At 71.1% G+C, this 55,807-nt stretch carries 50 protein-coding genes and 6 pseudogenes (1 of these 56 running past the window's edge); 28 read left to right on the top strand and 28 right to left on the bottom strand.

Going from position 1 to position 55,807, the window contains the following annotated elements:
• Both ADL12_RS26215 and ADL12_RS26210 read right to left on the bottom strand, forming a co-directional pair.
• On the bottom strand, window positions 1-677 hold a 677-nt coding region (locus ADL12_RS26215; RefSeq protein ID WP_062705748.1), incomplete at its 3' end, for an ABC transporter permease.
• Between the two features lie 9 nt (window positions 678-686).
• Complete coding sequence (locus tag ADL12_RS26210; protein ID WP_079052290.1) at window positions 687-1,691, bottom strand: ABC transporter substrate-binding protein; 1,005 nt, start codon at window positions 1,689-1,691, stop codon at window positions 687-689.
• A 102-nt stretch (window positions 1,692-1,793) separates the two neighbouring features.
• Between ADL12_RS26210 and ADL12_RS26205 the strand changes: the two genes are divergently transcribed.
• Window positions 1,794-2,639 (top strand): alpha/beta fold hydrolase, encoded by an 846-nt coding sequence (locus tag ADL12_RS26205; RefSeq protein WP_062705746.1) that lies wholly within the window; start codon window positions 1,794-1,796, stop codon window positions 2,637-2,639.
• On the top strand, window positions 2,636-3,898 hold the full coding sequence (locus ADL12_RS26200) for a cytochrome P450 (protein WP_062705744.1): 1,263 nt from the start codon (window positions 2,636-2,638) through the stop codon (window positions 3,896-3,898). Before ADL12_RS26205 ends, ADL12_RS26200 begins: the two co-directional genes overlap by 4 nt.
• 26 nt (window positions 3,899-3,924) lie before the next feature.
• Here the strand turns inward: ADL12_RS26200 and ADL12_RS26195 are convergent, their stop codons facing one another.
• The 3 genes from ADL12_RS26195 to ADL12_RS26185 all read right to left on the bottom strand — a co-directional run bounded on the left by ADL12_RS26195 (window position 3,925) and on the right by ADL12_RS26185 (window position 6,820).
• Window positions 3,925-5,115 (bottom strand): damage-control phosphatase ARMT1 family protein, encoded by a 1,191-nt coding sequence (locus ADL12_RS26195; RefSeq protein ID WP_062705742.1) that lies wholly within the window; start codon window positions 5,113-5,115, stop codon window positions 3,925-3,927.
• Window positions 5,116-5,137: 22 nt separating this feature from the next.
• The gene (locus ADL12_RS26190) at window positions 5,138-5,785 is read right to left on the bottom strand and encodes a ScbR family autoregulator-binding transcription factor (protein ID WP_062705740.1); all 648 of its coding nucleotides are present in this window, start codon (window positions 5,783-5,785) and stop codon (window positions 5,138-5,140) included.
• Between the two features lie 69 nt (window positions 5,786-5,854).
• Entirely contained in the window at window positions 5,855-6,820 is a 966-nt protein-coding gene (locus tag ADL12_RS26185) for a ScbA/BarX family gamma-butyrolactone biosynthesis protein (RefSeq protein WP_062705738.1), read from the bottom strand.
• Window positions 6,821-7,000: 180 nt separating this feature from the next.
• Between ADL12_RS26185 and ADL12_RS26180 the strand changes: the two genes are divergently transcribed.
• Window positions 7,001-7,678 (top strand): ScbR family autoregulator-binding transcription factor, encoded by a 678-nt coding sequence (locus ADL12_RS26180; RefSeq protein WP_062705736.1) that lies wholly within the window; start codon window positions 7,001-7,003, stop codon window positions 7,676-7,678.
• Between the two features lie 218 nt (window positions 7,679-7,896).
• On the opposite strand, the gene ADL12_RS26175 is transcribed toward ADL12_RS26180, so the two are convergent.
• Entirely contained in the window at window positions 7,897-9,705 is a 1,809-nt protein-coding gene (locus ADL12_RS26175; RefSeq protein WP_062705728.1) for a S8 family peptidase, read from the bottom strand.
• A 377-nt stretch (window positions 9,706-10,082) separates the two neighbouring features.
• Here ADL12_RS26175 and ADL12_RS26170 point away from each other — a divergent pair, with 377 nt between their 5' ends.
• Window positions 10,083-11,042, top strand: a complete 960-nt coding sequence (locus ADL12_RS26170; protein ID WP_062705780.1) for a lytic polysaccharide monooxygenase — start codon at window positions 10,083-10,085, stop codon at window positions 11,040-11,042.
• An 18-nt stretch (window positions 11,043-11,060) separates the two neighbouring features.
• Here the strand turns inward: ADL12_RS26170 and ADL12_RS26165 are convergent, their stop codons facing one another.
• A complete protein-coding gene (locus tag ADL12_RS26165) occupies window positions 11,061-11,714 on the bottom strand; it encodes a hypothetical protein (protein ID WP_062705726.1) in 654 nt (217 codons plus the stop codon).
• A 672-nt stretch (window positions 11,715-12,386) separates the two neighbouring features.
• Between ADL12_RS26165 and ADL12_RS26160 the strand changes: the two genes are divergently transcribed.
• The 8 genes from ADL12_RS26160 to ADL12_RS26125 all read left to right on the top strand — a co-directional run bounded on the left by ADL12_RS26160 (window position 12,387) and on the right by ADL12_RS26125 (window position 20,028).
• Window positions 12,387-13,082: a DUF6230 family protein gene (locus ADL12_RS26160; protein ID WP_062705725.1), complete on the top strand. Its 696-nt coding sequence runs from the start codon at window positions 12,387-12,389 to the stop codon at window positions 13,080-13,082.
• Window positions 13,079-13,519, top strand: a complete 441-nt coding sequence (locus tag ADL12_RS26155) for a DUF6114 domain-containing protein (RefSeq protein WP_062705723.1) — start codon at window positions 13,079-13,081, stop codon at window positions 13,517-13,519. Before ADL12_RS26160 ends, ADL12_RS26155 begins: the two co-directional genes overlap by 4 nt.
• Before the next feature lie 459 nt (window positions 13,520-13,978).
• Entirely contained in the window at window positions 13,979-14,782 is an 804-nt protein-coding gene (locus tag ADL12_RS26150) for an SAM-dependent methyltransferase (RefSeq protein WP_062705721.1), read from the top strand.
• A gap of 242 nt (window positions 14,783-15,024) precedes the next feature.
• Window positions 15,025-16,023 carry a substrate-binding domain-containing protein gene (locus ADL12_RS26145; protein ID WP_062705719.1) on the top strand — a complete coding sequence of 333 codons (999 nt, stop codon included), beginning with the start codon at window positions 15,025-15,027 and terminating at the stop codon, window positions 16,021-16,023.
• Window positions 16,024-16,262: 239 nt separating this feature from the next.
• Entirely contained in the window at window positions 16,263-18,662 is a 2,400-nt protein-coding gene (locus ADL12_RS26140; RefSeq protein ID WP_062705717.1) for a sensor histidine kinase, read from the top strand.
• 11 nt (window positions 18,663-18,673) lie between these two features.
• Window positions 18,674-19,093 (top strand): roadblock/LC7 domain-containing protein, encoded by a 420-nt coding sequence (locus ADL12_RS26135; RefSeq protein ID WP_062705779.1) that lies wholly within the window; start codon window positions 18,674-18,676, stop codon window positions 19,091-19,093.
• 1 nt (window position 19,094) lies between these two features.
• Window positions 19,095-19,454 (top strand): DUF742 domain-containing protein, encoded by a 360-nt coding sequence (locus ADL12_RS26130; protein WP_062705715.1) that lies wholly within the window; start codon window positions 19,095-19,097, stop codon window positions 19,452-19,454.
• Window positions 19,441-20,028, top strand: a complete 588-nt coding sequence (locus ADL12_RS26125) for a GTP-binding protein (protein ID WP_062705713.1) — start codon at window positions 19,441-19,443, stop codon at window positions 20,026-20,028. Before ADL12_RS26130 ends, ADL12_RS26125 begins: the two co-directional genes overlap by 14 nt.
• Before the next feature lie 57 nt (window positions 20,029-20,085).
• Here the strand turns inward: ADL12_RS26125 and ADL12_RS26120 are convergent.
• Window positions 20,086-21,003 (bottom strand): annotated as a pseudogene (locus tag ADL12_RS26120) (M81 family metallopeptidase); the annotation flags it as partial.
• Here ADL12_RS26120 and ADL12_RS26115 point away from each other — a divergent pair.
• Together ADL12_RS26115 and ADL12_RS26110 are read left to right on the top strand one after the other, a co-directional pair.
• Window positions 21,001-21,450: pseudogene (locus tag ADL12_RS26115) on the top strand (ROK family protein); the annotation flags it as partial. The pseudogenes ADL12_RS26120 and ADL12_RS26115 sit on opposite strands and share 3 nt — an antisense overlap.
• A gap of 126 nt (window positions 21,451-21,576) precedes the next feature.
• A complete protein-coding gene (locus ADL12_RS26110) occupies window positions 21,577-22,956 on the top strand; it encodes a glycoside hydrolase family 43 protein (protein WP_062705710.1) in 1,380 nt (459 codons plus the stop codon).
• Between the two features lie 58 nt (window positions 22,957-23,014).
• On the opposite strand, the gene ADL12_RS26105 is transcribed toward ADL12_RS26110, so the two are convergent.
• Entirely contained in the window at window positions 23,015-23,971 is a 957-nt protein-coding gene (locus ADL12_RS26105; RefSeq protein WP_062705708.1) for an ABC transporter substrate-binding protein, read from the bottom strand.
• A 350-nt stretch (window positions 23,972-24,321) separates the two neighbouring features.
• Here ADL12_RS26105 and ADL12_RS26100 point away from each other — a divergent pair, with 350 nt between their 5' ends.
• From ADL12_RS26100 to ADL12_RS56810, 5 genes and pseudogenes are all read left to right on the top strand, one after another.
• Window positions 24,322-26,901, top strand: a complete 2,580-nt coding sequence (locus ADL12_RS26100) for a sensor histidine kinase (protein ID WP_079052288.1) — start codon at window positions 24,322-24,324, stop codon at window positions 26,899-26,901.
• Window positions 26,898-27,374: a roadblock/LC7 domain-containing protein gene (locus ADL12_RS26095; RefSeq protein WP_062705706.1), complete on the top strand. Its 477-nt coding sequence runs from the start codon at window positions 26,898-26,900 to the stop codon at window positions 27,372-27,374. Before ADL12_RS26100 ends, ADL12_RS26095 begins: the two co-directional genes overlap by 4 nt.
• A gap of 60 nt (window positions 27,375-27,434) precedes the next feature.
• Window positions 27,435-27,906 (top strand): annotated as a pseudogene (locus ADL12_RS26090) (DUF742 domain-containing protein).
• Entirely contained in the window at window positions 27,893-28,525 is a 633-nt protein-coding gene (locus ADL12_RS26085; protein WP_079052286.1) for a GTP-binding protein, read from the top strand. Before ADL12_RS26090 ends, ADL12_RS26085 begins: the two are co-directional and overlap by 14 nt.
• Before the next feature lie 77 nt (window positions 28,526-28,602).
• Window positions 28,603-28,713: pseudogene (locus tag ADL12_RS56810) on the top strand (RidA family protein); the annotation flags it as partial.
• Window positions 28,714-28,724: 11 nt separating this feature from the next.
• Here ADL12_RS56810 and ADL12_RS26080 read toward each other — a convergent pair.
• From ADL12_RS26080 to ADL12_RS26070, 3 genes are read right to left on the bottom strand one after another with little or no spacing between them, the layout of a single operon-like run.
• On the bottom strand, window positions 28,725-29,393 hold the full coding sequence (locus ADL12_RS26080; protein WP_062705704.1) for an ABC transporter permease: 669 nt from the start codon (window positions 29,391-29,393) through the stop codon (window positions 28,725-28,727).
• Complete coding sequence (locus ADL12_RS26075) at window positions 29,390-30,076, bottom strand: ABC transporter permease (RefSeq protein ID WP_062705702.1); 687 nt, start codon at window positions 30,074-30,076, stop codon at window positions 29,390-29,392. The genes ADL12_RS26080 and ADL12_RS26075 overlap by 4 nt, the downstream gene beginning before the upstream one ends.
• Window positions 30,073-31,230 (bottom strand): ABC transporter ATP-binding protein, encoded by a 1,158-nt coding sequence (locus ADL12_RS26070; RefSeq protein ID WP_079052285.1) that lies wholly within the window; start codon window positions 31,228-31,230, stop codon window positions 30,073-30,075. The genes ADL12_RS26075 and ADL12_RS26070 overlap by 4 nt, the downstream gene beginning before the upstream one ends.
• A gap of 284 nt (window positions 31,231-31,514) precedes the next feature.
• Here ADL12_RS26070 and ADL12_RS26065 point away from each other — a divergent pair, with 284 nt between their 5' ends.
• Window positions 31,515-33,605, top strand: a complete 2,091-nt coding sequence (locus ADL12_RS26065; protein WP_062705700.1) for an ArnT family glycosyltransferase — start codon at window positions 31,515-31,517, stop codon at window positions 33,603-33,605.
• 54 nt (window positions 33,606-33,659) lie between these two features.
• Here the strand turns inward: ADL12_RS26065 and ADL12_RS54255 are convergent, their stop codons facing one another.
• From ADL12_RS54255 to ADL12_RS26020, 9 genes and pseudogenes are all read right to left on the bottom strand, one after another.
• Window positions 33,660-33,803, bottom strand: coding sequence for a hypothetical protein (locus ADL12_RS54255; protein WP_159053303.1), 144 nt, complete (start codon window positions 33,801-33,803; stop codon window positions 33,660-33,662).
• 51 nt (window positions 33,804-33,854) lie between these two features.
• The gene (locus tag ADL12_RS51005) at window positions 33,855-34,244 is read right to left on the bottom strand and encodes an MFS transporter (RefSeq protein WP_062705698.1); all 390 of its coding nucleotides are present in this window, start codon (window positions 34,242-34,244) and stop codon (window positions 33,855-33,857) included.
• A 37-nt stretch (window positions 34,245-34,281) separates the two neighbouring features.
• Window positions 34,282-34,809: a hypothetical protein gene (locus tag ADL12_RS26055; RefSeq protein ID WP_062705696.1), complete on the bottom strand. Its 528-nt coding sequence runs from the start codon at window positions 34,807-34,809 to the stop codon at window positions 34,282-34,284.
• The gene (locus ADL12_RS26050; protein ID WP_062705694.1) at window positions 34,796-35,248 is read right to left on the bottom strand and encodes a MarR family winged helix-turn-helix transcriptional regulator; all 453 of its coding nucleotides are present in this window, start codon (window positions 35,246-35,248) and stop codon (window positions 34,796-34,798) included. Before ADL12_RS26050 ends, ADL12_RS26055 begins: the two co-directional genes overlap by 14 nt.
• Window positions 35,249-35,619: 371 nt before the next feature.
• Entirely contained in the window at window positions 35,620-36,975 is a 1,356-nt protein-coding gene (locus ADL12_RS26045) for an MATE family efflux transporter (protein ID WP_244188058.1), read from the bottom strand.
• A 65-nt stretch (window positions 36,976-37,040) separates the two neighbouring features.
• Window positions 37,041-37,534 (bottom strand): annotated as a pseudogene (locus ADL12_RS26040) (transposase); the annotation flags it as partial.
• A 281-nt stretch (window positions 37,535-37,815) separates the two neighbouring features.
• Entirely contained in the window at window positions 37,816-38,565 is a 750-nt protein-coding gene (locus tag ADL12_RS26035; protein ID WP_062705690.1) for an FAD:protein FMN transferase, read from the bottom strand.
• Window positions 38,566-38,567: 2 nt separating this feature from the next.
• Window positions 38,568-39,076 (bottom strand): annotated as a pseudogene (locus tag ADL12_RS26025) (FMN-binding protein).
• Between the two features lie 19 nt (window positions 39,077-39,095).
• Window positions 39,096-40,433: a ferredoxin reductase family protein gene (locus ADL12_RS26020; protein WP_208614620.1), complete on the bottom strand. Its 1,338-nt coding sequence runs from the start codon at window positions 40,431-40,433 to the stop codon at window positions 39,096-39,098.
• 134 nt (window positions 40,434-40,567) lie between these two features.
• Here ADL12_RS26020 and ADL12_RS26015 point away from each other — a divergent pair, with 134 nt between their 5' ends.
• Genes ADL12_RS26015 through ADL12_RS26005 form a run of 3 tightly spaced genes read left to right on the top strand, consistent with a single transcriptional unit; the run spans window position 40,568 to window position 43,807 of the window.
• Window positions 40,568-41,293 (top strand): response regulator transcription factor, encoded by a 726-nt coding sequence (locus ADL12_RS26015; protein WP_062705684.1) that lies wholly within the window; start codon window positions 40,568-40,570, stop codon window positions 41,291-41,293.
• Window positions 41,290-42,744, top strand: a complete 1,455-nt coding sequence (locus ADL12_RS26010; RefSeq protein ID WP_062705683.1) for a sensor histidine kinase — start codon at window positions 41,290-41,292, stop codon at window positions 42,742-42,744. The genes ADL12_RS26015 and ADL12_RS26010 overlap by 4 nt, the downstream gene beginning before the upstream one ends.
• Window positions 42,745-42,796: 52 nt before the next feature.
• Window positions 42,797-43,807 carry an NAD-dependent epimerase/dehydratase family protein gene (locus ADL12_RS26005; RefSeq protein ID WP_062705681.1) on the top strand — a complete coding sequence of 337 codons (1,011 nt, stop codon included), beginning with the start codon at window positions 42,797-42,799 and terminating at the stop codon, window positions 43,805-43,807.
• Window positions 43,808-43,849: 42 nt separating this feature from the next.
• On the opposite strand, the gene ADL12_RS26000 is transcribed toward ADL12_RS26005, so the two are convergent.
• Together ADL12_RS26000 and ADL12_RS25995 are read right to left on the bottom strand one after the other, a co-directional pair.
• Window positions 43,850-44,962, bottom strand: coding sequence for a sensor histidine kinase (locus ADL12_RS26000; RefSeq protein ID WP_062705679.1), 1,113 nt, complete (start codon window positions 44,960-44,962; stop codon window positions 43,850-43,852).
• Between the two features lie 2 nt (window positions 44,963-44,964).
• Window positions 44,965-45,690 carry a response regulator transcription factor gene (locus ADL12_RS25995; RefSeq protein WP_062705677.1) on the bottom strand — a complete coding sequence of 242 codons (726 nt, stop codon included), beginning with the start codon at window positions 45,688-45,690 and terminating at the stop codon, window positions 44,965-44,967.
• A 112-nt stretch (window positions 45,691-45,802) separates the two neighbouring features.
• Between ADL12_RS25995 and ADL12_RS25990 the strand changes: the two genes are divergently transcribed.
• The 3 genes from ADL12_RS25990 to ADL12_RS25980 all read left to right on the top strand — a co-directional run bounded on the left by ADL12_RS25990 (window position 45,803) and on the right by ADL12_RS25980 (window position 48,188).
• A complete protein-coding gene (locus ADL12_RS25990; RefSeq protein WP_062705769.1) occupies window positions 45,803-46,585 on the top strand; it encodes a glycosyltransferase family 2 protein in 783 nt (260 codons plus the stop codon).
• Complete coding sequence (locus tag ADL12_RS25985; RefSeq protein ID WP_062705676.1) at window positions 46,582-47,193, top strand: TIGR04282 family arsenosugar biosynthesis glycosyltransferase; 612 nt, start codon at window positions 46,582-46,584, stop codon at window positions 47,191-47,193. Before ADL12_RS25990 ends, ADL12_RS25985 begins: the two co-directional genes overlap by 4 nt.
• Before the next feature lie 233 nt (window positions 47,194-47,426).
• A complete protein-coding gene (locus ADL12_RS25980) occupies window positions 47,427-48,188 on the top strand; it encodes a class I SAM-dependent methyltransferase (RefSeq protein ID WP_062705765.1) in 762 nt (253 codons plus the stop codon).
• Between the two features lie 316 nt (window positions 48,189-48,504).
• Here ADL12_RS25980 and ADL12_RS25975 read toward each other — a convergent pair whose 3' ends face one another.
• Window positions 48,505-49,740, bottom strand: a complete 1,236-nt coding sequence (locus tag ADL12_RS25975; protein WP_167364434.1) for a molybdopterin-dependent oxidoreductase — start codon at window positions 49,738-49,740, stop codon at window positions 48,505-48,507.
• 113 nt (window positions 49,741-49,853) lie between these two features.
• On the opposite strand from ADL12_RS25975, the gene ADL12_RS25970 reads away from it, so the two are divergent.
• Both ADL12_RS25970 and ADL12_RS25965 read left to right on the top strand, forming a co-directional pair.
• Window positions 49,854-51,218: a hypothetical protein gene (locus tag ADL12_RS25970; protein WP_425265152.1), complete on the top strand. Its 1,365-nt coding sequence runs from the start codon at window positions 49,854-49,856 to the stop codon at window positions 51,216-51,218.
• A gap of 75 nt (window positions 51,219-51,293) precedes the next feature.
• Window positions 51,294-52,001: a DUF2470 domain-containing protein gene (locus ADL12_RS25965; RefSeq protein ID WP_062705672.1), complete on the top strand. Its 708-nt coding sequence runs from the start codon at window positions 51,294-51,296 to the stop codon at window positions 51,999-52,001.
• Between the two features lie 96 nt (window positions 52,002-52,097).
• Here the strand turns inward: ADL12_RS25965 and ADL12_RS25960 are convergent, their stop codons facing one another.
• The 4 genes in view from ADL12_RS25960 to ADL12_RS25945 are tightly spaced (at most 2 nt apart) and all read right to left on the bottom strand, a layout consistent with a single transcriptional unit that may run on beyond the window.
• Window positions 52,098-53,660: an ABC transporter ATP-binding protein gene (locus tag ADL12_RS25960; RefSeq protein WP_062705669.1), complete on the bottom strand. Its 1,563-nt coding sequence runs from the start codon at window positions 53,658-53,660 to the stop codon at window positions 52,098-52,100.
• On the bottom strand, window positions 53,657-54,451 hold the full coding sequence (locus ADL12_RS25955) for an ABC transporter permease (RefSeq protein ID WP_062705667.1): 795 nt from the start codon (window positions 54,449-54,451) through the stop codon (window positions 53,657-53,659). The genes ADL12_RS25960 and ADL12_RS25955 overlap by 4 nt, the downstream gene beginning before the upstream one ends.
• Entirely contained in the window at window positions 54,448-55,401 is a 954-nt protein-coding gene (locus ADL12_RS25950) for an ABC transporter permease (protein ID WP_062705661.1), read from the bottom strand. The genes ADL12_RS25955 and ADL12_RS25950 overlap by 4 nt, the downstream gene beginning before the upstream one ends.
• A 2-nt stretch (window positions 55,402-55,403) precedes the next feature.
• Window positions 55,404-55,807: the 3' portion of an ABC transporter substrate-binding protein gene (locus tag ADL12_RS25945; RefSeq protein ID WP_062705659.1), read on the bottom strand. Its footprint extends 1,159 nt past the window's final position; only the last 404 of its 1,563 coding nucleotides appear in the window; its start codon lies beyond the right edge, outside the window; the stop codon is at window positions 55,404-55,406.

Below are 55,807 nucleotides of genomic sequence, written 5' to 3'. Positions count from 1 at the left end.
CCCGCCAGCACATCCCGTGTCCCGTCCGTGGCCAGACCCGCCTGGGCGATGAAGATGCCGAGGCCCTCTCCGAAGCCGGAGAGGATCTCCGTGGCCACGGCCAGGATGAGGGCGACCGCCGCCGAGATGCGGATGCCGGCGGCGATGAAGGGGGCCGTGCCCGGCAGTTCGACGCGGAGGAGGACGGCGAGGCGGCCGAAGCCGAAGGCGCGGAGGGTGTCCTTGGCCAGGTGGTCGGTCTCGCCGAGGCCGTAGACGGTGTTGAAGAGGATCGGCCAGACCGAGGCGTACGTCACCAGCGCGACCTTGGTCTCGGTGCCGGAGCCGAGGAGGAGGGAGACCAGGGGAATCAGCGCGACGGACGGCAGCGGCCGCAGGAACTCGACGATCGCGCGGACGGCGGCGTCGACGACCGGCACACTGCCGAGGACCAGGCCGACCGGAACGGCGATGGCACAGGCCAGGGCGAGCCCGAGCGCCCAGGCGCGCAGAGTGGCGGCGAGGCCGTCCAGGAAGACCGTGTCGCCCGCCAACTCCACGGCACGAGCGAGGACTTCGGAGGCGGGCGGGAGGTAGGTGCGCCGTACGAGACCGGCGCGGGAGACGGCCTCGCAGGCACCGAAGGCAAGCAGTACGCCCAAACTGCCCAGCAGGAGCTGCTCCTGACGCCCCTTCATGTCACCACGTCACTTGACCATCAGCGTCGCCGGGTCGATCGGCTTCTTCAGCATCCCCTGCTTTTCCATGAGGTCGGTGAGCCGGGTGAGCTGCGCGGCGTCCACAGTGGGCGGAAAGACGGGCAGATCGATGGACGCGGCCTGCTTCTCGGTCACCTTGGTGTACGTCGGCAGGATGTCGCGTACGACGGACGGGTCCTCTTCGGCGATCCGCACAGCCGCTTTGACGGCCCGCTGGAACGCGGCCAGCGTCTTGGCGTTCCCGTCGGCGTACTTGCTCGAGCTGATGTACCCGCTGAGGGGAATGGCCTCCACGGGAGCGGACGAGCCGTCGACGAGGACCCGGGCCTTCAACTCGTCCTGGATGGAACTGTCGTAGGGCTCGACCGCGTGCACGGCGTCGACCTGCCCCTTGTCCAGAGCCGCGCCCATCTGCGGGAAGGGAATCGCCCGGTAGACGGGGCGGCCGACGCCCTGTTTCTCCAGGATCTCGTCGAAGGTGAGCGACTGGACGTTGTTCAGGGTGTTGACCGCGAGCCTCTTGCCCTCGAGGTCGGCGACGGTCTTGATGTCCGAGTCCGCGGGCACCAGGACCTCCATCATCCGCGGCGCGGCCCTGATCGCCTCGGCGACGATCCGGACGTCGAGCGTGCCCTGCTCATGGGCCTGCAGATAGGTGACGTAGTTGGCACTCGCGACCATGTCGATCTGGCCCTTGGCCAGGGCCGGCAGCGCCTGGAGGCTCTGTTGGACCTGCTGGATGCGGACGTCGAGGCCCTCCTTCTCGAACAGGCCGCGGTCCCGCGCGATGTAGAGGGCGACGCAGTCGATCAGTGGCAGAGCGGCCACCGTGACGGTCTCCCGCCCCTCGGCACCGGACGAGGAGTCCCCGTCGTCGCCGCAGGCGGTGAGCGCCACCAGCATGAAGGTGACCGCGGCGGCCGCCGCTTTCCCCGTCGTCGCCTTCTCCGTCGCTGCTTTCCCCGTTCCCGAGCGCAATTGACGTAACGCCATGTCGACATGACTATCAAGCTTTTGTCATGATCACCACATACAGCATGCGAACAACGCCACGTCAATCTGCCGGTCTTCGCCGATATGCGCCACCTTGGTCGCATGACCTCCTTCACACTCCCGCACGAGCTGCACGGCGACGGGCCCCACAAGGTGTTCGCCGTGCACGGCTGGTTCGCCGACCGGTCCGCCTACGCACCCCTCCTCCCGGACCTCGACCGCACGGCCTTCACCTACGCCCTGGTCGACCTGCGGGGCTACGGCGGCGCCAAGGACGCCGTCGGTGCGTGTACGACCGCCGAAGCCGCTCTCGACCTGGTGGAACTCGCCGACCGGCTCGGCTGGGAGCGCTTCTCGGTGGTCGGCCACTCAATGGGCGGCGCGGTCGGACAGCGCCTCCTCACCGTCGCCCCGCACCGGCTGCGCAGGCTGGTCGGGGTCTCGCCGGTTCCGGCCTCGGGGCTGGCGCTGCCGCCGGAACAGTGGGAACTGTTCGCGGACGCGGCGCACCAGCCGGAGAACCGGCGCGCCATCATCGACATCACCACCGGTGGGCGCCGCCCGGCCGCCTGGCTCGATCGCATGGTCGCCCGGTCGCTCGCCGTCAGCGACCAGAAGGAGTTCCGCGCCTGGCTGGACTCCTGGGCCCGGGAGGACTTCCACACGCAGGTCGAGGGCTCCCTGGTACCCGCGCTCGCCGTGGCAGGCGCCCTCGACCCGGCCCTGTCCGCCGACCTGCTCCGCCGGACGTGGATGACCTGGTACCCCCGCGCCGAGCTGCACGAACTCCCCTCCGCTGGCCTCCCCCACTCTCGGCTTCGCTCGAGCGGGGGGACCCCCATCGCCATGGACGAGACCCCACTGGAGCTGATCCGCGTGGTCGAGGACTTCCTGCGCGCGGACGGCGCGGGCGAGGTGGCCGGCGCGAACGAAGGCGAGGGGGCGTGACGGTCCACGACGCTCCCTCCGTCCCCGACGTCTTCGACCCCCGGCAGTACGCCACCGGCGTGCCCTACGACGCCTACCGCATCCTGCGCGAGCACCACCCGGTGGCCCGGCAGGACGAACCCGAGGTGCTGGGCTGGCCGGCCGGGCCCGGGTTCTGGGCGGTGACCCGGCACGCGGACGTGGTGCGCGTACTCAAGGACTCGGCGACGTACTCCTCGTACATCGGCGCGACCCAGATCCGCGACCCGGACCCGGACGATCTGCCGTTCATCCGCCGCATGATGCTCAATCAGGATCCGCCGGGGCACGGGCGCTTGCGGCGGCTGATCAGCCGGGCCTTCACGCCCGGCCGCATCGACCGTTTCACCGCGGTCGCGCAGGAACGGGCCCGAACGCTCCTCACGCGCGCCCTGGACGAGGCCCGTGCCTCGGACGGCACCGTCGACCTGGTCTCCGCCGTCACCGACGACTACGCCCTGCTCAACCTCGCCGACCTGCTCGGTGTGCCGGAGGCCGATCGCAAGCTGCTGCTGCACTGGACGCAGCGGGTGATCGGGTACCAGGACCCGGACGAGGCGGGTGCCCCGGTGTTGGACGCCACGGGCAGGCCCGTCAATCCGCGGTCGCCCGCGATGCTGGCGGACATGTTCGGGTACGCCCAGCAACTGGCCGCGCACAAGCGGCGCTACCCCGACGACGACGTCATGACCACCCTGGCACACGACGCCGAACTCTCCCGCGCCGAGCTGGGGATGTTCTTCTTCCTGCTCACCGTCGCCGGCAACGACACCGTCCGCAGCGCGGCACCCGGCGGCCTGCTGGCGCTGGCGGAGCACCCGGAGGCCTGCGAGCGCCTACGGAGCGGACGCGTCGAACTGCCCTCCGTCGTCGACGAGTTGCTCCGCTGGCACCCGCCCGTCCTCACGTTCCGCCGCACCGCCGCCCAGGACACCGAGCTGGCGGGCCGGCGCATCCGCGCGGGCGACAAGGTGGTCGTCTTCCATGCCTCCGCCAACCGCGACGGACGGGTCTTCAGCGACCCGGACCGGCTGGACCTGTCCCGCGCCCCGAATCCGCACGTCTCCTTCGGTGACGGCCCGCACGTCTGCCTGGGCGCGCACTTCGCGCGGCTGCAGCTGCGGGTCCTCTACCGGGAGGCCCTGCGGGTACTGCCGACCTTGCGGACGGCGGGGCCGCCGAGGCGACTGGTGTCGAACTTCATCAACGGCCTCAAGTCACTGCCCGTGCAGATCACTTGATGGCTGCCCAGCGAACGGGGCGGTCGTCACGTCCGTACCTGGATCAGCGCATGCGTCCCGCCGGTCCGCCACTTCTGCCCCTCCGCCGCCACCAGCGCCGCCTCCGTGCGGGCGTCCAGGCCGGTGATCACGTCGGACTTCAGGGTGCGCAGGGCGGCGACCGGGCCGGGGAAGTGGGCGGTCACGGCGGTGAACGGCGTCGTCGGCGGCCAGAGTCGGTCGCCGACGAGGCGGCGGTAGTTGAGGTCGCCCTTGACGAGGGTGAGGGTGGCAGCGGCGAGCTCCTCGCGCAGGTCGCCGGGCATGTCCGCGTACGACAGCGGGGCGGCGGCGAAGGGGTGGGCGCGGACGGTGAGGCGGCCGTCCGTCATGGCCGACCAGAGCACGCGGCCGTACGTCGCGGCCGCGCCCGGAGCCTTTGTCAGCCGACGCAGGGCGTCGAGCACGTCGGCGTGCGTGGCGTCGGAGACGTAGTAGGGGTACGGCTTGACGTGGAGGAGTGCCCGTCCGACGCGCCCCTGGGTGAGGAGGCGGGCGATGAGGAGCAGGTCGGGGACGAGTTCGCGGCCCGCGTTGTCGGCGATCAGGCACAGGGTGGCCGAGCCGGAGTGCGGGAGCAGGGACCAGAGGGTCTCGCTGTCGTCGGCCACGAGGGGCGGGGTCTTTGAGGTTGCTGCCTCGCCCTGCGCGGCCGACATACGGAATCCGAGGTCCGCGCGGTTGCCCCACAGCGAGCCGTGCAGCAGCGCCCGGTCCTGCTCGTCGGCGGGCCGGTCAGCGAGGGCGTCGAGGGCTGCGAGTTCCTCGTCCGTCTCGGGGGAGTCTAGTTCGGCCAGTTTGGAGGGCCGGAAGGGGTCGATGCCCTGCCAGGGGCCCGGGGTGAAGTAGCCGACTGCTTCGAGGAGTTGGCGGTAGAAGTAGCTCTCCGACCACAGCCACGGTACGTCGAACCAGGTCCGGCCGGTGCAGGCGTCGGCGCCCCATGACGCCCAGTGTTCCCCGTCGTACGCGTCGGCGGGGAGCGGTTCGATCACGCCCTTGGTGCAGCTCGCGAGGAGCGCGTCCAGCGCGCGGTGCTGCTGGGGGGCGTACGGGAAGGACTCCCGTACCTGCCGGATGATCGCGGGGTGCCGCTCGGCGAGCACGCTGTGCGGGAACGAGCCGGGCTCGTTGCCGAGGAGCACGGGCGCGAGGGGGGTGTCGGACCTGTCGGGCATGCGGCTCACGGTATCGCGCCTGTCATACGGCTCTGAGCTCCCGCTCCAGCTGTGTCGCGAGCGCGAGATAGCGGGCCCGGCGGGGTACCGGGACCAGACCGCGGATCATGAAGTGCCACATCTCGGCCACCCTGCGGGACTGGCGTGCGACGGGTTCGAGGGAGCGGCCGACGACGCGGGTGCCGACGAAGAAGCAGACGAGGGAGTGCGCCGCGGCCTCGACGTCGACGTCCGGGTGGATGTCGGACTCCTTGGCGGCGCCGAGGAGTTTGCGGGTGGTGATGTCCAGCAGCTCGGTGAAGGGGTGCCGCAGGGGCGGCCGTATCACCACTCCCCCCGTGGCGAGGCGCAGGCCGGCCCGGGGTATCGGCCCTTCGACGGACAGGCGCGTGATGCCGAACGTCGTGCGTATCAGGGCCTCCAGCGAGGAGGAGGCCCGGGCGTCCATCTCGGTCGCCATCTGCCGGGAGGCTCTGGACTGGAGCTCCATGATGGCCTGGGCGAGATCCTCCTTCGCCGCGAAGTGGAAGTACAGGGCACCCTTGGTGACTTGGGCGTGCTCGACGATGTCGCTGAGGCTGGTCGATTCATAGCCGTGACGGTCGAACAGTTCGGCGGCGGCTGTGAGGATCGTGGTGCGGGTCTGTTCGGCGCGTAACTGCCTCACCATCGCTGGACACTCCTGGGACGGAAAAGAACGGGTCATGCCGTTTGTTTCTTACTCTCCGCACACGATATCTCACCACCCCTCGGTTCCCACCTCGCACTCGAAAACCGTCGACTCTCCCTGCCCTCCCCGGACTTGGAGGCCGGTGCCGCTCGCGCCCTCCCTGTCGACCGCCCTGTCAACCGCCCTGTAGACCGCTTCGATCCAGGTGAGCTGGTCGAGTTCGGCGTACTGATGGAAGACGGCGCGGAACGAAACGGGCCGCCGTCGGCCGTTCGGCGCGCAGGCCCGTGCGGCCTGGCGGGCGGCCTCCAGCAGCAGCATTCCGGGCACGTGATCAAGTGGATGGTCGAAGAAAACAGCATGCGCGGTATCGACTCGCAGCCGCCAGCGGCCGGGACGGTCGGCGGGGGCGAGGACGACGTCCGCGGGCAGGGCGCGGTCCACCTCGGCGGGCGGCAGACCGGGCGGGACGGACAGGGCGGACACGGTGGTCGCGGTGCGGCCGCCGCGCAGTCGGCGGTAGACCGCTTCGTTTGTCCAGGTGACGGCGATGTGCCCGGTCGCGACGCGTTCGCCGCCGAGCCGTATGTCCGCGTCGTAGCGGAATCCGGCCGGGCGGCGGCCGCGGTGGTCGACGTCGGAGACGGTGATGTCCAGGACGGGTTCGGCGGGCGCGGCGCCGACCGCGAGAAGCTCGGGGCGCGTGGTGATCCGCAGTTCCCTGAGCACGAACTGGTGGCCCAGGGGGACGCCGTAGGCGGTGTGCGCGAGGAGCGCGCCGGCCTGCCGGACGGTCTCCGCGACCAGCAGCGGTTCGTACGCCGACCGGTCCGGCGACACGTGTAACTGATGAGCGCGCGGCCATTGGGCCCAGACGGTGAACCGGTCGGTATCGGTGCTGGTCGCCCCGGTGAGAAACGTTTCAGCGACGGAGGCTCGGTGGACGAGCTGACGCGGTACGGTGGCGGTCAGGCCGTTCGGTGCCGTCGGGGTCTCGGCGAGCAGGGTCGTGGCGAATCGCTGCGGATGAGGCATGTCCCCTCCTTGGGTACCCCCGTATGTGCAGGACAGACGGCGAGGTGCCCGTGCCGCGAGCGTTAGAGTACGAGGCGACCGGTTTGTTTTCAATGCGGCCTTGAGTCGTCCGACCGTGCCCGAACCCGCTCCGGCGCACGCCGGGCGCAGAGGTCGACTCGGCGCAGCGGAGGGGCTGTTATGGCGAGGCAGGAGCGCGCCATCAGAACGCGGAAGGTCATCCTGGAGGCCGCGGGCGCGGTCTTCGACGAGCACGGGTACACCGCGACGACGATCGCGATGGTCCTGGATCGGGCCGCGGTGACCAAGGGGGCCCTGTATTTCCACTTCCCCTCGAAGGAATCCCTGGCCCAGGCCGTGCTGGACGAGCAGTTGTCGCTCGGGGCGGTGCCGCCGCAGCCGTGCAAGCTGCAGGAACTCGTCGACATCACCTTCGTGTTCGGGCAGCGGCTGCTCAGCAACTCCCTGCTCAAGGGCAGTGTGCGGCTGGCGGTGGACCAGTGCGCGCCGCCCGGTGTCGATCACTCCGGGCCGTTCAGGCAGTGGGCGGACCATCTGGTCGTGATACTCGAACGAGCCCGTGAACAGGGCGAGTTGCTGCCCACCGTGCAGCCCAGGCAGACGGTGGAGATGCTGGTCGGCGCGTTCGCGGGAATCCAGCTGATGTCCCGGGCGCTGAACGACCGCAACGATCTGGCGGAGCGGATCTCGGTCCTGTGGGGACACCTCCTGCCGAGCATCGCGCTACCGGGCCTGCTGACCGGCATCGACCGGGAGCCGGATCGCGGGGTGCGTGTTCTGGCGGCCCTCGAAGCCGCGGACGTGGAACCGGTCGCCATGGACCTGTCCGCACGCTGAGTACACGGCACCGACCGGATCGACGGTTTCCGCCGGGCCGGTCGGTGGCCGAAACGCTCTCCACGTACGTACGACGGGCCGGCCGATGCCCCATCCGCACCGGCCGGCCCGCCCGCTTGTGGTACGCACCCGCTCAGGGCACGCGTTCAGTTGTCGGTCGCGACTGTCGTCCGCGTCCGCTCAGAAAGTCGGCGTCCGCTCAGAAGGTCGGCGTCCGCTCAGAAGGTCAGCTTCCAGCTGTTGAGCGTGCCCGTGTCCTGGGCCGCCGTGTCCTGGACGCGCAGCTTCCAGGTGCCGTTGGCCGTCTCGCTGGAGGCGTTCACCGTGTAGGTGGCGTTGACGTTGTCCGCGGAGTCCGAGGAGCTGGCGGACTTCAGGCGGTACGTCGAACCGTCCGGGGCGACCAGGTCGATGACCAGGTCACCGCGCCAGGTGTGGGTGATGTCCACGCCGACCTGGAGGGCCGAGGGGGCGTTGCCGGTGCGGCCGCTGACGGCGATCGAGGACTCGATCGCGGCGCCGTTGTCCGGGATGGAGACGGCGGAGGTGCTGGTGTAGGTGGTGCCCCCCGTGGAGCCGCCGGAGCCGCTCACCGCCTGCACCGTCTTGGCCGCGTCCGCCAGGCCGGCGCCACAGCCGCCCGAGCAAGTACCGGGCAGAGCACGCGAGTTGGTCTTGATCGCGGACTCGATCTGCGCCGGGGTCAGTGACGCGTTGGCCGACTTCATCAGCGCGGCCAGGCCCGCGATGTGCGGGGCGGCCATGCTGGTGCCCTGGTAGTACTTGTACGTCTCGCTCGACGGGCCCTGCGTGCCGGTGTTCAGCGTGGACAGGATGCCGTTCGCCGTGGTGGTACGGGTCTCGCCGCCAGGAGCCGCGATGTCCACGATCGAGCCGAAGTTGGAGTAGTAGGCCTTGGAGCCGGAGCGGCCCAGCGCGGCCACCGTGATGACGTTGTTGCAGTTCGCCGGCGAGGAGTTGGAGGCGTTCTGGTTCTCGTTGCCCGCCGCGACGACCACCGTGGTGCCGCGGTTCACCGCGGCGTTGATGGCGCTCTGGGTCGCGGAGGAGCAGGCGCCGCCACCGCCGAGGCTCATGTTGATGACCTTGGCGACGTTGGTGTTCGCGGGGACGCCGGAGACCGTACCGCCGGACGCCCAGGTGATGGCGTCGATGATGTCGGAGTCGTAGCCGCCGCACTGGCCGAGGACGCGCAGCGGGGAGACCTTCGCGCCGTACGCGATGCCCGCGACGCCCTTGCTGTTGTTGGTGACCGCGGCGATGGTGCCCGCGACGTGGGTGCCGTGCCAGGAGGACGTGGTGGCCGTCCAGTCGGTGCTGCACTGGCCGTCGGTGGTCCAGTCGCCCGTGTCGGCCGGGTTGCTGTCGCGTCCGTTGCCGTCGTTGGAGACCGCGGTGTCGGAGATGAAGTCGTAGCCGCCGACGATGTTGGCACCGAGGTCGGAGTGGGTGACGTAACCCGTGTCGATGACGGCGACGGTCACCCCGCTGCCGGTGGTGACGTCCCAGGCGCCCGGCACGTTCATGCCCGCGGTGGTCTCGAAGAGGTCCCACTGCTTGCTGTACTCGGTGTCGTTGGGGGTGGCCAGCGGCTTGTTGAGCCGGTCCGGTACGACGTAGGCGACCTGCGGGTCCGCCTGGTACTCGGCGACGACGTCGGCGACGTCGGTCCGGGTGAGGTTCTCGCCCAGGTCGACGAGGGCGGCGCCGGAGCCGAGGCGGCGCTGGAAGTCGACGGCCTCGCCGGCCTCCTTGCCCTTGGCGGCGGCGTCGGCCTCGGCGGCCTTGTTCGACTTGGCCTCGGCGGCGCCGGACTTGTAGCCGACGATGAGGCGCTCGGCCGGGGTGCCGGGGGCGGCCTCGGTCTGGGCCGCCGGGACGGGGGCGGCGGCCTGCGGGGCGGCGGTGTCCTGGGCCACGGCGACGGTGGTGGCGGCCGTGAAGAGCGCGGCGGAGACCGCGGCGACGGATATCAGCTTCCGTCTGAGGGGTGCAGAGGTACGCAAGAGCTTGCCTTTCGTGGGCCGGCCGTACTCCGGGCAGCGCGGAGCGGCGGTCGAATTCGCTTCGTCGTCGAAGCGGCGGGGGGTGTATCGAAAGTGCGTTAGTGCGTTGCAGGGGCGCGGCGGCCGGCCAGGCGCGAGCTGCGACCCGTTCGGGGTTACCTGTGGGTCAGCTGTGGTCGAACGATAGGCAAAGAGAAGGTCATTGGGATACAGGGGAAACCCTCGATCCGGCTGGAAACCCACCCTCTACGTCGGACAGTCGACCGGTAATGACGGACTTCGCCCGACTCGTCACGCACTGAACGCGCCGGGCCGGTTTCCCGTACTGGACGAGGACCCTTCCCGCGCCGGCCGAGGAGACGTTCCGGATGTCCCGGATGCCCTGGATGAGATCGCACCGCACCGCCCTGGCGGCCACCGCCGTCACGCCTTTGCTGCTCACGGTGTGGGCGGCGGGCCCGGCCCATGCGCACGGTGCGCCGACGGATCCGGTCAGCCGGGTGTACGGCTGCTCCCCCGACGGCGGCAGCGCGTCCCGGTCGGCTGCCTGCCGGGCGGCGGTCGCGTCGAACGGCGCGCCCTTCACCGCCTGGGACAACCTTCGGATCGCGAACGTGAACGGCAGGGACCGGCAGGTCGTCCCCGACGGGCAGCTGTGCAGCGGCGGGCTGCCGGCCTACCGGGGCCTCGACCTCGCCCGCGCCGACTGGCCGTCGACCCGGTACACGCCGGGTTCCACTCTGACCATGCGGTACGTCTCGACGATCCCGCACACCGGCACCTTCAAGCTCTACCTCACCGAGCCCGGCTACGACCCGACGAAGCCGCTGTCCTGGTCCGACCTCCCGGAGAAGCCCTTCGCGGAGGTGAAGGATCCCGCATTGGCGGACGGGGCGTACCGGATCAGGGCGACGCTGCCGTCCGACCGCGCCGGGCGCCATGTGCTGTACACGATCTGGCAGAACAGCAGTACGCCGGACACCTACTACTCCTGCTCGGATGTGGTGTTCCCGGCCGAACAGGACAGCGGCGCCGAGGAGAGCGGTGGTGAGAGCACGGCTTCCACCGCCGCGAACGCGGACCGCGACAACGGTCGTACGCCCGCCGGTTCCTCGCCGGCGGCCGAGCCGCGCAAGACCGTCTCACCGACGCCTTCCGCCCCGGCCGACGGCGAGACCCAGCGCAGGCAGAACGCCGCCGCGCCCGACAGCACGCCGGTGGCCGCCACCGGCGGCCCCGGTTCGGGGCCCTCGACGCCGCTGCTCGCGGGCGGCGCCGCCACGGTGCTGGTACTCACCGGGGGCGCCGCCCTTGCGCTGCGACTGCGCAGGAGGTGAACTCCTGCACGGCTGACGTCAGTTGACGTACACCGCCTCGCCACCGCCAGTCACCGGGGCGTACTTGGCGGTGAAGTAGCCGTTGGCGAAGCAGAGGGACGAGCCGGAGACCTTGGTGAACTGCGCGCTGGTGAAGTTGATGGTGTTGTCGTCGTTGCTCGCCGTGCCGGACAGGCTGGGGGCCTGGTAGACGCAGTTGATGCTGCCCAGCAGGGTCCGCAGGACGACCGTTGTCTGGATGGCGGAGCCCTCGGCCGGGGTGACGGTGACGGTGCCGTCGGAGGCCACGGCGGCGCTGTACGGCAGGTTGTTGACCGTGATGCCGGTGACGCCGAGCACGCCGACCACATTGGTGGTGCAGCTGGCGGGATCGAAGGTCTGTGCGGAGACCGACTCCGTCGCGGTGCCGGGCGCGCCGGGATTGTCCGTCACGGTGGCCGTGAACTGCGACGACGTGCAGGAGATGCCGCTCGTACCGGTCGCGCTGGAGTAGAACGTGGCGGCGGTGCCGCTCGCCAGCGGCGCGGTGAGAACCTCGCCGACCGGGACGGCCGTACCGCCGACGGAGCCGGTGGTGAGAACGGCGCCGTCGGCCGCGGACGCCGGGGCAGCCATGGGGAGGGTGAGGGCGGCGACGGTGCCGGCGAGGGTGAGGAGAGTGCGCGTACGCATGCGGGTGTACCTCGGCTTTCGTTGCGGGGGTGTGCCCTGAGGGCGACTGCGCGGCTCAGGGGATCGGGGGTTCGGAGGGTTTCGGGGGTGGGGGCTCTCGAGTCGGTGTGTGCCGTTGCCGGTCTGTGACGCCTTCTCCGTACATCACGGACCGGCAACGGCAGCCCGACCGGTGACCGCCCGGAGACCGTGGGGAGGGCTCCGGGCGGACCGGGCGGGGGCGTCCGGCACGGACCGAGGGGGGAAGCGACCGTGACGGCGCCGTGGAGTGATCTCGAGAAAATGTGAAGGACATCAGGTCCGGGAACGCGGGCCAAGGCCACGCGACGGCAGATCCGGCGCCACGGATCCAGGGGGGAGCCAGGGCAAGTTGTAGACCTGAGTGTCAGTCAACGTCAAGGAGTTGCAAGGGAGTTGATGCTTGCGCACGAGCCTTCCGCGGCCACGAGGACTCCTCGACCCACAGGTGGCACACAATCAACACCCTTTTTCCATAAGTGCCTTGACCCTCGCCTGTAACCACCGGTAACTTCCCGGCTGGCTACTGCGGAGTACGAGAAAGCCCTTGCACCCGCCGGGAGTTGCGAGGAGCCGTGCGCCGTGGACGCTGTCCGCGCCAGGACAACGTGCCGCTGATGCCCTACCCGCACTTTCATGCACCTGGGAGCAGTTATGGCCTCGTCCTCGGACATCACCTCGTCCGCCGACAACATCCCCGAGAACCCGGAAAGCGGTTCCGGGTCCGAAGCGTCCGACACCACCGACGCCCCCGCCAGACGCGGGCGGGTCCGGGCGCGCCGGGCCGCCGTGATGGCGGTGCCGGCCACCCTCGTCGCCGGCGCCCTCGCGGTCCTCACCGCCGAAGGCGCGCTGGGCGTGCAGTTCGCCATCTCCGGCATGCCCTTCACGGTCACCGCGACCGAGCTCAACGGCACCGGGTTCGAGCAGTTCGGCGGCCTCGACAGCATGGCGCCGGGCAGCCCCAACGAAGGGGACACGGGCGGCCAGGTGCTGGTCGTCACGTCCGCTATCAAGAACGCGACGCTCACGAAGCTGTGCCAGAGCGTCGACCTCGGCGGCACGAATCTGCTCATCACCGCGGGCGGCGGGGCGGAGAAGGTGTCCGCGACCGATCTGACCACCGACTCGACCGAGCTGTCGGGTGACGCGGCGTTCGGCAACATCGAGATCGGCAACGACGCGAGTACGTTGACCAAGGCCGGAGTGAAGGGGCCGATCGGTGTCTTCAGTCAGCAGGCGGACACCGTGCGCATCGCCAACCTGCGGCAGACCAACTACGCGACGACTGCCGGGGTGTTCAGGCTTCCGGGTCTGAAACTGCGCTTCAGCAGCACGGGTTGCCCATGAGCGAGCGTTCGGGTTTCCGGTCGGCCTTCCGTCGTTGGCGGGCCGACCGGCCGTTCTGGGGCGGGCTGTTGCTCGCGTTGGGCGGGGCGGAGATTCTGCTCACGATGAAGGCGTCCATGAAGGTCGTTCTTCATGTCGGGATGCAGGGGCTGGCGGGGTATTTGCTGCCCGCTCTGATGGTGCTGCTCGGGCTGCTGGTCTTGTTCAATCCGGTGCAGCGGCTCTTCTATTCGATCACCGGGGTTCTGGTCACCCTGGGTACCTGGCCCACGTCGAATCTGGGCGGGTTCTTCGTGGGACTTCTGCTGGGTGTTGTCGGTAGCTCACTTGCGTTCGGGTGGCTTCCGGATCAGGCGCCGCGGGGGCGCCGGCGGCAGCGGGGGCGGGAGGAGGGGGTTGCTGCGGCGGGCGCTCAGGAGGCTGGGGAGCCCGCCTGAACCGTATCGCCGGAGCGCCATAGGGGGCAGAGCAGTTCGGCGGGTGCGGGTGTGTGGGGGCTGGTCGCGCCCACGCGGCGGAGCCGCATATCGATACAGCCCCGCGCCCCTGGGTGGGCATGCCGGCCGTCGGCTGTTCAGCGCCCCGGGTTGGCGTGCCGGCCCACCGGCCTCCAGCGCCTCAGGGTTGACCTGCCCACCCGCCCAACCTCCCAGCGCCCCAGGGTTGACCGGCCAACTCGCCAGCCTCCCAACGTCCAGGGTTGACCGGCCAACTCGCCAGCCTCCCAACGTCCCAGGGTTGACCGGCCAACTCGCCAGCCTCCCAACGTCCCAGGGCTGGCCCCCCACCCGCCAACCTCCCAGCGCCCCAGCGGTAGGCATGCCTCCCACCAACTTCCCTACGGCGTCGGGATGTTGACAGACTGACCCGGCCCGACCCCCACCCCCGGAGGCCTCATGTCTGCCGACCGTATCGACACCGAGACCGCCCACTCTGCCCGCATCTACGACTACATCCTCGGCGGCAAGGACTACTACCCCGCCGACCAGGAAGCGGGTGACGCCATGGCGCGTGAGTGGCCCGCGTTGCCCCTACATATGCGGGCCAACCGGGACTTCATGAACCGGGCCGTGCGGTATCTCGCCGAGGAGGCGGGGATACGGCAGTTCCTGGACATCGGGACCGGGATTCCGACGTCGCCCAATATCCATGAGATCGCCCGGTCGGTCGCGCCCGCGTCCCGGGTCGTGTACGTCGACAACGATCCGCTGGTCCTCGCGCTGTCCCGGGGGCTGCTGGCCGGGAAGCCGGAGGGGAGGACCGCGTACATCGAGGCCGACATGCTGGATCCGGCGGCCGTGCTCGAGGCCCCGGCGTTCCGCGAGACGCTCGATCTCGGGGAGCCGGTCGCGCTCACTGTCATCGCGATCGTGCACTTCCTGCTGGACGAGCACGACGCGGTGGGGATCGTGCGGCGGCTGCTCGAACCCTTGCCCACGGGCAGTTACCTCGCCATGTCCATCGGCACCGCCGAGTTCGCGCCGGACGAGGTCGGCCGGGTCGCCCGGGAGTACGCGGCCCGGGGCATGCCGATGCGGCTGCGGACCCTTGCCGAGGCCGAGGAATTCTTCACCGGTCTGGACCTCGTCGAGCCGGGCATCGTGCAGGTCCACAAGTGGCGTCCGGACGGGACAGGCACCGAGGTGATCCGGGACGAGGACATCGCGATGTACGGGGCGGTGGCACGCAAGCCGAGTTGACCCGGTTTGCGAGCGCAAGCAGTCGGGGTGGGCCGGTCGTCTGCCCGCCCTCCCGCCAGCGGTTCATCACGATGTGGCAGCAACGACTCACGCCGAGTGGTTGCACACTTGACTACCGGTGGTCACACGCGATTGGCTCCGGCCCAGCGAGAGTTCACCAGGTCGGCGCACTCCCCCTGCGGCGCGGGCCGTACTCTCGTTCGTTCCTCCGGCTCGGCCGTACAGCGAGGTGCCGCACCCTCATGAAGACTTCACCCCCCTCCCCCGTTTTCACTCGCGTCGCGGCCCTCACGGCCGCCACCTGTCTGCTGCTGGCCGGCTGCTCCGCCCTCGGTAGAACCGACGACGCCTCGGACACGGCCGCCGCGGCCGGCAGTCCACGTCTGAAGATCGCCCTGATCACCCACGGCGGCGAGGGCGACGCTTTCTGGGAGTTGGTGCAGAAGGGCGCCCGGGCCGCGGCCGCCAAGGACAACGTCGACCTGACCTACGCCAACGACTCCGACCCGGCCGGGCAGGCCGAGCTGATGCGGGACGCGATCCGGCAGAAGGCCGACGGCATCGCGGTGACCCTGGCCAAGCCGTCGGCGATGACGAGCCCGGTCACCGAGGCGCGGGCGGCCGGCATACCCGTGGTCGGCCTCAACTCAGGTATAGACGAATGGAAGTCCGCCGGTCTGCTCGAGTACTTCGGCCAGGACGAGAGCGTCGCGGGCCGCGCCGTCGGCAGCAAGCTGGACGGTCTGAAGGCCAAGCACGCCCTGTGTGTCATCCACGAGCGCGGCAACGTCGCCCTGGAGGCGCGCTGTGCGGGTGTGAAAAAGGCGTTCGGCGGCGAGACCGAGATCCTCTACGTGGACGGCACCGACATGGACGCGGTGACCGCCACCGTCGCGTCCCGGCTGACCCAGGACCCGAGCATCGACGAAGTGGTCACGCTCGGCGCACAGTTCGCGCTCGCCGCGGTGAAGTCGGCCCAGGAGGCGCACAGCAAGGCCCATGTCGCGACCTTCGACCTCAACAAGGACCTGGTCACAGCGGTCCAGGGCGGGGACGTACAGTTCGCGGTCGACCAGCAGCCGTATCTGCAGGGATACCTCGCCGTGGACTCCCTCTGGTTGTACCGGACCAACGGCAACACCCTCGGCGGTGGCGAGGCCCCCGTCCTCACCGGTCCGGCGTTCGTCACCAAGGCGAACGTCGCCGCGGTCGCGAAGCTCGCCGCCAACGGATCCCGCTGACCGGACACTTCTGCCGACGGTGTCGCCAAAGATTGGGGCACGCATGCCGCGTACGCTCACATGTACGGATAGCATCCTGCGCACCCCCTGTGATGTACCGGACACGCGTCCACCCTTCGCGCTCGTCCCCCCTTCCGCTTCCCCTTCCGCTTCCCTTTCCGCCTCCGCCTCCGCCTCCGCCTCCGCTTCCGCTTCCGCGCTGACCATCCCCGCCCTCCGCTGATCGCCCTAGGACGACAATGTCTCCACGGACAGGTCCCCGGCGCCGCCGCCTCGGCTCCATACGTCTCTCCCTGATCCTCCTGGCGCTGGTGCCCAGCGTCACGCTCGCCGCCGTCTGGAGCGTGACGACGATCCAAATGTTCTCGGAGGGCCTGACGCTGCGTGCGCAGACCGGGCTGAGCAAGTCGACCGGCGCCATGGGCACCGAGGCCACCCTCGCGCTGCAGCAGGAGCGCAGCTACTCGGCCGTCTGGCTGGCCTCGCGCCAGGAAGCGGCCCGCACCGCGCTGGACGCGCAGCGCCGCAAGACGGACAAGGCGGTCGCGAAACTCCTCGGCCAGTCGGACGAGATCCAGCAGGCGCCGGCCCGGATCAAGGACCGGTTGTACTCGGTCGTCGCGTCCCTGAGCAGCCTGGAGTACTACCGGAGTCAGGTGGACAACCCCACCGACATCACCGCCGTGCAGGCGCTGGGCCAGTACACGTCGATCATCGACGACCAGATCCACGCCTTCCAGGAGCTCTCCCAGGTCGACGACGGCGACCTCACCTCGCAGGCCGGTCCGCTCGTCTCGCTGGAGCACGCGGCGGAGCTGGTGTCCCAGGAGGACGCGCTGCTGACCCTGGCCGGGCCGTCGGGGAAGATGGACGACAAGACGTGGACCGAGTTCGCGGAGCTGGTGAACACCCGCCGCTGGCTCGTCAAGGACCAGATCGTCCCCCTGCTCAAGGAGGGCGCGAAGACGGAGACCGAGCGGATCCTGCGCAGCGCGCAGTGGCGGACCCTGAAGTCCGTCGAGGACCGGGTGTTCGCGGCCCGGGCCGCGGCGCGTGGCGACGGGGACATCGCGATTCCGGACGTGCAGAAGGAGTGGCGGGCCGCACTGATCAAGGTGTCCGACGACTACTCGGTCCTGATCCAGCAGCAGACGACCGGTCTGCTGCAGCGCAGTGCCGAGGACGCGCGCAGCCTGCTGATCAAGGCCGCGTCCCTGAGTGCGGGCGGTCTGGTCGCCCTGCTGCTGTGCATCGGGATGTCCTGGCGGATCACCCGCTCACTGTCCCGGCGCCTGCGCGGGCTGCGCGAGGCCACCCTGAGCCTCGCCCAGGAGCGGCTGCCGGACGTGGTGGCCCGGCTGGAGCGGGGCGAGAAGGTCGACGTGGAGCTGGCGACCCCGCCGCTGGACTACGGCCATGACGAACTCGGCCAGGTGGCCAAGGCGTTCAACACCGCGCAGCGCACCGCCGTACACACCGCCGTCGAACTCGCCGACACCCGGCGCGGCTTCCAGAAGATCATCCTGGGCATCGCCCGGCAGAGTCAGAACCTGGTCAACCTGCAGCTCACCAAGCTCGACGCGCTGGAGCGCGCGCACCAGGACCCCGAGGTCCTCAAGGGCCTGTACGAACTGGACTCCACCGCGAGCCAGTTGCGCCGCTACGAGGAGAACCTCGTCATCATCAGCGGCGAGCGGCCCGGCCGCAGCTGGAGCGAGCCGGTCGCGCTGATCGACATCCTGCGCAGTGCCGTCGGTGAGGTCGCCGAGTACCAGCGGGTGGAGGTGCACACCGAGGAGGAGGTACACGTCGCGCCGCCCGCGGTGGCGGACGTGATCCATCTGCTGGCGGAGCTGATCGAGAACGCCACCCTGTACTCCCCCGCGCCGGCCCCGGTCGGGGTGCGGGCCGCGATGGTGGCCAAGGGCCTGGCCGTGGAGGTCGAGGACCGTGGCCTCGGCATGTCCGAGGAGGACTACGACTCCTTCAACGCCCAGTTGGCCGACCCTCCGCAGTTCGACGTGGTGGCGCTCGCCGACGACCTGCGGCTCGGCATGTTCGTGATCGGCCGGCTCGCCCACCGGCACGGCATCGCCGTCACCCTGCGCTCCTCGCCGTACGGCGGCACGACGGCGATCGTGCTGATCCCGCACGACATCGTGGTGCGGGACGTGCCCGCGCCGGACCGGGACGAGGTGCAGCACGCCGGGGCGGCCGAACCGGAGGAGCCCGTACGGGAGTCCCGCCCGGTCGTCCCGGCCCGCACCGCACCCGCCCCGGCCCCCGCGCCCTCGCCCGCGCCCTCAGCACGCCACGGTGGCCTCTCCCCGCTCCCCCGCCGGGTACCGCAGACCAGCCTGGCCGCCGAGCTGCGCGAGGACGCCCCGGCCGCCGAAGAGGACGAGTGCGCCGATGACTTCACCGCGGAACGAGCCGCCTCCTCGCTCGCCTGCTTCCAACGGGGGACGCTTCAGGCCCGCGACGAAAGCGACGACGAGGCACCGGACGCGCCCAAGGCCGAGGACCAGCGGGTCCCGGCCACTCGGGGGGCGCGTGACGACGGTGCCCGCGAGGAGCCGACCACGGCCGGCTCGGCCTCCTCCCCCACGTCCTCCACCCCGCCCGCCGACCGCTCATGAAGGACATCGCCATGACACGCCCCACACCCGCCACGGACACCCAGCTCGACCAGTTGCTCACCGGACTCGTGGAGCGGGTCGCCGACGTCAACCACGCCGTCGTGCTCTCCGAGGACGGTCTGGTGGTCAGCAAGTCCACCGGCTTCCTGCGCGACGACGCCGAGCGGTTGGCGGCGACCGCGTCCGGGCTGATGAGCCTCAGCAAGGGCGTCAGTATGGACTTCCGGGGCGGCCCCGTGCGCCAGGCGCTGATCGAGATGGCCCACAGCTATCTGATCCTCACCTCCGCCGGGCCCGGCGCCCACCTGGTCGTGCTCACCAACCAGGGCGCGGACGTCGGTGTGGTGGCGTACCAGATGAACATGCTGGTGAAGAAGATCGGCGAGCATCTGTCGGCGGCACCGCGGGCCCACGTCGGCCCTGGTGCGTGAGGTGGGCGGTGATGATTCGGCGGGTCGGCTGGTACGTCTCTTCACCCTGACCGGCGGCCGGACGCGCCCCAGCCGCGCCGACTTCACGCTGATCACGACGGTGACGGCGGTGGATCCGCCGCCGGAGCGGGCGCCCCGTCCGCAGCCCGAACAGACGCGGATCCTGCGGCGCTGTGCCCGGCCGATCGCCGTCGCGGAACTCGCGGCCCATCTCGACCTCCCGGTGAGCGTGGTCGTCATCATGCTCTGCGATCTGCTGGAGGCGGGCCTGATCACCGTGCACCCGCCGCACCCCGTCACCCCCCGCACCCCGGACCTGGACCTGCTGCAGAAAGTGAGGGACGGCCTTGGCCGGCTCTGACACCACCGTGGAAGCGGCCGCGCCGCCCGACACGGTCAAGATCCTCATCGCCGGCGGTTTCGGCGTCGGCAAGACCACCATGGTCGGGTCGGTCAGCGAGATCGCCCCGCTGCGCACCGAGGAGCCCCTGACCGCCGCGGGCCTGGGTATCGACGACCTCAGCGGCATCGAGGAGAAGCGGGCCACGACCGTGGCCCTGGACTTCGGCCGGATCACCATCAGCCGGGAACTGGTGCTGTATCTGTTCGGTACGCCCGGTCAGCAGCGGTTCTGGTTCATGTGGAACGACCTGGCGATCGGCGCGCTCGGGGCCGTGGTCCTGGTCGACGTCCGCCGGCCGGAGTCCAGCTTCGCGGCGATCGACTTCTTCGAGCGCCGGGGCATCCCCTTCGTCGTCGGCGTCAACGGCTTCCACGGCGAACATCCCTACCCCGCCGAGGAGATCCGGGACGCCCTCGCGCTGCCGCAGCATGTGCGGGTGCTGTTGTGCGACGCGCGGAAGCGCGAGTCGTGCCGGGACGTGCTGATCACCCTGATCGACCAGTTGATCGCCGATGCCCGCAAGGCGAGCTGAGCCGGGAGCGGTCTCACTCGTTGAACCAGGCCTTCTCACTCGTTGGACGAGGCCTTCTCACTCCTCGGGGCCGGTGAGCGGACGGTTCGCGGGCGCGACGATCCGGGCCGTGAGGTCCGGATCGGGCATGCCGGGGTCGAAGAGGAACATCGGCCGGCGGATGCGGTGGTGGCCGAGACGGTAGCCGATCTTGACGATCACGACGTCGGCCGTGCGTGGCTCCAACTCCCGGCCGGTGAAGTCGCGTTCGATGTGGTACGGCTTGCGCAGCCGGGTCAGGATCACGTGCACGCTCCCGACCCGCAGCACGACCTCCGTCTCCGCGTCCCGGTCGCCGTTCCGGACGCAGTGCACCACGCCCGTCATCGTGAGCGGCCCGGCGTGCCGGTCGTCGACCTCGGCGCCCGCTGTGACGGTCACCGTCGCGCCGACGCCGGCCCGTACCGCCGTATCGACCGCGGACGACCCCGGCAGGGAGGCGTAGAGGACGACCGGGCCGGACCCGTCCTTGAACTCCGGGCGGGCGAGGACGCGTTCGAGCCCCCAGGTGACGTCGCCGGTGTCGCTGATGAAGTAGGGGCGGGCGGTGGCGGCGAGGGCCTCGTCGAGGCAGTCGTCGAGGTCCCCGGTGGGGGCGACGAAGGCGAAGTCGTGCCGGGCGTCCCAGAATCCGCGGGCGAGCCGCTCGGCGCCCACGGTGACGGCGACCTCGTCGGGGCCGGTGACCACGACCGCGGCGCGGTTGCGCGGTTCGTCCGCCCAGGCGTAACCGACCCAGATCGCCGCGTCCGTCACGCCGTCGGCCGCCTCGACCTCCGCCACGGCCGCGTACACGCCCTTCGCGGGTTCGATACGGGTGGAGGTCTGCTCCCCGGCAAGCAGCACCGGCACCGGGATCCACGCCTTGACCGGCCGGGGCGCACCGCTCGCCAGGAGGTCGACGAGGTTGCGGGCGGCCCGCTCCTTGGTCTCCATGGCTTCGGTGACCTGGCCTGCACCTGCGGCGGCCGCGGCCACCTGGAGACCCTGGCCTCCGGCCGTGCGATCGCCGCCCGTTACGCCGGGCGCACCGGCCGCGCGCGCACGGCCCGGGAGGTCGCCGAGGCGGCGGGCGCGGGCGACGTGGACGCGCTCGCCGTGTACGAGGCGGCAGGCACCGCCGTCGCCCGTGCGCTGCTCGTCACGGCGGGCCTGCTGGACCTCACCACGGTGGTCATCGGCGGTGGCCTGAGCCGCTCCTGGTCGCTGCTGGAGCACCCGATCCGTGCGACCCTGACCGCCGAACCGCCCGTCAGCGGCCACCCCGTCCGGGTCCGGCGCGCCGGCCTCGGCGCCGACGCGGTGGCGGTCGGGGCGGCGGCACGCACGCGTGCGGAACTCGGGCTGCCGCCGAGCCGAGTGGCGGGAATCCGCCAAGGATGACCATGTGATTGACGCGGACCCAACACTCTCCTACCTTCTGGTCGACTCACCGAACTTCGTTCGATATTTCGGCAATTGCGACAGTTCGGCATCTCAGCCAGAAGGCCGCACCCCCCTGGAGAGCACATGGCCCACCCCTCCCGCAGACACTTCCTCGGCATGGCCGCGAGCGCCCCGCTCGCCGCGACCGGCGCCCTGGCCCTCGGCGCGGGGACCGCCCACGCCGCCGACTCTGCGTACGCGATGGTCTACTTCACCGAGTCCAACACCATGCTGGAAGCGGACTACAACCTCCATCTGGCCGTCAGCACCGACGGCCTGCGGTGGACGCCGCTCAACCAGAACGCCCCCGTCGCCACCCCCACGCTCGGCGCCGGAGGTCTGCGCGACCCGTTCCTGCTGCGTAAGCAGGACGGCACCTTCGTCGTCCTCGCGACCGACCTGAGCGGCACGGACTGGACCCGCAACAGCGCCTACATCCACGTCTGGGACAGCACCGACCTGCGCACCTTCACCGGCTACCGGCTGCTGAAGCTGCACGACATGACCACCACGCACAGCTGGGCGCCGGAGGCGTTCTGGGACGCCTCACGCGGCCAGTACGGCATCCTCTACTCGTCGGTGAACAGCAGTGGCCACAACGTCATCATGGTCAGCTACACGACCGACTTCCGTACGACGACCAGCCCCCAGGTCTTCTTCGACCCCGGCTACGACGTCATCGACGGCAACCTCACCGTCGGCGTGAGCGGCGTCAACTACCTCTACTTCAAGCGCGCGGGCACGCTGGTCGGCGCCCGCTCGACGAGCCTGAACCCCGGCAGCTTCACCCCGTTCAGCACGGCGGTGAACCACGGGGGCACCGAGGCCCCCACAGTGGTCAAGTCCCTGACGAGCAACACGTGGTACCTCTGGGGCGACACGTACACGCCGAACGGCGTCTTCTACGTCTGGCAGACGAGCAACCTGGCCTCCGGAACCTGGACGGCGCTGGACCAGAAGCTCTACACCCAGCCGCTCAACTCCAAGCACTGCGGCATCCACCCGATCACCTCGACCGAGTACAGCAACCTGATCGCCAAGTGGGGCGCCCCCGCCTGGAACCGGCTCAAGTCGTACAACTTCCCGGCGCGTTACGTCCGGCACAGCGGCTTCGCCGGACGGATCGACGCGTACCCCTTCGACCCGTACCCCGACTCCCAGTGGAAGCTGGTGCCGGGACTCGCCGACTCCTCCGCCGTGTCCTTCCAGTCGGTCAACTACCCGACCCGCTACCTGCGGCACTACAGCTACGCCCTGCGCCTCGACGCGAACGACGGCACGTCGACGTTCGCCGCGGACGCGACCTTCTACCGGACGGCCGGGCTCGCCGACTCCTCCTGGGCGTCGTTCCGCTCGTACAACAACCCGACGCGCTACATCCGGCACGCCGACTACGCCCTGCGCATCGACCCGGTCTCCACGACCACCGAGCGCCAGGACGCCACCTTCCACGTCGGCTACTGAGCAGCACAGCGGGGTTGTGACGAGAGCCCGTCACAACCCCGCGAAAGTCTGCCGGAGGTCAGGCCAGACCGGCCGACTTCAGCCAGGCCTTGGCCACGTCCAGCGGGTCCTTGTTCTCCAGCTGGACCTGGGAGTCCAGGTCGAGGAGCGTCTTGGTGTCCAGCTTGGCCGAGACCGCGTTGAGCGCGTCGACGCCTTCCTGGGAGAGGCCGCTCTTGTAGACCAGCGGGGTCACGTTGGCGAAGCCGAAGAGGTTCTTCGGGTCCTTCAGGACGACGAAGCCTTCCTTGGTGATGGTCGGGTCCGTGGTGAAGATGTCCGCTGCCTGCACGGTGTTCTTCGTCAGCGCCGCCCGGGTCAGCGGGCCGCCCACGTCCAGCGCCTTGAAGGACTTGAACTCCAGGCCGTACTCGGACTCCAGGCCCTTCAGGCCCTGCTGCCGGGTCTGGAACTCGGGCGAACCGCCGAACACCAGGTCCGGGGCGATGTCCTTGAGGTCATCGAGGCTGGACTCGGAGGTCAGCTTGTACTTCTTCGCGGTCTCGGCGTTGAGGCTGACGGAGTCCTTGTCCTCGGCCGACGAGGACTCCAGCAGCGTCAGCGTCGAGTCCAGCTTGGACTTCACCGCGGCGTTCACGGCGTCGGCCGACTTCTGCTCCGCCTTCGGGTCGAGGTAGGAGAGCAGTGAGCCGTTGTACTCCGGCAGGACCGTGACGGAGCCGTTCTTCAGCAGGCCGTAGGTCACCTCGCGGCTGCCGATGTTGGGCTTGTAAGTGACCTTGATGCCCTTGGCCTTGAGCGCCTCGCCGTAGATGTCGGCGATCAGAGTGCTCTCGGGGAAGTTGTTCGAGCCGACGACCACGGTGTCGCCGCTCGCTCCGTCCTCGGCGAGCGGGTCGGACTTGTCGTCGGAGGAGGAGCATCCCGCCAGCAGCGCCGCCGTGGCGGCGAGCGCGACGGCGGCCGCGCCGGGATGGTTCCTGAGGGACCTGCTGCGTGAGGCGGTGAAAGTCACGATTCCCGTTCCGGATTCTGGGGATTGTGGTGAGCGGAGAACGCTCTCTACTGATCCAATCCAGCCAGTTCTCCTTCAGTCAAGAGAAATCGGGTCACCGATTGGCCTCGAAGAACGGTCACTTGTGACCCGATGCGATCCCGATGCGAGGGGGAAGGTTAAGAGGGGACGGTTGGGGCGGAGAGCGTTGTAACGGATTCTTGACATACAGTTTCGGTCACGAACGACAAGAGGCGGTAGTCTCCCCGACGTTGACGGGGTGACGTGCGCAAACAGCCGATCCACAGCCGATCAACAACGGTCACGTGAGACCTCGCGCGCCGTGTGACGCCCACGAAGGAGGCAAGTCGGTGTCCACGAACGCGGTGGGCGCGCCCCGCCCGCGTCGGCTACGCGGTTTCGCCGTCCGCTGGCCCTTCAGACGGAAGCTCAACCTTCTGGTCGGTGTGCCGCTGACCGTGGTCGCAGCTCTCCTCGCCTACCTCATCGCCGACCAGACCGCACAGTCACGCAACGCCGCGGACGCCGCCCGGCTGGTCCGGGAGAGCGTCGAGGTCGCAAGGCTCATCGACCGGCTGGCCGCCGAGCACCAGCAGGCCGTCCTGCTCTCCGTACGGCACGAGGCCACCGAGGGCAGTGCGCCCTCGCCCGCCGCCTACCGCACGGCGCAGTCCCTGGTGAACGCCCAGGTCGAGCGGGTGCGCGACGCGTTCGGGGACGGGCTGCCGCAGACCGAGGCGCAGGCCCTGAGGACGGTCGAGGGCCTGAGCAGCCTGCGCGAGACCGTCGAGCAGCAGTATCTGCCCGCCGAGAACATCGACCCCGCGTACACCCGTGCCTCGCAGGGCCTGATCGACGGCCTCGGGCTGGACCGCAACCCCGATCTCGCGACCACCTTCACCGGCAGCCTGCTCGACTCGCTGCTGCGCGCGGGCGCCGCGCACGGCGCCTTCGAGACCGGCGTGTTCTCCGCGTCGACCGGTGACTCCAACGCGCTCATCGAGTTCATCGGCGCGATCGGCGCCTACGACGAGTACACCCACCAGTCCGAACGCTTCGCGCGGTTCGCCACCGAGGCACAGGCCGGCACGCTCGACGGGATCAAGTACACCCACGCGCAGACCACCATCAGCCGGCAGTACGCCGAGCTGCAGATCGACCCGGGCGCGGTGCAGGCCGAGTCGCCCGCCGAGGTCCGCAAGTCGCTCGCGGAGGCACTCGACTCCTACGGCGCCTACCGCGACCAGGCCAAGACCCGGCTGGCGATCACCACCTCGCTCATCGACCAGATCGCCGACCAGGCGGACAGCGCCTCCGAGACGGCGGCGTTGCGCGCGCTCCTGCTGCTGGGGCTCGCCCTGTTCGGCTTCGCCGTCTGGCTGGTCCTCGCGATGCTGGTGCGCCGCTCGGTGGTCCGCCCGGTGCAGGCCCTCACGGGTGCGGCACGGCAGGTCGCCGTCGTCGCCGAGCGCGAGCTGGACCGGGTGGCCGACGACGACGCCGAGGACGACGGTCCGCCGCGGCTGGTCGAGCTGCCGGTCATGGCGCGCGACGAGATCGGCGACCTCGCCGAGGCGTTCAACCGGGTGCAGACCACGGCGGTCGCGCTGCTGGAGCGGCAGGTGCTCAGCCGGCGCAACACGGCGGAGATGTTCGGCAACGTGGGCCGCAGGGTCAGCAACCTGACGACACGTCAGCTGTCGTTGATCGACGCGGTGGAGCGGGGCGAGACGGACCCCGCGCTCCTGGAGCGCCTGTACTCCATCGACCACATCGCGGTCCGGCTGCGCCGCAACGCCGACAGCCTGATGCTGCTCGCCGGCATCCACGAGGCGGTCCTCGACACCGCGCCCCTCGCGCTCACCAACGTCGTACGCGCCTCGCTCGGCCAGATCGAGGGCTACCAGCGGGTGGAGCTGCGCGCGCGGACCGAGGTCGTGGTGGAGCCGGAGGTCATCGGCGACCTGACGCTGATGGTGGCCGAACTGCTGGAGAACGCGGTGTCGTTCTCGCCGGATGGCCGCCCGGTCGAGGTGACGGTGGCGGACGGCGAGCAGGGCAGCGCGGTGATCGTCGTCACCGACCACGGCCTGGGCATGAGCCCCGAACGCCTCGACGAGGAGAACGCCCGCCTCATCCGCCGCGAACGGCTGGACCTCGTGCCGACGAAGGTCCTCGGCCTGTTCGTGGTCGGCACACTGGCCCGCCGCTGGGAGATCGCGGTCGCCCTGTCGCGCACACCGGGTGGCGGCCTGACGGCCGAGGTGACGGTGCCGTCGTCGCTGCTGGTGACCGGGAGCACGACGGGGTCCATGGCCACGGCAGCGCTGGCGGCGATCGCCGGAGGTACCGGGGCGGAGGCGAGCGCGCAGACCGTGCGGGCCGTGCAGGCCTCCGGCCCCGGCGCGCAGACCGTCGACGCGGCGACAGCCGACTCCGCCGACGCGCTGTCGGTCCCTGCCTCCGGGCCCCGGCCGTCGGCCGCCGCGCAGGCAGCCGCCGTACCGGCGGTCGACGGCGCGGACGGGGACGGGCTGCGGCCTCTCCCCCGCCGGGTATCCCAGCGGGGTGCCGCCCCGGGCGGTACGGCGGATCACGCCCGGGCCGACCAGCCGGACCCGTCCGCCGACGAAGCCGCCGCCTCCCGCCCTCTGCGTCGCCGCGTCCGCGGCGCGACCCTGCGGACGACGGCCGCCTCCGCCCCGCAGACGGCGCCGCGGCAGGCCGTGCGTACCGTGGACGCCGAGGCCGTGCGGGACGCGCTCGACGAGTTCGAGGCCGCTGTGGAGCGCGCGCACCGCGACAGCCGACGCGGCGACACCACCGGCACCGCCAGGACCGCCGGCACCGGAGAACACTCCGCCCCAGCCCCACACCCGACCCCCCATACGCAAGACCAGAACGACCCCCCGGAAGGAGCGGAGCAGTGAGCACGTCGACAGGTGGCACCCCGGCGGGAGGCACCACACCGGCCGAACTGCAGGCCGCCGCAGCCGACTTCACCTGGCTGCTGAATCGCTTCGCGAAGGAGACGGCCGGCGTGGTGGACGCCATCGCCGTCTCGTCCGACGGACTGCTCATCGCCGTCTCCGAACTGCGTGAGCACGCCGACTCCGAGCGACTCGCCGCGATCGTCTCCGGCATCACCAGTCTGGCCGCCGGCGCATCCGGCAACTACGGCCTCGGCAGCCTCAACAAGGTCATCATCGACCTGGAGGGCGGCCACGTCCTGGTCTCCGCGATCGGCAGCGGCGCCGTGCTCGGCGTGGTCACCGACAAGGAGGCCAAGCTGGGCAACATCGCCTACGAGATGACGGTGTTCGCCAACCGCGCCGGCTCCGCCCTCAGCCCGCAGCTCGTGCTGGAGCTGAAGAACAGCGTCGGCGCCGCGTCGGCCCGCTGACCGGGCCGGGAAGAGAGCCGGGAAGGACAAGGCACCCGGTCGAGGAGGACGGACAAGCCCATGGCGGACGGCATCCCACCGCCGGACCCCGACGGCCCGGACCCTGACGGACCGGACCCTGACGGACCGGAGCCCGACGGCCCGGCCCCGGTCGGCCCCGCCCCCGCCGTGCGGCCGTTCCTGGTCACCGCCGGCCGGGTGGCGGTCGACGCCGACGGCCGGTCGATGCCCGTCGAGACCCAGGTGGTGGCCACCACCGAGGGGCTCGACGCGCTCGACCGGCTCGCCTTCGAGCAGCACGACATCGTCGCCGTGTGCCGGCTGCCGCAGTCCATCGCGGAGATCGCGGCCCGGCTGCGGCTGCACCTCAACGTGGTGCGCGTCCTCGCCGAGGATCTGCGCGCCGCGGGGCAGTTGACGGTGCACGTGCCCGACTCCGGCGTCGTCCATGACGCATCCGTACTGCGCAGGGTCATCGACGGCCTGCGCGCCATCCCCGACTCACGAGGGGTCACTCCGTGACGACGACTGAACCGGCCTCCCCCAGCCTCCGGCCGGGGGGACCCCCAGGCGCGCCAGCCGCGCGGACGGCCACCGTACGACCGCCGCTGCCGGTCAAGATGGTGATCGCGGGCGGCTTCGGTGTGGGCAAGACCACCACCGTGGGCTCGATATCCGAGATCGAGCCGCTGACCACCGAGGCCGCCATCACGGAGGTCGCGGCGGGCGTGGACGACCTCACGCACACCCCGCGCAAGACCACGACCACCGTGGCCATGGACTTCGGCTGCATCACCATCGACCCGACCCTGAAGCTGTACCTGTTCGGCACACCGGGCCAGGAACGGTTCGGCTTCATGTGGGACGACATCGTCGAGGGCGCGGTCGGCGGGCTCGTCATCGTCGACACCCGCCGCCTCGACGACTGCTACGCCGCCGTCGACTACTTCGAGCACCGGGCCATCCCCTTCGCGGTCGCCGTCAACGCCTTCGACGGCAAGGTCGAGCACACCCTGGAGGAGGTCCGCTGGGCACTCGACGTCACCGACGGCGTCCCGGTGGTCGTCTTCGACGCCCGCGAGCGCGGCTCGGTCAGGGACGCCCTGCTCGTCGTACTGGAACTGGCGCTGGCACGTGTCGCTCCGCGGTGAGAGCCGCGACAGGCCGTCGAGCGTCTGCGGGCCCCGTCGTGGCTGGTCGCGCCCACGCGGCGGAGCCGCATATTGACGAGGCCGTCGGCCTCGGCTATGAACACGTGGTCCGCCTCGGCACGTTCATCGTCGCCTCACTCGCGCTGCCGGGCATGCTCTTCGAGGTCGACGCAGTTGCCGTACGGCCGACTCCGTCGCGTCAGTGGCGCCTGCGCACCCCCGGCGACACCGCGAGCCGGCCCAGCGCCCAGAACACCGCGAGCGTCGTCAGTGCCATGGCGGCGACGAGGGTGGCGCCGCCCACCACCTTCTCGTAGTTGCGCTGGTAGAGGCCGTCGATGATGTAGCGGCCGAGGCCGCCGAAGCTGACGTATGCGGCGATGGTGGCCGTCGAGACGATCTGGATGGCCGCCGAGCGCAGGCCGCTGAGGATCAGCGGGAGGGCGACGGGCAGTTCGACCCGGAAGAGGACCGCGGTCTCGGCCATGCCCATGCCGCGCGCGGCGTCCACCGGGGCTGGGTCGACGGAGCGCATCGCCTCGTAGGTGGTGACGAGGATGGGCGGGATGGCGAGCACGACCAGCGGGATCATGACGGGGGCCATGCCCAGGCCCAGCAGGATGAACATCAGCACCATCAAGCCGAAGCTGGGCAGCGCCCGGGCGGAAGTGGCGATGAGCGCGAGCGCGTTGCCGCCGCGCCCGGTGTGTCCGGTGAGCAGGCCGATCGGCAGTCCGACCGCGGCGGCGATGCCGAGGGCCATCAGCGTGTACTCGAGGTGCTCGGCGAGCCGCGCCGGGATGCCGTCGTAGCCCTGCCAGTGGGCGTTGTCGCTGAAGAAGGAGTTGATGAAGTTCAGTACGTTCACCGGGCGGCCTCCTTCACGGCGAGCGGGCGCGGGTTCTTGCGGGTGGCGCGCGGCATCCAGGGCGTCAGCAGTACACGGAGGCCGATCAGTGCGGCGTCCACGAGCAGGGCGAGGACGGCCGTTCCCACGACGGAGAGCCAGATCAGGCGTGGCTGGTTGTAGATCAGGCCGCTGTTGAGCAGGTTGCCGAGGGCGCCCTCGTTGCCGATCAGCATGCCGACGCTGACGAGGGAGACGCTCGACACGGACGCCACCCGCAGTCCGGCGATGATCGCGGGCGCCGCGATCGGCAACTGCACCTGGACATAGCGGCGTACGGGCCCGAAGCCCATGGCCGTGGCGGCGGCCAGCGTCTCCTGCGGCACCGACCGCACCCCGTCCACGATCGCGGGGACCAGTACCACCAGGCTGTAGACGGCCAACGGGATCATCACCGTGAGCTCGCTCAGGCCGGTGTAGTCGATGAGGATGACGAAGAAGGCGAGCGAGGGAATCGCGTAGAGCACGGTCGTCACCCACAGCACGGGCGCGTACAGCCAGCGCACCCGCACACACAGCTGGGCGACCGGCAGGGCCACGAGCAGCCCGGCCAGCACCGGGATCAACGCCTCGCGCAGGTGCAGGGCGACCAGTCCGAAGTAGCTGTTCTGGAGGTCGCTGGGCAGGTCGAAGAGTTCGCTCATGGCGCGACCTTCTGGACCTTGCCGGCCCCACCGGGCTTCGCGTCCGCACCGCGCTCCGCGTGCGCGCCCCGGATGGCCTCGCCGATGACCTGCTGCGAGACGACCCCGGCGGCCCGGCCCTCGGCGTCCACGGCGACGGCCCATCCGGTCGGCGAGAGCACCGCACAGTCGAGCGCGGCCCGCAGCGAGTCGGTGCCGGCCACGAACGGGCGGCCGTACGACAGCAGTTGCCCCGCCTTGATCTCCCCGGCGGTGAGCTCCTGCGGCTCGCTCCAGCCGAGGGGCTTGCCGTCCTGGTCGGTGACGAGGAGATAGGGCGTGTCGCCCGCGCCGGCCGCGGCGATCTGCTCGGCGGTGGCGTCGACGGCGACGATCGGGGCGGTCAGCAACTCCAGGCCCGCCGAGGGGAAGAACGACAGCCGCCGGATGCCGCGGTCGGCGCCGAGGAAGTCCTCCACGAAGGCGTCGGCCGGGTGGGACAGCAGCTCGGCGGGCGGCGCGAACTGGGCGAGATGACCGCCGGTGCGCATCACGGCGACCATCGTGCCGAGCTTGACGGCCTCGTCGATGTCATGGGTGACGAAGACGATGGTCTTGCCCAACTCCTCCTGGATCCGGAGGAGTTCGTCCTGCAGACCCTTGCGTACCACGGGGTCGACGGCCGAGAACGGCTCGTCCATCAGCAGCACCGGCGGATCCGCCGCGAGCGCCCGCGCCACGCCGACGCGCTGCTGCTGGCCACCGGAGAGCTGGTACGGGTACCGCTTGGCGAGCGCCCCGTCGAGCCCCACCCGCTCCATCAGCTCCCGTGCCCGCGCCCGGGACTTCTCCTTGCCCCAGCCGAGCATGCGGGGCACGGTGGCGATGTTGTCGAGGATCGTGCGGTGCTGGAAGAGACCGGCGTTCTGGATGACGTAACCCATGGACCGGCGCAGCGTGTTGACCGGCTGCTGCTGGATGTCCTTGCCGTCGAGGAGGATGGTGCCCTCGCTGGGCTCGACCATCCGGTTGATCATGCGCAGGGTGGTGGTCTTTCCGCAGCCCGACGGTCCGACGAGGACGGTGATCGAACGGTCGGGGATCTCCAGCGAGAGGCGATCGACCGCCACCGTGCCGTCCGGGTATCGCTTGGTGACTGAATCTATCCGTATCAAAACGCCGAATACCCTTCGGGTGTGGGGCCGTCCGGCCGAGTCTAGACCTCTTGTGTTTCGGGCCTTCGTGGGCCGGTTCCTCGGCGCCGGTCAGCACTGTTCTGTGCGCACCCTGTGAGTCCGCTGATTCTCACCCTTCCCTCAGAAGCGCCTCAGCGATCCCCCAGAAGCGGCCTCGATCGTCAGCGGCATGAACGCCGGACCCGCACCCCGCAGGTACCGGCCGTCCGAACCACCGCCGCTGTCCTGCCCGTCGGGGCGAACACCCACCTGGAGTACGCGTCATGACGACCCTCGCCCCACCCCCCGCGCCCGTCCATGACGGCGGACCCCGGCACCGCGCCGAACCGCCGGCCGGCGGCGGCCTCGCCGCCCGTGCACGCAGGCTGCTGACCGGCACACCCGAGGACCCGCGCTGGGCCCGCCCCGCCCTGTGGGCGATCCTGCTCCTGGCCACCGCCCTGTACGCCTGGAACCTCTCCTCCGTCACCGGCAACACCTTCTACAACGCGGCCGTCTACAGCGGCACCAAGAGCTGGAAGGCGTTCTTCTTCGGCGCGCTGGACGCCGGCAGCTTCATCACCGTCGACAAACCGCCGTTCGCGCTGTGGGTGATGGGCCTGTCGGCCCGCGCCTTCGGCTATGGCACCTGGCAGTTGATGCTGCCGATGGTCGCGGTGGGCGTCGGCTCGGTGGCGCTGCTGTACCGGATGGTCAAGCGGGACTTCGGGGTGGTGGCGGGCACGATCGCCGCCCTCGCGCTGACCCTCACCCCGATCACGGTCGCCATCAGCCGCGACACCAACCCCGACCCGATCCTGGTCTTCCTGATGCTGCTCGGCGCCGCCGCGCTGACGAAGGCCGTGCGCACCGGACGGCTGATGCCACTGGTGTGGTCCGGCGTCGCGATCGGCGTCGCGTTCAACACGAAGATGATGCAGGCGTACGTCGTCCTGCCCGTGTTCTTCCTGGTGTACCTGTGGGCCGCGAACGCCTCCCTGGGCCGGCGGCTCCGCAATCTCGCCGTCGGCACGGTCGCGTTGGTGGTGAGCAGCGCCTGGTGGATGGTGATCGTCGATCTGATCCCCGCCTCGTCGCGTCCGTACATCGGCGGCTCCACCGACAACACCGTCTGGGATCTCGTCATCGGCTACAACGGCTTCGGCCGTATCTTCGGGGCGAGTTCGTCGGTGGGCTCGCAGGGCAACGGCGCGAGCTTCGGCGGCGAGGCCGGCCTGTACCGGATGTTCAACGAGGTCATGGGCGGGCAGATCTCCTGGCTGATCCCGTTCGCGCTGGTCGCACTCGTGGGCGGGCTCGTGCTGCGCGGGCGGGCGCCCAGGACCGACGGCAAGCGTGCGGCGCTCATGCTGTGGGGCGGCTGGTTCGTGCTGCACTACCTGACTTTCGCCCTCGCCGAGGGCACCTTCCATCCCTACTACGTCACCGCCATGGCGCCGGGGATCGCGGCCCTGGCCGGTATCGGTGCCGTGATGCTGTACCGGGCGTTCGTCGAGGGTTCGGCGGCGATGGGGGTCCCCCCGCTCGAGCGAAGCCGAGCGGGGGGCAGGGGTTGGGTGCTGCCGGGTGCGATCGCTGCGAGCACCGTGTGGGCGGTCGTGCTGTTCCAGCGGGTCTCCGGCTCCGGAACGCTGTACACGGTCGCCCAGGTGGTGGCCGGTGTGGCAGGCACTGCGGCCGTGCTCGGGCTGCTGGTCGGGCGGTTCACCAAGCGGCGGCGGCTGATCGGGCTCGCGGCGCTGGCGGCGGTCGTGGCCCTGCTGGCCGGTCCCGCCGCGTACTCGGTGTCGGCGGGGACGACCGCGAGCAGCAACGGCACCAACCCGACGGCCGGGCCGAACACCGGCGGTGGCATGGGCGGCGGCCGGCGTCCGAGCGGCGGCGCGCCGAGCGGGGCCGGCAGCTCCAACGGCCAGGCCATGGGGCAGCCACCGACCGGCACCGGAAGCACCGACACCGAGGGCGCCGAGGGCGCCGACCAGTCGCAAAGCGGTCGAACCGCCGGGGGCATGGGCGGCACCCAGGTCACCTCCGGGATGATCACGTACCTGAAGAAGAACCAGGACGGCGCCACCTGGCTGGTCGCGGTGGCCACCGACCAGACCGCCTCCTCGATCATCCTGGAGTCCGGTGAGCCGGTGATCTCCATGGGCGGCTGGTCCGGCACGGACGACGCGATGACGCTCGCCAAGCTCAAGAGCCTGGTGAAGGCGGGCACGTTGCACTACATCGTGATCAGCGACAGCGGTCAGGGCTCCTCGAACTCCGAGATCTCGACCTGGGTCAAGAAGAACGGCACCGCGGTGAGCGACTACAGCGGGCTGTACCGCCTGGACGCCTCCGACGTCAGCTGAACCACCGGTCCCCCCTACGACACGACGCCCTCGGCGTGCGCGACGCCGAGGGCGTCATTCGGGCACCGCGTCCAGCAGCTCCGCCAGCCGCGGGAAGACCTTGGTGCTCGTCGCCACCTGCACCGCCTCGCCGTCCTTCCACCAGTGCACGCCGGTGATGGTGGTGAAGGAGGTGTCGTTCTCGTTGTCCGCGCACATCTAACCGCCGGCTGGGCAGCACCGGCAGTCGTCGTCCCCGCTCACGCCACATCATCGGCATGCTCCTCCTTCGGCCGCTCCGCAGTGCGTTCCGGTGCGGGGGCGGCCAGTCCGGGGATCCGTCGGCCGACGAGCAGGTAGATGACCACGCTGGCCAGGGCGAACGAGCCGACACCGAGGAACATGGAGCAGGGAAATCAGCAGCAGCCGGGTCCGGCCGAGAAGGTCGGAGAGCGAACCTCCGACGAACCCGGCGAAGATCGAGAAGAACACCGACGAACCGATGATGAAGCCGATCATGCCCGGCTGGAGCCCGAGTTCCTTGCGAAGGAACACAGCCAGGAAGGGCACGGTGACCGAGTTGGCCAGGCTCATGATGCCGGAGCCGACGATCAGCACCCGGGCGAGCACGGGCGGGGACGCGGTGGTGATGTCGGTCATCGCGCTGCCGCGCCCTTGTCCCCTTCCCCTCTTCGCATCAATGGCCGGACTCGGCGTGCGCGCCGTGGTCGCCGAGCTGCGCTTCGAACCACTCGTGCAGGGCGTCCACCAGCGCGGAATCCTTGGTGGTGTAGGTCAGGGTGGCCCCGTCGGCCCGGTCCTCGTAGCGCACCTCGATACGGTCATGCCCCTCTCGTAGTTCGGCGAGGCCGGGCATGTCGGCGCCGTGGATCCGGGCGGGGTCGGCGAAGTCCCCGCGGCTGAACGCCTCGGCCTCCTTGCGCAGGTGAGTACGTATCAGGTCGATCTGCTCGGCATCGCCGCGCTGGTCGGCCACGACATCCTGGACGCCGCCCGTCGCCGTGGGGGTAAAGCGGTGGGTGGTCTGCTCCAGGTCGAAGGGCATCACGGTCTTGCCCCGCTCGGCCACTAACGCCTGCCGCTCGGTCCGGCCCTCGCCCAGGTCCTGCCGCGAGCCGCCCGCCACCAGGGCGACAGCCGTCACCGCGCCGGCGATCACCACGCCCGCGCCCGCGACCAGGGCCCGGCGCCTACTGCTCTTCATCCATTGCCTCCACCATCACATCGAGGGCGTGAAGTACGCCCGCTCTTTCATGGGCCGGGATCGAACTGAGCAGCCGGGAGAACCGCTCCCGTCGCGCTTCCGCCAGGTTCTGCGCCGCGCGCCTCCCCGAAGGAGTGAGCCGCAGGACAACGCCGCGCCCGTCGTCGGGAGCCGGGGCGCGTTCCACCCAGCCACGGGCGGACATCTGACCTACCAGCCGACTCACCGTGCTCTTCTGCAGCCGCAGCCGACGGGTGAGTTCGACCTGCCGCAGCTCGCCGCCCTCCTGCGCCAGCTCGCCCAAGGCATGTGCCTCGGAGACCGAGATCGGCTGGCCACAAGGGGTTGTTTCCGGCTGGTGCAGCCCGAAGGCGCGAACGAAGCTTCCCAGCGCCTCCTGGAGGACGGCCGGGTCATCAGCCCTTTGATCCCTGAACATGGTTCGACCGTACAACCAGAAGGTTCGACCGCACAACCATTTTCCGTGCAGAGGCGCTGCAGAAGACGCGAGCCGGACAGCGCCAGAGAGACGACAACGAGACCGGGGCCTTCGTAGGCAGTCGACGGTTCAGCCGCACCAGTCGCACGAGAGCGCTACAAGACACCCCAGTGGGTGAGGACCGCAGGCCGCTGAGTAGGTGTTTTGAACTTGACACCGGGTTAGAACTCATTGGCAGGTGGCGGCCTGGCTTGAGCGCATCCAGATAGCCTGAGCTACCTCGTACTTCAGTCAGACGGTTCCGTGCGTTCGTCGCCGCGGGGTCGTCGACTGCTGTCGAGGACGGAGCACAGCGCCGGCCGGTGCCTCTCTCACGTGGCGGCTGGTGTGTGTTCGCGGTTCTCGGTGAATGTGCTGTGCCGGTAAAAGGAGTAGGCCTTGCTCACTGCCTGGAGGAGGTTGGCAAGGGCGAGAGCCGCCCACAGGGCGGCAAGCCCTCCGGCTGTGGCTAGCGAAGCGGCGATAACGGCCAGGACTCCGTAGGAGATGAAGGTCGACACGAAACTCGGCACGGTGCGCTTGAGACCGATGAGGCCGAAGCCGACGACTGCCTGCAGCGCGTCGGTGACGACCACGGCCAGCACCAGCGGCAGAAGGTCCGTGATTTGTGGCCGCACATCGACATCCTGGGTGAACAGCGGAACGACCCATGAACTGAGGACGATCACCGTTGCCGCGATGAACCCCACAACGACTAGTGCCAGCCACGTCCCAGCGCGAACGCTGCGTCGGACACGCGCGCTGTCCTGCTTCGTTGCGTAGTCGGAGATCAGAGGGATGGTGGCCTGGCCGACCGCCACCGCAGCTGTGAAGATGAGGTTGACCAGGGAGATGCCGACGCTGTGCACCGCGGCGCTGTCCGTCCCGATCCTGGCCGCCGCGAAGGTCAATACGCCCAGGACCGCGAACTTGACGAGTACCGTGCCGGCCAGCGGAATCCCCACAGTGCCCAATGTCCAGACCTGCTTCACATTGGGCCGGCCCGGAAACAAAGAGCGGCCGCTGAGCACGGTGGAGCGGCGGATGGCCACCTGGTTGACAAAGGCGCTGATCACGCTGGAGGCGAGCATGGCGATACCTGCCCCGGTCAGGCCGTAACTGGGCAGTGGGCCGGGACCACCCACGAGAAGGACGGACAGCGTGGTGGATGCGGCGGTGCCGAGGAGTCCGGCCCGCATCACCAACTTTGACTGGCCCAGTGCCACCAGGACGGACGTGGCTGACGAGCTGACCGCGATGGCGAGCACGCTGCCGGCCAGCAGAAGGGGGAAGATCCCCAGCTGATCGAGGGCGGTGCGGGGAACCCCGGCCGCTTTGCCGATCAGCGGAACAGACGCGACAGCCACCGCGGCGATGGCGCCGACGGTGATCGCGAGCCATGTCCCGCTGCGCACCACGGGCAGGAGACGGTCAGGATTCTCCTTGCTTGGCGTGACAAACGGCATCACGCCGCGCAGCGCGCCCGCCACCGTTGCGGTAGCGGGGCTGAACACGGCCATGGCGACGGCGAAGGCCGCGAGGGTGGCGGTGGCGTGGTTGCCGAGCAGCGCGGTGTCGACCAGAGCACCAGCTGAGGCGGCGATCATGGTCAGGTACAGCGGGAGCGCTGCCACCGCTATCCCGATCCACGCACTGCGTCCGGCTGGTCTAGTCCCCTTGCTGATCACGGGTTCGATCATCACACTGCGGGAGCCGACAGGTCAGGGGAAGTGGCGAACTCGGTCCTGCCAGCTCAGCGGTCGGGCTTCGGCTTCTTCGCCCAGCCGGGGGTGGGCTTCTTGCGAGTCAGTCGCTTGGTCATAAGGATGATGAGTGCCCAGTTCAGGTGTGCTTCTGAGTGCGCAGCCGTTCGTAGTCCCGTGCGTTGCGGCGGGCGTTCATGCACCAGCCGATCGTGCGCTCTACTTTCCAACGACGGGGCAGCACGACGAAGCCCTTGATGCCTTTGGGCCGGGAGACGATGCGCAGGGTGAGCCAGAGGCGGTCGCGAGCCCAGTCCACGAGTTCGCCGGCATAGCCGCGGTCGGCCCAGACCTGGGTGATCTGCGGCTGGGTGAGGCGCAGCCGCCAGAACACGTCGCGGGCGGCGTCGCGGTCCTGGATGTCGGCGGGCGTCACCGTGATCATCACCGGCAGTCCCAGCGTGTCCACGGTGATATGTCGCTTGCGGCCGTTGATTTTCTTCGCGGCGTCGTAGCCACGGCTGTTGCGGCCGACGGTGGAGGCGCCCGACCCGAGCAAAACACCGCCTCCGCCGCCATCGTCTGCGGCAGCGGATCACCGCACTCCCGGCAATATCGCCGAGCCGTCCCGCCGGCACCCACAAGCCAGATCATCCAGCCGTACCCAGTTCGCGGCCAGGGATCAAAAACACCTACTGAACAGCAGAGTCGGACCGGGGCCGATCCTGAGCGGAGCTCCCAACGCTTCGGCCTGCCAGTCCCAGAGAGAGCCTCTGCTCCCAAGACCGCACACACCGGACTTCGAAAACAGGCACTTGAGCCGTTTTACGCAGCCCGCGTCTCCGCCCGAGCCACCGGAAAGCCCTCCGTACGGAAGACCCGCCGCTCGGCGTCCACCGCGAACACCTCGCAGCCCTCCCGCGAGGCGGCCCACGCGACGCCGTCCGCGCCCATGGCGAAGGCCGCCGTGGCCACCGTGTCCGCCACGGTCAGGGTGGACGCCACGACGCTGAGGGACAGCAGCCCCGTCGCCGGACGTCCGGTGCGGCCGTCGATGATGTGGTCGCCGCGCTCGTAGCGGGCGGACGTCGCGATCGCCCCGTCGGTGAGCTCGGCCACCGTGCACACCTTGTCGGCCTGCTCGGGGTGCCGTACCCCCACTCGCCAGGGCCCGCCGGAGGCGACCACGTCGCCCCCGGCGTTGAGGACGAAGCGCCGCGCTCCCGCCGCCTTCAGCAGCTCGGCGGCCCGCTGTACGGACCAGCCCTTCACCACGGCGCACGGATCCAGCCCGCGCCCCGGCAGCCGTACGTCGAAGGCGCCGTCGGTGGCGAGTCGGTACTCCTCGCACAGCCCCAGCACCTCGTCGAGGTCCGCGCTGACATCTCCTCGGGCGATCTCGCCCCGGTCCAGCCGGCACACCTCGCTGTCGGCCTTGAACGGGCTGAACCGGGCGTCGACCTCGCGCAGCCAGGCGAACACGGCGTCGGCGGTCTCCGCGCCTCGTTCGTCGAAGCGCTCGTCGTCGATCCGCAGCGAGACCGGGAACCCCATGACGTGTTCGACTCGGTGCATGATCAGCCCTTCGCGTCGATCGCGGCCTGGAGGGACTCCTTGTAGCCGTCACTGGTGATCGTCGCACCGGAGACGGTGTCGATGTCCGCGCTCTGCGCCTCCAACGTCTCCGCGATCAGCTTCGGCACCGCCGCCGTCGNNNGTCACTGGTGATCGTCGCACCGGAGACGGTGTCGATGTCCGCGCTCTGCGCCTCCAACGTCTCCGCGATCAGCTTCGGCACCGCCGCCGTCGTCTGCGGGTGATTCGGCTGCTGAAGCATCTTCACCGACGCTATCTTGGAGCCCTCGAAGGTCACCTGGACCTGCACGGGGCCCTTCTCGGTCTGCAAGGTCGAGCCCTTGACGACCGTGCTGCCGGAACCCGAACCCGATGCGGCGGAGGACGACGCCGAGGGTGTCGAGGCCGGTGTGGCGGCTTCCGTGGAGGCCGTGCCGAGGGACGGCTCGTAGCGCCAGACCGGGATCAGGCCCGCGATGCTGAGGACCAGGACAGGTATTGCTCGCTTCACGATGTCTTTCCCGTCCCTCTCAGCCGGCCAGGCTGAAACGCTCGAAGTGGACCTGCTGCTTGGGCACGCCCAGCTCGCGCAGGCTGCCGATCACCGCGTTCATCATGGGCGGCGGGCCGCACAGGAAGATGTCCCGGTCGGTGATGTCCGGAACCAGGCGCGCCAGCTCGGCGGGGGCCAGCTTGTCGGGGACGGCCGGGCCGGTCACCAGGTGCAGCTCGGCTCCCTTGGCGTGGGCGAGCTCGACCAGCTCGCCGTACAGGACGGCGTCCTGGTCCGTGGCGACCCGGTAGATCACGACCGCGTGGCCGTGCAGCTCCTCCAGCAGCGCCCGGATGGGGGTGACGCCGACGCCGCCGGCGATGAGCACGGCCTCCGGGCGGGTGCGGTGCATCGTGGTGAAGGCGCCGTAGGGGCCCTCGGCGAAGACGCGCGTGCCGACCTTGATGTGCCTGAGGCCGGCCGAACCGGCGCCGGCCGCCTTGGCGGTGAGCCGCAGCGTACGGCCGTCGGGGGCGGCCGACAGGGAGAACGGGTTGGCCTGCCACCAGCGGTCCTTCGTCAGGAACCGCCACAGGAAGAACTGGCCGGCCCGCGCGGGCAGCTTGTCCAGGTCGCGGCCGGTGACGTAGACGGAGACCACGTTGTCGGACTCGGCGACGACGGCGGAGACGCGCAGCTGGTGGCGCCAGTTCCGCCACAGCGGCAGGACCAGCCGGCCGACGAAGACCGAGGCGAGGGCGACGCCCCACACCGCGTACCAGTACGCCGTGGCGGCCGAGGAGGAGGTGAAGGACGTACCGGCCGCCACCTGGTGCGTGAACGCCAGGACCACCGCGACGTAGGTGTACAGGTGGATGAAGTGCCACGTCTCATACGCCAGCCGGCGCCGCGCGAACCGGGCCGAGACGACGCCGATCACGATGATGATCCCCAGCGCGACGACGGCGCGCAGCACGCCCTCGATCGTCTCGGCGAGGTCGATCAGCTGGTTGACCGGGTCCAGGGAGGACGACTCGGCGTAGCCGAAGGTGATGAACACGGCGTGCGCGAGGAGGGCCCACAGGACGCTGAAGCCGGTCCAGCGGTGCCAGGAGGTCAGCCGGTCCATGCCGATCCGGCGGTCGAGCCAGGGCAGCCGGGCCACCAGCAGCAGCTGGAACGCCATGAGCAGCGCGCCGGACAGGCCGGCGAGCCGGCCGAGCACGATGAGCGTGTTCGAGGCGAAGCCGGCGGCGAAGAAGAAGTAGAGGACCACGGCCACGTTCGCGGCCAGCACGGCGTACAGGCCCGTGCGGGCGACCACCCTGGGGCGTATCGCCGTGGGGGGCGCAGGGGGCGATTGGACGGTCGTCACGGGCGACAGCTCCTTGATCTCGTCTGTGGACACCGAGCTTGTCCCGCTGCAGCTGTCGAAAAGCTGTCGTACTTCTTTCAACTGGTTATCGATGTGGTCGCGGGGCCCTCCCCGCCCCCGAGGACCGGTGCCGGGTGCCGCACTATGAACGGGTGGAGAAAGTACGCCTTCTCGTCGTGGACGACGACCCGCCCATCGCCGACCTCGTCGCGACGGTCGCCCGTTACGAGGGCTGGGAGGCGGTCACCGCGAACTCCGGCGAGGAGGCGCTGCGGCTGGCCGCCGAGTTCCATCCGGACATCGTGGTACTGGACCTGATGCTGCCCGACGTGGACGGTTTCGGCGTCCTGGACCGGCTGCGCGGCGCCGGGACGATGGTGCCCGTGGTGTTCCTGACGGCCCGCGACGGGGTCGCCGACCGGGTGGCCGGGCTGACCCGGGGCGGTGACGACTACCTGGTCAAACCGTTCGCGGTGGAGGAGCTGATGGCCCGGCTGCGGACCGTGCTGCGGCGCAGCGCCGGGCCCGGCTTCCAGCGTTCCGTCCTTCGGGTGGCCGACCTGATGATGGACGAGGACACCCGCGAGGTGCGCCGCGGCGACAAGCTGCTCACGCTCACGCCGACCGAGTACGAGGTGCTGCGCTATCTGATGCGCAAGTCACCGACCGTGCTGACCAAGGCGCAGATCCTCGACCATGTGTGGGAGTACGGCTTCGGCGGCCGCTCGAACGTCGTCGAGCTGGTCGTCAGCCGGCTGCGCCGCAAGCTCGACGAGCCCGACGACGGCGACGACGGCAGGGCGCCGCTGATCCACACCGTGCGGGGCTTCGGGTACGTGATCCGACAGGCGGCCGAGTGATCGGGCGGCTGCGCCGGGCGTACCGCGGGATGCGGCTCGGGACCCGGCTGGCGCTGGGTCTCGGGGTGCTGTCCCTGGTCGTGTTCGGCGTCGTCGGCACCGCCCTGACGACGTACATGCGGGACTACCTCTCGGCCCAGCTCGACACCACGCTGGCGCAGGGCCAGATCGCCCAGTCCAAGAGCATCGCGGACTACGGCACGCTTTCGGGCAAGAAGTACTACAGCTGGTTCTACGCCGTGTACGACGTGGCGGACGGCACACCCGAGCTCCGCAAGCCCGAGGACCCCGCCGACCTGCCGGAGGACGTCGACGACTTCACCGCCCTCGCCCAGGCGCAGACCGCGGCCCATACGGAGCTCCTGCGCACCGAGCACCTCCGGGGCGAGGGCGAGTACCGGCTGCGGGCCTGCGAGGTCGAGCCCGGTGTGGTGCTGGTCAGCGCCGCGCCCATGGAGGACATCGAGGACACCGTCGGGCAGCTGATCACGATCCAGGTGGTCACCTTCGGGCTTGCGGTGCTGGCCCTGGTCGTCTTCGGGCGGGGGATGCTGCGGCGGGGCCTGAAGCCGCTGAGCGACATGGCGCACACCGCCCGCGGCATCACCTCGCACGACCTGACGGACTCGGCGCGGCTGTCGGTGCGGCACGACGGGCGCAGCGGCGGGCCCGAGGTCGAGGAGCTGCGCACCGCGTTCAACACGATGCTGGAGCACATCGACGACTCCCTCGCGGTGCGGGCGGAGGCGGAACAGCGTCTGCGCCGCTTCGTGGCGGACGCCTCGCACGAGCTGCGCACGCCGCTGATGTCGGTGCGGGGCTATGCCGACCTCTTCCAGTACGCGGCCGCCAACGCCCCCGAGGAGCGGGACAAGCACCTGGCCCGGCTGCGCGCGGAGGCCGCCCGCATGGGCTTCCTGCTCGACGACCTGCTGCTGCTCGCCCGCCTGGACGCCGCGGAGGTCGAGACGCCGCTGCGCCCGCAGGAGGCGGACCTGGTGGAGCTGGTCGAGCAGGCGGCGGACGCGTTCCGGGTCACCCACGCCGACCACCCGCTGATGGTGGCCCCCGGTCCCGGTTCCCTGAAACTGCGCCTGGACCCCCAGCGCATCCGCCAGGTCCTGGACAACCTGCTCACCAACGCGGCGATGCACACGCCCACCGGCACGCAGGTCTCCGTGGCGGTCTCGGTCGCGAACGGCACGGCACAGGTCCGGATCGCCGACGCCGGCCCCGGCATCCCACCCGCCGACCGGGAGCGCGTCTTCGACCGCTTCTACCGCGTCGACAAGGCGCGCAGCCGCGACCGCGGCGGCAGCGGCCTGGGCCTGGCGGTGGCCCAGTCCCTGGTCCACGCCCACGGCGGCCGCATCGACCTGACCAGCGAGCCGGGGGCGACGGTGTTCACGGTGACGATCCCGCTCACGCTCGGACGTCTTACGGACTTGTGACATGACCGGCGCCGAACGGCCCAAACGCCGCTCGCCGCCCTAGCGTGAGCGCATGCGTGTACTGGTCACCGGCGGTGCCGGGTTCATCGGATCCCATGTCGTCGAGGCGCTCACCGCGCACGGGCACGAGCCCGTCGTGTACGACGTCCGTGCCGACCCCGAATCGGACGTACGCAACCCGTCCACCGTCCGCGACGCCCTGACCGGCGTCGACGCGGTGTGCCACCAGGCCGCGATGGTCGGCCTCGGCGTCGGGTTTTCCGATGCCGCCGAGTACGTCTCCCGCAACGACCTCGGCACGGCCGTACTGCTCACCGCCATGGCCGACGCGGGCGTACCGCGGCTGGTGCTGGCCGGGTCGATGGTGGTGTACGGGGAGGGGCGGTACGCGTGTGCACGGCACGGCGTCGTGCGGCCGGGCTCGCGTGCCGTCGCCGACCTGAAGGCGGGGCGCTTCGAGCCGCCCTGCCCGGTGTGCGGCGCCGACCTCGCGCCCGGCCTGGTCGCGGAGGACGCCCCGGCCGATCCCCGCAACGTGTACGCGACGACCAAGCTCGCCCAGGAGCACCTGGCGGCGGCGTGGGCGCGCGCGACGGGCGGTACGGCGGTGTCGCTGCGCTACCACAACGTCTACGGCCCGGGCATGCCCCGCGACACCCCCTACGCCGGGGTCGCCTCCTTCTTCCGCTCGGCACTCGCACGCGGTGAGGCCCCGCGGGTCTTCGAGGACGGTTGCCAGCGCCGGGACTTCGTCCACGTACGGGATGTGGCCGCCGCCAACGTGGCCACGCTGGAGGCGGGTTCGGCGGTCCTGCCGCAGGGCGCGCTCACGGCGTACAACACCGGCAGCGGCGACCCGCACACCGTCGGCGAGATGGCACGGGCGCTCGCGGCGGCGTACGGCGGGCCCGAGCCAGTGGTGACCGGGGAGTACCGGCTGGGCGACGTACGGCACATCACGGCGGACTCCTCGCGGCTGCGGGCGGAGCTGGGGTGGAAGCCCGAGGTGGGGTTCGCGGAGGGGATGCGGGAGTTCGCGGAAGCCGGATTGCGGGGGGCGTAGTCTGCCTCGGAGTCTGCCTCGGACCGGTGGTGCTGCCCGCCTTCAGGAAGCGGCAGCGGGCAGCACCACCTCGAAGCGGCAGCCACCGGGGACGTTCCGTACCGTGGCCCGTCCGTCGTGCGCCTCGACGATGCCCCGCACGATGGCGAGGCCGAGCCCCGCGCCGGCCGGAGGTGTGCGGGCGTGGGTGCCGCGCCAGCCGGTGTCGAAGACGCGGGGCAGGTCCTCCTCGGGGATCCCGCCGCAGCTGTCGGTGACGGACAGCACCACGCCCTCGGGGACGCGTTCGGCGGCGACGGCGACCGTGCCGTCGGCCGGGGTGCGGCGGATGGCGTTGACCAGCAGGTTGCCCAGCACCCGGCTCATCTCCCTGCCGTCCACCTGCACCGGCACCGGTTCGACCCCTTCGCCGACGAGCCGGACCCCGTGTTCGCGGGCCAGCGCGTCCGCACCCGAGAGGGCGTCGCCGACGAGGTCGTACAGGGACATCCGGGCGAGCGAGAGCGTCAGGGCGCCGGCGTGGATACGGGACAGCTCGAAGAGGTCACCGACCATGCCGTTGAGGCGCTCGACCTCCATGCGGATCTGTTTGAGGTAGCGGTCGGGTTCGGCGGCGACCCCGTCCTCCAGGGCTTCCGCCATCGCGCGCAGGCCGGCCAGCGGGGTGCGCAGGTCGTGGGAGATCCAGGCGACGAGTTCACGCCGGGAGGACTCCAGAGCCCGCTCGCGCTCGCGGGACTCGGCGAGTCTGACGCTGGTCGCCTCCAACTCGCGGCTCAGCGCGGCGAGTTCGGCGGTGGCGGGGCCGTCGGGCGAGGTGAAGTCGCCGCCGTCGCCGAAGGAGCGGGCGGCGAGCGCGAGGGCGCGGCTGCGGGCGGCGACCCAGCGGCCGAGCAGCAGGGCGGTGGCCAGGGAGACGACGGCGGCCATGGCGACGACGGTCGTGACCACGGTCAGGTCGTGCCCGGACAGGAACATCGCCTGGCAGACCGCGAGGGTGCCGGCGAGCATCGCGGCGACGGCGACGCCGACCACCACGGCGAGGTGCGCGATGAGGGAGCGGCGCCGGATCAGCATGAGCACGAGCGCGCCGAGCAGGCCGGCCGCGGCGGCGCCGAGGAAGGCGAAGAGGGCGATGAGCAGGGTGTCGCGCACAGTCACGCCTCCTGGTGAGCGGAACCGGTGGTGTCGAAGCGGTAGCCGACGCCCCACACGGTCTGGATGAGCCGGGGCCTGGCCGGGTCGTCCTCCACCTTGCCGCGCAGGCGGCGGACGTGGACGGTGACGGTCGACAGATCACCGAAGTCCCAGCCCCACACCTCGCGCATCAGGTCCTCCCGGCTGTAGACCCGGCCGGGGTGACGCAGGAAGAAGGCGAGGAGGTCGAACTCGCGGATGGTGAGGGCGAGCTCACTGCCGCCCTTGACGGCGCGGCGGGCCGCCGGGTCGACCGAGAGGCCCGCGGCGCGCAAGGTCTTGGACGGCTCGGCGGGCCGGGTACGGCGCAGCACGGACTCGACGCGCAGGACGAGTTCGCGGGGGCTGAAGGGCTTGGTGACGTAGTCGTCGGCGCCGACCTCCAGGCCGAGGATGCGGTCGTCCTCGTCGCCGCGCGCGGTGAGCATGATGACCGGCACGGGTCCCTGGCCGCGCATCCGGCGGCACACCTCCAGGCCGTCCATGCCGGGCAGCATCAGGTCGAGGACGACGAGGTCGGGCCAGTGCGCGGCGGCCAGGGCGAGGGCGTCGGGGCCGTCGCCGGCGCGGTCCACGATGTATCCGGCACGGTCGAGGTACCCGGAGACGATCTCGGCGACGGTGGGGTCGTCGTCGACCACCAGAACCCTGACCCCTGCCTGCGGATACGACTGTTGCTGCTCCATGCCGCCAGCCTCGCACTCCGCGCGCGTATGCGTCGCCGTCGGCGCCCGACGTCCTTGTTTCGTAAGGAGCGATAGTCCGGTATGCCCTTTTCGCGCTCGTAGGGTGAAAGGCGTGACGACCCCATCCGCAACAGCGAGTGACCCTTGCGCGGCGTCCGTCGACGTCGTGCTTCCCTGTCTGGACGAGGCCGAGGCGCTGCCCTGGGTCCTGGAGCGCATCCCGCCCGGCTGGCGGGCCCTCGTCGTGGACAACGGCTCCACGGACGGCTCGGCCTCCGTCGCCCGCGAGCTCGGCGCGACCGTCGTGCACGAGGAGCGACGCGGTTTCGGCGCCGCCTGCCACGCGGGGCTGACCGCCGCCACGGCCGACGTCGTCTGCTTCTGCGACTGCGACGCCTCGCTCGACCCGGGCGACCTGATGCCCTTCGTACGGCGGATCGCGGCGGACGAGGCCGACCTCGTCCTGGGCCGGCGCCGCCCCGAGGCCCGCGGGGCCTGGCCGCCGCACGCCCGCGTCGGCAACCTCGCCGTCACCCGCCTCCTGCGCCGCCGCACCGGCCTGCGCCTGCACGACCTGGGCCCCCTGCGCGCCGCCCGCCGCGAGCGGTTGCTGGCCCTGGACCTGACGGACCGGCGCAGCGGCTACCCGCTCCAAATGGTCGTCCGCGCCGCCGACGCGGGCTGGCGCATCGCCGAGTACGACGTGCCGTACCTGCCGCGCACGGGGGCGTCGAAGGTGACCGGGACCTGGCGGGGGACATGGCAGGCGGTGCGGGACATGAGCCGGGTGCTGGCGGAGGACGGAGGGCACACAGGGGCCGGCCCCGAGCCCCGTCCCACCGAACGCCCCGACGCCCGGCCGGACACCCCCGTACAGAAGGGAACCCGCCCGTGACCACGCTCCTCGTCATCGCCAAGGAGCCCCGGCCGGGCCGGGTGAAGACCAGGCTGACGCCGCCCTTCACGCCCGAGGAGGCGGCCGCACTCGCGGAGGCGGCCCTCGCGGACACCCTGGACGCCGTGGCGCGCACGCCCGCGCGGCGCCGAGTGCTGGTCCTGGACGGCGCGCCGGGCTCCTGGCTGCCGCCCGGCTTCGAGGTCGTACGGCAGTGCACGGGCGGTCTCGACGAGCGGCTGGCCGCCGCCTTCGCGGGCTGCGACGGCCCGGCGCTGCTCATCGGCATGGACACCCCGCAGGTGACGCCGGAGCTGCTGACGGTGGACTGGGCCGACTGCGACGCGTACTTCGGCCCCGCCGAGGACGGCGGCTTCTGGGCCCTGGGCCTGTCCGAACCGGACCCGGCACGGCTGCGGGGCGTACCGATGTCGACGCCGCAGACCGGCGCCGCACAGCGCGCCCGCCTCACGGACCTGCGGGTACGCGACCTGCCGCGCCTACGGGACGTCGACACGGTGTACGACGCCGACCTGGTCGCCAAGGCGGCCCCGCGCGGACGTTTCGCCACGGCACTGGCGCGGCTGACACCGGGGGCGGGCCGATGAGCGGCGTGCGGGACATGATGTCGGCGCACATCGCGCTCCGAGCGGGCCTCGCCGGGATCCGCCGTCCGGACACGAGCGCCGCAGAGGTGGGTGCACGGAGTGGTCAGGACTGTGCGGGCGAGGGCGGAGACGGGTTCACCGACGACGGCGACCTGAACGGCGATCGCGGCGGAACAGCCCTCGCCGATGTGAGCCCCCGTACGCCCGGAGCGGGCAGCACCGGTCTCCACCCCCTGGCCGCTCCCACCGACGACCGGCCCTGGTCCGCAGACCCGTACTCCCGCGCCCTGCGCACCGGCCAGGGCCCCCTCTTCCTGCGTCGCCCCGACGGCTGGCTGCTGCCGCTAGAAGTGGAGCGGTGGTGCGCGGACGCCGACGCGGCGGATCTGGGGGTGCTGCGGCGCTGTGAGGGGGCGGTGCTGGACGTCGGGTGCGGGCCGGGGAGGCTGGTGGCGGCGTTGGCCGGGCGGGGGCGTCGCGTGCTCGGCATCGACGTCAGCGAGGCCGCCGTCACCCGCACCGTGCGGCTCGGCGGCCCGGCATTGCGCCGCTCCGTCTTCGACCCGCTCCCGGGCGAGGGCCGCTGGGGCACCGCCCTCCTCGTCGACGGCAACATCGGCATCGGCGGAGACCCGGCTGCCCTGCTCGACCGGATGGCACAACTCCTCGCCCCGGGCGGCCTGTTGATCGCCGAGACCGTGCCGGACCTGGACCTCGACGAACGGGTCCAGGTCCACGTCACCGATGCCCACGGCGCCACCGGCACCGCCTTCCCCTGGGCCCGGCTCGGCACGCCCGCCCTGCTGCGGCACGCGGAGCGCGCCGGCTGGCGTGCCGTCGATCAGTGGACGGCCGGCGGCCGTTCCTTCGCCGCCCTGCGCAGCCGTCGCCACCGCAGCACGAGCAGCACCGCCGAGCCGCCGAAGAGCACAGCGGTGATCAGCAGCCAGCGGGCCAGGAAGCCCTCGGCGGACAGGCCGGTGGCGGAGGCGTAGCGGTCCGCGACCCGGCCGCTGATCAGCGGGAACCAGACCAGCAGGAGCAGCAGGGACAGCGCGGCGGGGACGCGGACGTACGACACCCACCGTCGCTGTCCGGCCGCCTCGAACCCTCCCAGCAGCGCCTGGTCCGCCGCCCCGTACAGCGGCAGCAGCACGAGGTCGTGAAGGATCGCCGCGCCGACGAACCACAGCGCGACCTCGAACCAGTCCCCCTCCATCAGCCGCACCCCCGCATATCCGGCGAGCGCGAACGAGCTGACCAGCAGGAGGAGCTGAAGCGGGCTGCCCAGAGTGAGCCTCGGTCGTCGCATCACAGGTCTCCGAACGTCATCCGCGCCACCCACTTGGTGTTCAGCACACCGGGCGCGGCGGGCACGATGATCCGCGCCGGGTAGCCGTGGTCGGGGGTCAGGTCCTCGCCGTTGACGAACAGGGCGAGCAGGGAACGGGAGTCGGCGACCTGGTTGGCGCGCAGGGCGGCCCGCCGGAAGGCGCCGCGCCGCTGCAGCGACTCCACGAGGACGTCGGGCGGGTCCTCGTCGTGGCCGACCAGCGCCGCGAGGTCCCGCAGCCGTACCCCGCGCCACCACTGGTCGGACGTCGACCAGCCCTCCACGCAGGCGATGGGCAGCGCCACGCTGTGCAGGGGCATGGCGAGCAGGTCGGCCCGGCCGAGGCGGACGGTCCGCCCGTCCCGCCCCACGACCACCAGCCGCCACGCCTCCTCGTTCGTCTCGGCCTCGCGGATCCCCGCGTACGCGGCCGTCTTGTTGATCTGGAAGCCGCCCGGTCCACTGCCCGGTTCGGCGCCGCCGTGCGGGGCGAGGAGAGCGGTCCGGCGCAGGGCTCCGTCGAAGTTCTGCCCGACGGTCGTGCCGAAGAGCAGCAGCGAGCCGCCACCGACGAACCACAGCGCACCGCGCCGGGAGACGGTCGGCTCGGCCGGAGCCGCAGGAGTCAACTCGCTTTTCTCCTCCCGTAGTTGGCGAAGATTCCGCAGTGCCATGGGCGTCTTCAGCACCGCGTGCACGACGAACGCGGCGAAGAACACCCACGCCCCGTAGAAGTGCAGGGCGTAGAAGGAGCCCGGGAAGATGTAGTCCAGCTGGACGTTGAGCACGCCCGTCACGAACTCGAACAGGGCGCCCCCGACCAGAAGCAGCAGCGAGATCCGCTCCAGCGCGTGCGCGAGCGACCGCGCGGGCGGCAGCGTGAAGAGCTTCGGTACGACCGACCACAGCTTGGCCAGGAGCACAGGGATCAGCGTGATGCCGAGCGTGACGTGGACGCCCTGGTTGAGCCGGTACAGCCAGTGCGGGCTGGTGGGCCAGGAGAAGAGATAGAAGCCCAGGATCCCCTTGTCCGGGGTCTTGTCGTTCACCGGCGCCAGGTTCGGGTTGTAGGCGGCGTAGGACACCAGCCCTGTCACGAACAGCACCGTGATCCCGCCGAGCAGCACGACACCGAGCACCGAGGTCAGCCACGGGCCGCGCAGCGGACTGCGCCAGAAGGCGGGAGAGAAGGGGGAGAGAGGAAACCGTGCCATGCCCCGACCGTAGGCCGGAGCGGGGGCCGGGAAGCCGCCGCGAACCATGACGAATCTCTGACGTCCGCGCCTGTCAGCCGTACGGAGGAGGCCGCCCGTCCTAGCGTGCAGGCGTGAACCGCGATCTGCCCGAAACTCCTGACCGTCACCTGCCCGAGACCCCTGAGCGTGACCTCCGCCGTGACCTGTACGCGGCCGCGGCCGCCGCGCTGCTCGTCGCGGTCGCCGCCGTCGTCGGGGCGGTGATCCAGCACCGGCACGGCACGCTCCGGGTCAACTGGCCGCCACTGCTGGCGGACTGGGAGCCGCATCTCGGCCCCGGCACACCGGCCGCGCTCGCCGTCGCGGCGGCCGTGGTGGCGTACGGCCCCTCACTCACGGTCCGGCTGCCGTGGCGCTCCCTGCTCCTGGCCACCTGGGTCACCGGCATGGCCTGGACCTGGTCCCTCGCCCTGGTCGACGGCTGGCACCGGGGCATCGCGGTGCAGCTGACGACTCCGCACGAGTACCTCCGGGTCATCGACCGCTTCCAGGACATCCCCGCCGCCCTGCGGGGCTTCTCCGACCACATCCTGCTCGAGTCGCCGGACAACTGGCCCGCCCATGTCGCCGGGCACCCCCCGGGCGCCACCCTCACCTTCGTCCTCCTCGACCGGATCGGCCTTGGCGGTGGCGGCTGGGCGGGAGCCTGGTGCATCACCGTCGGTACGACGGCGGCGGTCGCGGTCCTCGTCGCCGTACGCGCCCTGACCGACGAGCGACTCGCCCGCCGTGCCGCGCCCTTCCTCGTCCTTGCCCCGGCCGCGGTGTGGGTGGGCACCTCGGCCGACGGGTACTTCGCGGCGGTCGCCGCGTGGGCGGTCGCGTTCCTGGCGTTGGCGGTGACGGGCCACCGGCCGGGGTGGGCGGGTCCGGCCTCGGGCCTCCTCTTCGGCTGGGCGGCGTACCTCTCCTACGGCCTGACCCTCTTCGCCGTGATCGCGGCCGTCGTCCTGCTGCTGGGCTCACACCGCGTCCGCCCCCTGCCCTTCGTGCTGGCCGGCTTCCTGGTCGCACCCGTCGCCTTCACGGTCGTGGGCTTCGACTGGTGGGAGGCGTACCGGCTGCTGGTCACCCGCTACTACCAGGGCGCCGGCGGCGTGCGGCCGTACGGCTACTGGGTGTGGGCCAACTTCGCGTGCACGGTCGTCATGGTGGGCCTGGCGACGGTGGCGGGGCTGCGGCGGGCAGGCGCGCAACTGGTCCGGCGTACGGAAGGCACCCAGGTCCGGCTGGCACTCCTCGTGCTCGGCGCGCTGGTCGCGATGCTCGTCGCCGACCTGTCCGGGATGAGCAAGGCGGAGACGGAGCGGATCTGGCTGCCGTTCGCGCTGTGGCTGTTGCCTGCCTGTGCGTTCCTGCGGGGGTCGCGCGGCTGGCTCGCTGCGCAGGCGGTGCTCGCGCTGCTCGTCAATCACCTGCTGCTGACGGGTTGGTGACGGGTCGGCGACCACAGAAGAGGTGAAGATAGGTTAGGCTTACCTAACTCGACCTCGCAGGATCGAAAGGTTCCCATGTCTGCTGCCACCTGCCCTGAGCCGACGCCCGCCGAGCGCGCCCGCTCGGTGCTCGCGGCGGCCGGCTCCCTGACCGTCACCACGCAGGGCCAACGCATCGAGCTGATCGGCCTGCACACCGTCGACGCGGCCGCACGACTGCTCCTGCACAACCCGCCGGACGGCCAGCTGGCCGCCGAGCTCGCGGTGGCACCCCACGGTGACCTGGCCGCCCTCGTGGAGTTCACCGACATCGCGCCCGTCTCCGTGCGCGAGCGGGTGCGCGCCCGGCTGACACTGGGCGGCCGGCTCAGCGCGCTCGGCCCGAAGACCCTGGTGTTCCACCCGGCCCGGGCGGTACTCAAGCAGGATGGCGGGACGACCTCCATCGGCCTCGACGAACTGACCCTGGCCGCCCCCGACCTGCTGGCCACCCACGAGGCGGAGATGCTGGCCCGGCTGGACGCGGCCCACACCGACACCGTGGCCCCGCTCGCCCGCCTGCTCCCGGCCCGGGAGCAGCTCGGCGCGACCGGCGTGCGGCCGCTGCGTCTCGACCGCCACGGCCTGGTGCTCCGGCTGGAGACGCCGGACTCCCACCACGACGTCCGCCTGCCCTTCGCCACCCCTGCCACCCACCCGGGCGACGCGGTGCGCCAGATCCACGCCCTGCTCGCCGAGGCCACCGCCCGCCCGCGCCGCCGACGCCTGCCGACCAGGTCCTGAGGCCCTGTCGGCAGGGCGCGCGCCCCGAAGCCGCCGACCTCCGGGCCACTCGCAGAGGCCTTCCCGTCTCCTCCGCGAAGGCGCCCGGAGGTCGGCTCACATGCGGGCCCCCGCCACGGTCCCCGTCTCCAGGCGCTCCGTCGTCTCCATGAGAGAGATCGTGAACGGATGCCGAGGCTTCGTCAGAATCCGCTGCGCCGACCCCTGTTCGACCAGCTCGCCCGCGTCCAGTACGGCGATGCGGTGCGCCAGGCGTGCCGTGTCCAGGTCGTGGGTGATGAGCACGAGGGACAGGTCGTCGCCCTCCCCCACCAGGCCCGCGAGGACGTCGAGGATGCCGCGCCGGGTGACCGTGTCCAGGCCGGAGGTGACCTCGTCGCAGATCAGCACCCGGGGACGGGCGAGCAGGGCACGGGCGAGGGCGGCGCGCTGGAGTTCGCCGCCGGAGAGTTCGCCGGGGCGGCGGTGGGTCAGGTCCGCTGCCAGACCGAGGCGGTTCAGGGTGGTCGACGCCTCGTCCGTGGCCGCCCGTTCACCGATGCCGCGCAGGCGTATCGCCGTACGGGCCACCTGGTGCAGGACGGGCCGGTGCTCGTCGAAGGCGGCGCGGGCGTCCTGGAAGACGTACTGCACGGCGGCCAGTTGAGCGCGGTCGCGGTGGCGCAGGCTGCGCGGGAGCGGTGTGCCGTCGAGCAGGATCTCGCCGTCGTGGTCGCGGTGGAGGCCCGCGAGGCAGCGGGCGAGCGTGGTCTTGCCGCTGCCGGAGCGGCCGACCACGGCCAGGCACTCGCCCGGATGGAGAGCGAGGCGCGGGACGCGCAGGACGGCGGTCCGGCGGTCGTGTACGGCGGTCAAGTCGCTTACCGTCAGGACGGGTTGGCCCGCCTCGGCGCTCTGCGTGCCCTGCGGTGCCGCGCGCTGCTCGTCGAGCAGTCGGCGCGTCCACTCGTGCCGGGGCGCCGCCCACACCCGCTCCACCGGGCCCGACTCGACGACCCGGCCCGCGCGCATGACGAGGACCTCGTCGGCGAGGACGCGTACGACGTCCAGGTCGTGGCTGAGCAGGACGACCGCGATACCGCGTGCCGCCACCGCCGCCAGCTGCTCGACGATACGGCTCTTGGTCAACGCGTCCTGGCCGGTGGTGGGTTCGTCGGCGACGATGACGCGGGCGCCGAGCAGCAGGGCCTGGGCGAGGACGACGCGTTGCTGCTGGCCGCCGGAGAGCTGGTGGGGGTGGCGACGCAACGGGGCTTCGCCGTCCGGGAGTTGGGCGTCGGCCAGGGCGCGCAGGACCAGTTCTCGGGCTGCCCCGCGGCGTTCGGCGCGGGGCAGGTGGCGGACCTGGGGGCGGGCGATGTCGTGCAGCAGCGCGCCGACCCGGCGGGCCGGGTTGAGGACGGCGGCGGGATGCTGGGGGACGTAGCCGACCGGGCCGTCCCCGGTCCGCCGTATCTCGCCGGTGACGCGGGCGCCGGCCGGGTACTCCCCCAGCAGCGCGAGGCCCGTTGTGGTCTTGCCGCTGCCGGAGGCGCCGACCAGCGCGGTCACTTTTCCGGGGAGCACCCGCAGGTTCACTCCGTCCACGATCGCACGGCCGTCGATCTCCACGCGCAGGTCGCTGACCTCGGCGACGGCCGCATCCGTTGCCCGGCTCACCGGCGTCGTCCCTTCTTCTCCAGGGCGGCGTCGAAGAGCAGGTTGGTGCCCATCGTCAGCGCCACGATCAGCAGTGCGGGCACCACCACGGCCCAGGGCTGCACGAACAGGCCGGTGCGGTTGCGGTCGACCATGACCGCCCAGTCGGCGGCGTCCGGCGCGACGCCGACACCGAGGAACGCGGCCGTCGACACCAGGTAGAGCACGCCGGTCAGCCGGATACCGGCGTCGGCGGCGAGGGTGCGCAGCGCCGACCGGCCGACGTAGCCGACGGCGATCCGCCACCAGCTCTCACCCTGCATGCGCAGCGCCTCGACGGCGGGCCGTGCCGCGGCCTCCCCCGCCGCAGCCCGCACGATCCGGGCCGCGTCGGGCACGTTCACCAGCGCCACCAGCAGCGCCAGCCCGGCGGCGCCCGGCGAGAGCACGGAGACCACCAGCAGGATCAGCAGCAGCGACGGCACGGCGAGCAACACGTCCAGCGGCCGCATCAGCAGCTCCTCCAGCCACCGCAGGCGGGTGAGCGCGCTGACGAGCGCGACCGGGACGGCGACGAGATAGGCGAGCGCGGTGGCGGCCAGGGCGGTGAGCACGACCGTACGGCCGCCCAGCAGGACCTGTCGCCAGACGTCGCGGCCCACGAAGTCGGTGCCGAGCCAGTGGCCGCCGCCGAGGGTGAACGAGGTGGCGCGGGGGCCGGGGTCGCCGGTGAACAGCGGTCCGAGGAGGGCGAGTACGAGGGGGACGGCGATGACGGTGAGGCCGAGCGCGAAACGGCGATGTGTCGTCATGCGGCCACCCCCGCGCGGGGCGTGAGCCGATGGGCCACCAGATCGGCCCCGAGGTTGAGCACGACCGTCAACACCCCGAACACCACGGCGAGGCCCTGCACCACCGGTACGTCCCGTTCGGCCACGGCGTTGAGGAGGACCGTGCCCAGGCCCGGGATCACGAAGAGTGCCTCCACGACGATGACCCCGCACAGCAACCAGTCGACGGTACGCGCCAGTTGCTGTGCTGCCGGGGCGAGGGCGTTCGGCAGGGCGTGGGTGTAGCGGACTCGGGCGCCAGGGACGCCGTAGCGGCGGGCGTGGGCCGCGTAGGGGGAGGCGAGGGCATCGACCATGCCGGCCCGCACCAGGCGGGACAGGGAGCACACGGGGCGGGACAGCAGGACCAGCACCGGCAGGACCAGTGCCGCCGGATGGCCGAGCAGGTCGGTGCCGTAGCCGACCGCCGTCGGCGGCAGCCAGGCCAGCTTCAGGGCGAGGACCGTCACCAGCAGCACGCCGAGCGCGAACTCGGGGACCGCGTACACGGCCAGCGTCACCGAGCTGACCAGCCGGTCGATCAGCCGTCCCTCGTGACGGGCGGCGAGCACGCCGAGGCCGAAGCCGAGGGGGACCAGCAGGGCGAGAGTGAGCGCGGCCAGGATCAGCGTCGGGCCGAAGCCGTCGGCGATGTACTGGGTGACGGGGCGGCCGGAGGCCAGGGAGGTGCCGAAGTCGCCGTGCAGCAGGCCCGTCGCCCAGTCGGCCAGCCGCTCGTAGGCCGGCCGGTCCAGGTCCATCGCCTCGCGGATCGCGGCGATACGCGCGGGGTCCGGCTGATCGCCCGCGAGGGCCACCGCCGCGTCGCCCGGCAGCGCCTCGGTGAGCGCGAAGACCAGTAGCACGACGGCCATGGTCTGCGCGACGCCGAGGAGCAGTCGCCGGGCGACGAACGAGCGCAGGGGGCTCATCCTCACGCGAGCCACACCTTGTCGAAGCGGGCCCAGTCGAGGGTGTTGGCGGGTGCCTTGGTCTCCACTCCCTTCACCGTCCGCGCCGTTGCGATGATCCAGTCCGCGAAGCCCCAGATGAGGAAGCCGCCCTCGGTGTACAGGCGGCGCTGCATGCGCTCGTAGACGGCGGCGCGTTCGGTCTTGTCGCGGATGGACTGGGCCTGCTGGTAGAGGGCGTCGAAGTCCTTGTGGTGCCACTTGGTGGCGTTGGTGGTCGAGTCGGTGAGCAGGCGCTGGGAGATGTGGGCCTCGATGGGCATGGCGCCGGAGCGGTAGCAGGACAGGGTGCCGTTGTCGAGGATGTCGCTCCAGTAGGAGTCCTTGCTGCCCATCTTCACGTCGATCGTGACGCCCGCCTTCGCGG

The sequence above is a fragment of the Streptomyces regalis genome (assembly GCF_001509475.1).
GTDB lineage: Bacteria > Actinomycetota > Actinomycetes > Streptomycetales > Streptomycetaceae > Streptomyces > Streptomyces regalis.
The sequence above is the reverse complement of the archived record's forward strand: the minus strand, read 5'-3'. Positions and strand labels throughout refer to the sequence as shown.

Excerpts from the sequence above, each read along its gene's own strand:
- ADL12_RS26185 (WP_062705738.1), bottom strand. The coding sequence starts at position 6,820 with ATGCCTCATCCGCAGCGATTCGCCACGACCCTGCTCGCCGAGACCCCG.
- ADL12_RS25995 (WP_062705677.1), bottom strand. The coding sequence starts at position 45,690 with ATGGAGCAGCAACAGTCGTATCCGCAGGCAGGGGTCAGGGTTCTGGTG.
- ADL12_RS26140 (WP_062705717.1), top strand. The coding sequence starts at position 16,263 with ATGTCTCCACGGACAGGTCCCCGGCGCCGCCGCCTCGGCTCCATACGT.
- ADL12_RS26180 (WP_062705736.1), top strand. The coding sequence starts at position 7,001 with ATGGCGAGGCAGGAGCGCGCCATCAGAACGCGGAAGGTCATCCTGGAG.
- ADL12_RS26170 (WP_062705780.1), top strand. The coding sequence starts at position 10,083 with ATGCCCTGGATGAGATCGCACCGCACCGCCCTGGCGGCCACCGCCGTC.
- ADL12_RS26210 (WP_079052290.1), bottom strand. The coding sequence starts at position 1,691 with ATGGCGTTACGTCAATTGCGCTCGGGAACGGGGAAAGCAGCGACGGAG.
- ADL12_RS26055 (WP_062705696.1), bottom strand. The coding sequence starts at position 34,809 with ATGAAGAGCAGTAGGCGCCGGGCCCTGGTCGCGGGCGCGGGCGTGGTG.
- ADL12_RS26160 (WP_062705725.1), top strand. The coding sequence starts at position 12,387 with ATGGCCTCGTCCTCGGACATCACCTCGTCCGCCGACAACATCCCCGAG.
- ADL12_RS26190 (WP_062705740.1), bottom strand. The coding sequence starts at position 5,785 with ATGGTGAGGCAGTTACGCGCCGAACAGACCCGCACCACGATCCTCACA.
- ADL12_RS26165 (WP_062705726.1), bottom strand. The coding sequence starts at position 11,714 with ATGCGTACGCGCACTCTCCTCACCCTCGCCGGCACCGTCGCCGCCCTC.
- ADL12_RS51005 (WP_062705698.1), bottom strand. The coding sequence starts at position 34,244 with ATGACCGACATCACCACCGCGTCCCCGCCCGTGCTCGCCCGGGTGCTG.
- ADL12_RS25975 (WP_167364434.1), bottom strand. The coding sequence starts at position 49,740 with ATGGCACGGTTTCCTCTCTCCCCCTTCTCTCCCGCCTTCTGGCGCAGT.
- ADL12_RS26155 (WP_062705723.1), top strand. The coding sequence starts at position 13,079 with ATGAGCGAGCGTTCGGGTTTCCGGTCGGCCTTCCGTCGTTGGCGGGCC.
- ADL12_RS25950 (WP_062705661.1), bottom strand. The coding sequence starts at position 55,401 with ATGAGCCCCCTGCGCTCGTTCGTCGCCCGGCGACTGCTCCTCGGCGTC.
- ADL12_RS26065 (WP_062705700.1), top strand. The coding sequence starts at position 31,515 with ATGACGACCCTCGCCCCACCCCCCGCGCCCGTCCATGACGGCGGACCC.
- ADL12_RS26110 (WP_062705710.1), top strand. The coding sequence starts at position 21,577 with ATGGCCCACCCCTCCCGCAGACACTTCCTCGGCATGGCCGCGAGCGCC.
- ADL12_RS26005 (WP_062705681.1), top strand. The coding sequence starts at position 42,797 with ATGCGTGTACTGGTCACCGGCGGTGCCGGGTTCATCGGATCCCATGTC.
- ADL12_RS25955 (WP_062705667.1), bottom strand. The coding sequence starts at position 54,451 with ATGACGACACATCGCCGTTTCGCGCTCGGCCTCACCGTCATCGCCGTC.
- ADL12_RS26205 (WP_062705746.1), top strand. The coding sequence starts at position 1,794 with ATGACCTCCTTCACACTCCCGCACGAGCTGCACGGCGACGGGCCCCAC.
- ADL12_RS26050 (WP_062705694.1), bottom strand. The coding sequence starts at position 35,248 with ATGTTCAGGGATCAAAGGGCTGATGACCCGGCCGTCCTCCAGGAGGCG.
- ADL12_RS54255 (WP_159053303.1), bottom strand. The coding sequence starts at position 33,803 with ATGTGCGCGGACAACGAGAACGACACCTCCTTCACCACCATCACCGGC.
- ADL12_RS26035 (WP_062705690.1), bottom strand. The coding sequence starts at position 38,565 with ATGCACCGAGTCGAACACGTCATGGGGTTCCCGGTCTCGCTGCGGATC.
- ADL12_RS26075 (WP_062705702.1), bottom strand. The coding sequence starts at position 30,076 with ATGAGCGAACTCTTCGACCTGCCCAGCGACCTCCAGAACAGCTACTTC.
- ADL12_RS26145 (WP_062705719.1), top strand. The coding sequence starts at position 15,025 with ATGAAGACTTCACCCCCCTCCCCCGTTTTCACTCGCGTCGCGGCCCTC.
- ADL12_RS25965 (WP_062705672.1), top strand. The coding sequence starts at position 51,294 with ATGTCTGCTGCCACCTGCCCTGAGCCGACGCCCGCCGAGCGCGCCCGC.
- ADL12_RS26150 (WP_062705721.1), top strand. The coding sequence starts at position 13,979 with ATGTCTGCCGACCGTATCGACACCGAGACCGCCCACTCTGCCCGCATC.
- ADL12_RS26195 (WP_062705742.1), bottom strand. The coding sequence starts at position 5,115 with ATGCCCGACAGGTCCGACACCCCCCTCGCGCCCGTGCTCCTCGGCAAC.
- ADL12_RS26135 (WP_062705779.1), top strand. The coding sequence starts at position 18,674 with ATGACACGCCCCACACCCGCCACGGACACCCAGCTCGACCAGTTGCTC.